The sequence below is a fragment of the Cognataquiflexum rubidum genome (assembly GCF_022538115.1).
Lineage (GTDB): Bacteria > Bacteroidota > Bacteroidia > Cytophagales > Cyclobacteriaceae > Cognataquiflexum > Cognataquiflexum rubidum.
In genome coordinates, this window is record NZ_JAKZAL010000029.1 from 1 (window position 1) to 54,546 (window position 54,546).

At 38.6% G+C, this 54,546-nt stretch carries 37 protein-coding genes and 1 pseudogene; 25 read left to right on the forward strand and 13 right to left on the reverse strand.

The genetic code is table 11. The features are described 5' to 3' along the window. The 4 genes from MMU05_RS21070 to MMU05_RS21080 form a co-directional block, all read left to right on the forward strand. A partial coding sequence (locus tag MMU05_RS21070; protein ID WP_241143634.1) for a hypothetical protein occupies positions 1–210 on the forward strand: 210 nt, incomplete at its 5' end. Between the two features lie 373 nt (positions 211–583). Next, positions 584–745 carry a hypothetical protein gene (locus MMU05_RS21075; protein WP_241143635.1) on the forward strand — a complete coding sequence of 54 codons (162 nt, stop codon included), beginning with the start codon at positions 584–586 and terminating at the stop codon, positions 743–745. Positions 746–960: 215 nt separating this feature from the next. Beyond that, entirely contained in the window at positions 961–1,110 is a 150-nt protein-coding gene (locus tag MMU05_RS23190; protein WP_418884486.1) for a type II toxin-antitoxin system VapC family toxin, read from the forward strand. Between the two features lie 151 nt (positions 1,111–1,261). Beyond that, complete coding sequence (locus MMU05_RS21080; RefSeq protein WP_241143636.1) at positions 1,262–2,455, forward strand: DUF4221 family protein; 1,194 nt, start codon at positions 1,262–1,264, stop codon at positions 2,453–2,455. A gap of 93 nt (positions 2,456–2,548) precedes the next feature. On the opposite strand, the gene MMU05_RS21085 is transcribed toward MMU05_RS21080, so the two are convergent. The 3 genes from MMU05_RS21085 to MMU05_RS21095 all read right to left on the reverse strand — a co-directional run bounded on the left by MMU05_RS21085 (position 2,549) and on the right by MMU05_RS21095 (position 6,122). Then, positions 2,549–3,241: a hypothetical protein gene (locus MMU05_RS21085; RefSeq protein WP_241143637.1), complete on the reverse strand. Its 693-nt coding sequence runs from the start codon at positions 3,239–3,241 to the stop codon at positions 2,549–2,551. A 56-nt stretch (positions 3,242–3,297) separates the two neighbouring features. Next, positions 3,298–3,909, reverse strand: coding sequence for a Uma2 family endonuclease (locus tag MMU05_RS21090; protein ID WP_241143666.1), 612 nt, complete (start codon positions 3,907–3,909; stop codon positions 3,298–3,300). Between the two features lie 206 nt (positions 3,910–4,115). Then, positions 4,116–6,122, reverse strand: a complete 2,007-nt coding sequence (locus MMU05_RS21095) for an alpha-ketoacid dehydrogenase subunit alpha/beta (RefSeq protein WP_241143638.1) — start codon at positions 6,120–6,122, stop codon at positions 4,116–4,118. Positions 6,123–6,420: 298 nt separating this feature from the next. On the opposite strand from MMU05_RS21095, the gene MMU05_RS21100 reads away from it, so the two are divergent. Then, entirely contained in the window at positions 6,421–7,020 is a 600-nt protein-coding gene (locus MMU05_RS21100; protein WP_241143639.1) for a helix-turn-helix domain-containing protein, read from the forward strand. 522 nt (positions 7,021–7,542) lie between these two features. Next, positions 7,543–8,634 carry a hypothetical protein gene (locus tag MMU05_RS21105; protein ID WP_241143640.1) on the forward strand — a complete coding sequence of 364 codons (1,092 nt, stop codon included), beginning with the start codon at positions 7,543–7,545 and terminating at the stop codon, positions 8,632–8,634. Positions 8,635–8,815: 181 nt separating this feature from the next. Here the strand turns inward: MMU05_RS21105 and MMU05_RS21110 are convergent, their stop codons facing one another. After that, entirely contained in the window at positions 8,816–9,100 is a 285-nt protein-coding gene (locus MMU05_RS21110; protein ID WP_241143641.1) for a hypothetical protein, read from the reverse strand. Positions 9,101–9,403: 303 nt separating this feature from the next. Between MMU05_RS21110 and rimO the strand changes: the two genes are divergently transcribed. Next, positions 9,404–10,714 (forward strand): 30S ribosomal protein S12 methylthiotransferase RimO, encoded by a 1,311-nt coding sequence (gene rimO, locus MMU05_RS21115; RefSeq protein ID WP_241143642.1) that lies wholly within the window; start codon positions 9,404–9,406, stop codon positions 10,712–10,714. 323 nt (positions 10,715–11,037) lie between these two features. Next, positions 11,038–11,583, forward strand: coding sequence for an REP-associated tyrosine transposase (locus MMU05_RS21120; protein WP_241143643.1), 546 nt, complete (start codon positions 11,038–11,040; stop codon positions 11,581–11,583). Positions 11,584–11,619: 36 nt separating this feature from the next. Here the strand turns inward: MMU05_RS21120 and MMU05_RS21125 are convergent, their stop codons facing one another. Then, entirely contained in the window at positions 11,620–11,805 is a 186-nt protein-coding gene (locus MMU05_RS21125) for a hypothetical protein (protein WP_241143644.1), read from the reverse strand. A gap of 92 nt (positions 11,806–11,897) precedes the next feature. Between MMU05_RS21125 and MMU05_RS21130 the strand changes: the two genes are divergently transcribed. The 6 genes from MMU05_RS21130 to MMU05_RS21155 all read left to right on the forward strand — a co-directional run bounded on the left by MMU05_RS21130 (position 11,898) and on the right by MMU05_RS21155 (position 18,874). Beyond that, positions 11,898–12,770, forward strand: a complete 873-nt coding sequence (locus tag MMU05_RS21130) for a glycerophosphodiester phosphodiesterase (RefSeq protein WP_241143645.1) — start codon at positions 11,898–11,900, stop codon at positions 12,768–12,770. Positions 12,771–12,955: 185 nt separating this feature from the next. After that, positions 12,956–13,711, forward strand: a complete 756-nt coding sequence (locus MMU05_RS21135) for a DUF547 domain-containing protein (RefSeq protein ID WP_241143646.1) — start codon at positions 12,956–12,958, stop codon at positions 13,709–13,711. Next, positions 13,704–15,089, forward strand: a complete 1,386-nt coding sequence (locus MMU05_RS21140; RefSeq protein ID WP_241143647.1) for an NAD(P)/FAD-dependent oxidoreductase — start codon at positions 13,704–13,706, stop codon at positions 15,087–15,089. Before MMU05_RS21135 ends, MMU05_RS21140 begins: the two co-directional genes overlap by 8 nt. Next, a complete protein-coding gene (locus MMU05_RS21145; RefSeq protein WP_241143648.1) occupies positions 15,086–16,630 on the forward strand; it encodes a 4Fe-4S binding protein in 1,545 nt (514 codons plus the stop codon). The genes MMU05_RS21140 and MMU05_RS21145 overlap by 4 nt, the downstream gene beginning before the upstream one ends. Then, positions 16,630–18,096: a cellulose synthase family protein gene (locus tag MMU05_RS21150; RefSeq protein ID WP_241143649.1), complete on the forward strand. Its 1,467-nt coding sequence runs from the start codon at positions 16,630–16,632 to the stop codon at positions 18,094–18,096. Before MMU05_RS21145 ends, MMU05_RS21150 begins: the two co-directional genes overlap by 1 nt. A 55-nt stretch (positions 18,097–18,151) precedes the next feature. Further along, on the forward strand, positions 18,152–18,874 hold the full coding sequence (locus tag MMU05_RS21155; RefSeq protein ID WP_241143650.1) for a glycosyltransferase family 2 protein: 723 nt from the start codon (positions 18,152–18,154) through the stop codon (positions 18,872–18,874). A gap of 240 nt (positions 18,875–19,114) precedes the next feature. On the opposite strand, the gene MMU05_RS21160 is transcribed toward MMU05_RS21155, so the two are convergent. Next, entirely contained in the window at positions 19,115–20,344 is a 1,230-nt protein-coding gene (locus tag MMU05_RS21160) for a glycoside hydrolase family 2 TIM barrel-domain containing protein (RefSeq protein WP_241143651.1), read from the reverse strand. A 220-nt stretch (positions 20,345–20,564) separates the two neighbouring features. On the opposite strand from MMU05_RS21160, the gene MMU05_RS21165 reads away from it, so the two are divergent. The 11 genes from MMU05_RS21165 to MMU05_RS21205 all read left to right on the forward strand — a co-directional run bounded on the left by MMU05_RS21165 (position 20,565) and on the right by MMU05_RS21205 (position 35,217). Then, positions 20,565–24,464 (forward strand): glycosyltransferase, encoded by a 3,900-nt coding sequence (locus MMU05_RS21165; protein ID WP_241143652.1) that lies wholly within the window; start codon positions 20,565–20,567, stop codon positions 24,462–24,464. Between the two features lie 424 nt (positions 24,465–24,888). Next, positions 24,889–25,296: a hypothetical protein gene (locus MMU05_RS21170; protein ID WP_241143653.1), complete on the forward strand. Its 408-nt coding sequence runs from the start codon at positions 24,889–24,891 to the stop codon at positions 25,294–25,296. Positions 25,297–25,400: 104 nt separating this feature from the next. Continuing rightward, a complete protein-coding gene (locus tag MMU05_RS21175) occupies positions 25,401–25,841 on the forward strand; it encodes a glycosyltransferase family protein (protein WP_336246992.1) in 441 nt (146 codons plus the stop codon). Positions 25,842–26,191: 350 nt separating this feature from the next. After that, positions 26,192–26,878, forward strand: a complete 687-nt coding sequence (locus MMU05_RS21180; protein ID WP_241143654.1) for a class I SAM-dependent methyltransferase — start codon at positions 26,192–26,194, stop codon at positions 26,876–26,878. A gap of 4 nt (positions 26,879–26,882) precedes the next feature. Continuing rightward, positions 26,883–27,029, forward strand: a complete 147-nt coding sequence (locus tag MMU05_RS23195) for a methyltransferase domain-containing protein (RefSeq protein ID WP_418884487.1) — start codon at positions 26,883–26,885, stop codon at positions 27,027–27,029. 380 nt (positions 27,030–27,409) lie between these two features. Next, complete coding sequence (locus MMU05_RS23200; protein ID WP_418884488.1) at positions 27,410–27,535, forward strand: polysaccharide deacetylase family protein; 126 nt, start codon at positions 27,410–27,412, stop codon at positions 27,533–27,535. Between the two features lie 375 nt (positions 27,536–27,910). After that, on the forward strand, positions 27,911–28,648 hold the full coding sequence (locus tag MMU05_RS21185; RefSeq protein WP_241143655.1) for a polysaccharide biosynthesis/export family protein: 738 nt from the start codon (positions 27,911–27,913) through the stop codon (positions 28,646–28,648). Between the two features lie 33 nt (positions 28,649–28,681). Continuing rightward, positions 28,682–31,066: a GumC family protein gene (locus tag MMU05_RS21190; RefSeq protein ID WP_241143656.1), complete on the forward strand. Its 2,385-nt coding sequence runs from the start codon at positions 28,682–28,684 to the stop codon at positions 31,064–31,066. 213 nt (positions 31,067–31,279) lie between these two features. After that, positions 31,280–32,077 carry a hypothetical protein gene (locus MMU05_RS21195; protein ID WP_241143657.1) on the forward strand — a complete coding sequence of 266 codons (798 nt, stop codon included), beginning with the start codon at positions 31,280–31,282 and terminating at the stop codon, positions 32,075–32,077. A 25-nt stretch (positions 32,078–32,102) separates the two neighbouring features. After that, entirely contained in the window at positions 32,103–33,359 is a 1,257-nt protein-coding gene (locus tag MMU05_RS21200) for a hypothetical protein (protein ID WP_241143658.1), read from the forward strand. Between the two features lie 46 nt (positions 33,360–33,405). Further along, a complete protein-coding gene (locus tag MMU05_RS21205) occupies positions 33,406–35,217 on the forward strand; it encodes an ABC transporter ATP-binding protein (protein WP_241143659.1) in 1,812 nt (603 codons plus the stop codon). Here the strand turns inward: MMU05_RS21205 and MMU05_RS21210 are convergent, their stop codons facing one another. The 7 genes and pseudogenes from MMU05_RS21210 to MMU05_RS21240 all read right to left on the reverse strand — a co-directional run bounded on the left by MMU05_RS21210 (position 35,218) and on the right by MMU05_RS21240 (position 54,356). After that, positions 35,218–35,889 carry an ATP-grasp domain-containing protein gene (locus tag MMU05_RS21210; RefSeq protein ID WP_241143660.1) on the reverse strand — a complete coding sequence of 224 codons (672 nt, stop codon included), beginning with the start codon at positions 35,887–35,889 and terminating at the stop codon, positions 35,218–35,220. A 532-nt stretch (positions 35,890–36,421) separates the two neighbouring features. Next, the gene (locus tag MMU05_RS21215) at positions 36,422–37,558 is read right to left on the reverse strand and encodes a glycosyltransferase (RefSeq protein ID WP_241143661.1); all 1,137 of its coding nucleotides are present in this window, start codon (positions 37,556–37,558) and stop codon (positions 36,422–36,424) included. After that, positions 37,539–39,251: an asparagine synthetase B family protein gene (locus MMU05_RS21220; protein WP_241143662.1), complete on the reverse strand. Its 1,713-nt coding sequence runs from the start codon at positions 39,249–39,251 to the stop codon at positions 37,539–37,541. Before MMU05_RS21220 ends, MMU05_RS21215 begins: the two co-directional genes overlap by 20 nt. Positions 39,252–39,529: 278 nt before the next feature. Next, positions 39,530–40,450, reverse strand: a pseudogene (locus tag MMU05_RS21225) (IS1595 family transposase). A 327-nt stretch (positions 40,451–40,777) separates the two neighbouring features. Then, complete coding sequence (locus MMU05_RS21230) at positions 40,778–45,661, reverse strand: LamG-like jellyroll fold domain-containing protein (protein WP_241143663.1); 4,884 nt, start codon at positions 45,659–45,661, stop codon at positions 40,778–40,780. 605 nt (positions 45,662–46,266) lie between these two features. Beyond that, positions 46,267–53,007 carry a fibronectin type III domain-containing protein gene (locus tag MMU05_RS21235; protein ID WP_241143664.1) on the reverse strand — a complete coding sequence of 2,247 codons (6,741 nt, stop codon included), beginning with the start codon at positions 53,005–53,007 and terminating at the stop codon, positions 46,267–46,269. A gap of 266 nt (positions 53,008–53,273) precedes the next feature. Beyond that, positions 53,274–54,356 (reverse strand): hypothetical protein, encoded by a 1,083-nt coding sequence (locus MMU05_RS21240; protein WP_241143665.1) that lies wholly within the window; start codon positions 54,354–54,356, stop codon positions 53,274–53,276. Positions 54,357–54,546: the final 190 nt, after the last annotated feature.

The window sequence follows — 54,546 nt, forward strand, 5'->3', positions numbered from 1 at the left end:
ACCAACTCAGGAACAACAGGAACTAATATCAGCTATCATGAAAAATTAGCTTGGGTGTCCCATCGCACAAAACAGGAAAGCCCTGAAAGGGCGGAATTTTTTCATGAATATTCAGGAATTTTTTCATTTCAAAGCTTGTGTTATTCTGGATTTTTAGGATACGATGGGCTGCACCCATCGTTGAGATATTTTGCCCTTTCAGGGCTGTGAATAACTGTAGGATTAATGGCCAAAATTCTCCTAAAAAGCCTCAGCCCCGACGGGGCGAGATATCATAGGGATGGGTGTAGCCCATCCATCAAATGAATTGGGAATTCCGATAAAGCCCTGAAAGGGCGGAATTTTTTCAGAAATCCTAGAGAATTTTGCCATTTCATAGTTAAGCAAGGTTTGAATAATTCTTTCTACTAACCCAGATAACCCGGAGGGCCTAGAGTTTCCTAGATCTTGGATTGGAGTATTTTGAAAACAAGGGTTTAATGGTTAAATTGGGTATTCTTATATTAATCTAGGAGAAATGGAGTTGACAATGGATATTAAATTTGAGCAATTGGTTGAAATTGTTAACCAACCTCCTGAAGATATGAAAACGAAACTGTTCCAATCGGTAAGTCAGAATAAGAAAAAGTCACTATCTAAAGATGATTTTCAAAAGCTATTGCTTCAGGCTCCAACCTGGTCAGAGGAGCAAATAGAGGCTTATGAAAGTGCTAGAAAGCATATTAACCTCTCTAGGATAGCATGATACTTTTGGATTCCTCGGTATTGATTGACCTATTTAGGAAAAAAGACAAATCTAAATCCTACTTTTTCGAATTGTTGTCCGAAGAAAATGACCTTGCGATTTCTACGATTACCCAATATGAGATTGGTATTGGAAACAAATCTTCTAGCTCAGAATTTTGGAATGACTTATATGGTAAACTAATTATTTTGCCCTTTGATCAAAATTGATCGGATGTGGCAATTGAGGTCTATGCTTCTTTAAAAAAGCAAAATAAATTGATAGACTTGGCTGATTTGTTAATAGGAGCTACCGCAAAAAATCACCGGATTCCGCTAGCTACCCTGAATAAAAAACATTTCCAAAGAATTGAGGGACTAATGTAGTTGTGATTTTTTTACAGAAATGAGCAAGGGTTTTTACCGTAAAATGCGCTCCTTTTCGAAAAATTTATAAGAAGTGTCATATAAACCCTCCCTCCAATCACTAACAAATATTAAGTCCAAATTTCTCAACATACCAAATCCTGGCCATATTATGAATCTCAAATCCAATTCTATTTTATTCCTTTTTTCACTTCTCGTCTTTTCTTATTGCAATCCAAACGATGAAACTGTGGCAGATGATCCTCTCAAGCAACTGGAATTGGAAGTGGTGGATTCTCTGATGGTAGATGAACTTGTTCCGCTCCGTCTTCAGGATTATTCACCGGAGGCAGGATTGTATATCCTGTTTGATTCCAAATCCCAAAATCCGTTTTTGGTCAACGAAAAAGGCGAAATTCTCAATAAGTTCGACCTGAAAGGGGAAGGACCAAACGGCACAGGAGGAAATGGTGCTTTTGGTTATAAATTCTTGGACAAAGACAGGTTTGTGGCGCAGGGTGCATTTACGGGTTATTTTATTTACGACCTACAAGGGAATCAGATCCGAAAAATCGCCAACAATGCCAAGGAACTTTGGCGGATTAGCATCTACCGCAACCGGACGACTTTCCATCCCTATGTCGAAAACGGTCAGGACATGATGCTTGGGGAGGAACAGAATTTTTTCTCCAATGAGGAGTCGGATTACAAAACCTTAGGGACGGATTATTATTCTAAAATTAGCAGCATTTATCGTTACAACCTTGGGACTGAGGAAAATGAAATCCTGGAATCTTTTCCTGAATCTTGGGAACCTAGGCTGAACAAACGTTTTGTAGGACCTGATCTGCCTTTTGTCGCACTTCATGATTCCAAGAAGAAATTCGCCTTGCTACCTTTGGTTGGCAATCAGGTGTTCATTTATGAATTTCGGGAAGACAAACCGGTAATGACTCAGGATATCAAACTTTCCCACCCTCTCCGACCTGAATCAGCACCCCTCTTTGACATTGATGCAGAAAATCCCGACTCAGAGTATCCCAAATTTACCAATGTCCTTTTTGCGGGAGATTACCTGATTGCTTCCTTTAGTACCAAAGTTCCACTATCTGTTATGACCGAACTCCGTGCCAAGTCGGAAGAATATTACCAATTGCCGGAGTTTAAAGAAGCGATGAAAAAGTATATGAAATACTACCATATTGTGGTCAAAGACGGAAAGCAGATCGGGATTATTGATGAGTTACCTGTTCATGGGGGATTGGAATTTTTGGATCGAAAAGGAATCCTTTATGTCAATGACAATGCCAATCCGGAGGAAGAGCGGGATTACAATGTTTTTTACAAAGTGAAAATCAAGGAATAAAAAAAACCGGCAGTTTCCCGTCGGTTTTTTAGGATATATATACAGTTGGTTTAGATTCTATTTTAACGAAACAAATCCTGTGCCATTGCATTTTCAGTTGCCAATCGTAAAAATAAATCCGATTCCGGGTTGTATCATGGTAATGGCTGACCTCTGCGGTGTATAGACAAACTCCCCCTCGCCCTGATCGGGACGATATTCTGTATCCTGTTTTCTGAGAAAATCCACCGGCCCACTGTCGTGGTACAGGACTTTGAATTCGAAATGCCCCATTTCCCTGTTTTTGAAGGGGACTTTGAACCCACCTCCAAAGCGGTAACCCAACACCCAATCACTGAAATCCATCCCTTCTTCTATCGGTTCTTCAAACTGAAACTCTCGGATTTTATATCGGGTATAGAAATAATTGGCGCCAACCTGCGCTTCCAAAAATGGGATGATCCGCTTTTCACTTTCAAAATTATACCTGAAGATCCCCATAAAAGTCATCAGATTATTGTTTCGTCTCAGTCTCAGTTCGTCGGTAAATCCCGGATATAGGTCGGTTCTTTTTTCGAGTTCTGTGCCATGCTTTCCGTATCCAAGTCCAAATCCCACCTCAATGGGCTTCATGGGAAACCGGTAATAAAAAGATATGGTATATTCAGGAAAAACAGATCCATCCATTATTTCCCTCAAATCACCCACAGGTACACCAAGATTGGCCTGAAAACCTGTTGAGAAATATTGGGCATGGGAAACAGATGCAGACAAAAGGAAGATAGCTAGAAAGATTATCCGAGTCATTAGAGTATTTTTGGAATTAATACGGAAAGAACCTAATGCAGTTTTAGAAATTTGTTTCAATCCAAGTCTTGGAAAACCTCTTCCAAATCCAAACTGAATCCTTCAATACAAGCTGAACTTACAATATCTCCGGGTGAAAAAAGTCTGGAGGGGACGTATTTTCCTGTAGTCAGGGTATAAATCAAAAGCGTCTGTTCAGTGGGTTGGATCACCCAATATTCCTTCACGCCGCTTTCTTCATAGACTTCATATTTGTACTTGAGTTCTTTGCGGTTGGAACCGGGGGAAAGGATCTCGATAATCAAGTCCGGCGCACCGATACAGCCTGCATCATCCAATTTGCTGCGGTCGCAGACCACGCAGATATCTGGCTGAACTACAGTAAAAATATCTTCGTTTTTCTTTGACTTAATTGGAAGCCTTACATCAAATGGTGCAGTATATACTTCACAGGATTTATTCTCGAGAAAATTGAAGATTTTATTAGAAATTATCAGTGAAACTTTTTGATGAATTCTCCTAGGGGCCGCCGCCGCAGACTTAAAAACTTTTCCTTTGATGATTTCCACCATTTCATCCATTTGCCAAGTCAGGTAATCCGCATAGGAATACTTGCCATATTCTGTATAGGGTTCGCTGACTTTGTTTTCGGTTTCTTCGGTTTTCATCATTCTAATTTAATGAAAAACTTGGTGAAATTGATTTTGATGAAAGCTGTATGAATGGTCGTTTTGATCGTCAATCTGAGTTTCAGACATTTTAAAAAAAAAACTTTCAGAAAAGGAATGACTTTGAAACTTTATAACATTAAAACCTTAAAACCTTCTAATCTTTTAATTTTACAATTTTACAATTTTCCAATTTTCCAATCACCCTAGTACTCCATCAACTTCCTCAATTTTTCCTTAAACCTCTCCACAGGAAGGAAATTCTTTTCCAGACTTGGTGCAAAAGGAACCGGTGTATCCAAACTTCCTTCCCGCATCACAGGGGAATCAAGTGATTCAAAGCAGTTTTCCGAAATCCAAGCCACTATCTCCGAACCTATTCCTCCTGTGAGGCAATCTTCCTGAAGGAAAATCACTTTCCCGGTTTTCTTGACCGTTTTTTCAACCGCCTCTTTGTCCCAAGGGAGTAAAGTCCGCAAATCCAAAATGTCTGCCGAAACACCCAATTCTTTCACCGCTGTTTTTGCCCAATGAACACCCATGCCGTAGGTGATAATACTGAGCGTCTCCCCATCCTGTACCAAGTTGGCTTTGCCAACTTGGACTGTATAATAATCATCAGGAATGGCTTCCGAAATGGAGCGGTAAAGCGCCTTATGCTCAAAGTACATGTAGGGATTTGGGTCTTCAAAAGCCGCATTCAGCAATCCCTTGGCATCATAAGGGTTGGAGGGATAGACGATTTTCAGTCCGGGAGTGTGGAAAAACCAAGCCTCGTTGGATTGGGAATGGAAAGGTCCTGCGGCGACTCCGGCACCAGTAGGCATGCGGACGACAACATCGGCATTTTGTCCCCATCTGTAATGGATTTTAGCCAAGTTGTTTACTATTTGGTTGAATCCCACGGACACAAAATCCGCAAACTGCATTTCCACCATTGACTTATAACCTTTGATGGATAAACCCAAGGCAGCGCCGATGATGGCGCTTTCGCAGAGTGGGGTATTGCGAACTCGGTCAGCGCCGAATCTGTCTTTGAAACCATCCGTAATCTTAAATGCCCCACCATAAGTTCCGATGTCCTGACCCATGAGGATGAGGTTTGGATACTTTTCCATGGATTGGCGGAGGCCGTCGGCGATTGCATCCAAGAAGCGCTTTTCTGTTTTCTGATCTGATTTTGGAGTGATTACTTCTTGCTGAAATGGCGCGTAGATATCCGCCATTTCCTCTTCAGTATCTGCGCTAACTGCTTCTTCGGCAAAGGCAATATCCAATCCTTTATTGATCGCAGCTTTGATTTTTTTATTGATTTTTTCTTTGGCTTCCGAACTCAATACTCCTGATTCCTCCAAATACCTCTCGTAATTGTCCACAGGGTCTTTGAGCGCCCATGTTTCCATGAGGTCCTTGGGAACGTACTTGGTTCCTGAAGCTTCTTCATGTCCACGCATCCGGAAGGTAATTGCTTCCAAGAGAATCGGTCTTGGGTTTTGCCTGATATCTTCCGCTAATTTTTTGACAGTATCATAGACTGCCAAAACATTGTTTCCGTCCACCCGAACAGCCTCCATACCGTACCCTGGTCCTTTTTCAGTAAAATATTTGAAAGCAAACTGCTCTTCACTTGGGGTGGAAAGTCCGTACCCGTTGTGCTCTACGACAAAGATTACCGGGAGTTTCCATACTGCGGCCACATTGAGACCTTCGTGAAAATCACCTTCTGAACTTGCCCCATCACCGGTAAAAACCAAGGTGACTTTGTTTTCTTTTGAAAGTTTATGGGCCAAACCGATGCCGTCCGCAATGGCCATCTGTGGACCGAGGTGGGAAATCATCCCGACGATATGGTGTTCGTTGGTGCCAAAGTGAAAGGAACGGTCTCTGCCTTTGGTATAGCCCGATTTTTTACCCTGAAACTGTGCAAAAAGTTTTTCCAAAGGAAGATTTCTACCGGTAAAGATTCCAAGATTTCGGTGCATCGGAAGGATGTATTCATCTTCCTGCAGGGCATTGACTGCGCCGATGGAGATGGCTTCTTGTCCCCAACCGCTAAACCACTTGGAGATTTTTCCCTGACGGAGGAGGATGAGCATTTTTTCTTCAATCCTTCTAGGCATCAACAGGGACTCATATAGATCCAATAAAGTCTTGTCAGAATACTCTTTTCTATCAAAAATCATTGCTTGCGCTTCGGTGCTTGGAATTGGCATGGGGTTTATGATTTAATATGTATTGACGCAATGATGCCAGTGAAAGCGTTAATCCAAAATAATTTAATGTTGGACACTGAAATGTCCGGAACATCGGTCTTCCGACTTCGGTCTTCCGTCCCGACTGAAGTAGATTATTAGGTAACTGGCAAAGAAGCGTATATCTATTTAATTTGATGCCAAATTAGTTGAATTTAGCTTTCTCCCCAAGGTTTGGACAGAACTTATCTTGTACCAAATTGGGTTATGTTTACTTAAATCCAAATCTTTCATTCAATAAGCAAAGGAGGAAATATTTATGGTAGATATCCTGATCAAAAATATGGTTTGTCCACGCTGTATCATGGCTGTTGAAAATGTCCTGAACAAACAAAAAATTGGATTTGAAAGGGTGGAACTTGGGAAAGTGAGGTTAAATACCCAAATGGATGAAGTTGCCTACGGGATCTTTGAAACCGAAATTGAAAAACTCGGCTTTGAAATCTTGAAAGACAGGGATGTGCAGCGCATAGAAAAGATCAAGAACCTGTTTACCCTGTTGTTTCAAAAGGAGGAAATACCTTCGGGTTTAATTATTTCCACATATATCAATTCCCATATCCCGGAAGATTACAGCATGCTGAGTCACCTTTTTAGCAGCATGGAAGGAATTACGATTGAAAAATATTTTATCAGCCTCAAAATCGAAAAAGTAAAGGAGTGGCTTTTTTATGAAGAGCTCACCTTGAGTGAAATGGCGTATAAACTGGATTATAGTTCCGTGCAGCACCTTTCTTCCCAATTCAAAAAAATCACGGGCATGACACCGAGTGAGTATAGGAAGTTGAGGAGGGATGGAGGTAAGGAAGTTGGGAAGTCGGGAAGGTGGGAAGGTGGGAAGTCGGGAAGTAGGAAGTAGGAAGTTGGGAAGTTGGAAGGTAGGAAGTAGGGAAGTTGGAAGGTAGGAAGTAGGGAAGTCGGGATGTAAGTTTGAAGTAATAAGTTGGTGCTCGGATCAAAATTTTATCGTGGGTTTAGGCTGACTCCTCCACTTGGACTCAACTTTAAAACTTTTCAACCTTGAAACCTTACAACCCCTAATCTTTCAATTTTCCAATTTTGAAATTTTTCAATTCCCCCTAAAAACAGCAAAGGCGTCGATTCACATCGACGCCTAAAAGTAATGCAAGGTTAATGAAAAAATTTTCGTTTGCTGTACGACTTCAAAAGTAGAAATAAACCTTTCCCCAAAAGGAAATCAACCGTTAAGGATACTTTAATTTAAACCCAAATTAATCCTCAAAAATTAATATTTAAATAACATAAGGGATCCCGTCAATGGCCTTCCAAATCAAAATTGCCGATTATGATTTTTTTGGCCACATAATCTTTTAACTTAAGGACTTGCTAAAGAACACCTTTGTATAAATAATCGGAACCAATGGCACTTTCTAAAATTTTAATAATTCTCCTTAGTTTGATTTTCAGCAATGATTTTGATCAGCAAGAAAGAAAAACCACAGTCGAGATCAAGGGAGATCAATTTTATATCAATGGCAAGCCAACTTATCAGAATAGAGTTTGGAACGGCCAAAAGATTGAAGGATTATTGATGAATTCCAGGATGGTACAGGGGATTTTTGATGATTTAAATCCAGAGACTGTATCCAATTGGGAATACCCCGATTCGGGAAAATGGGATGCAGAAAGGAATACCGATGAATTTATAGCCAATATGGAAGAATGGCGAAATCATGGACTTCTTTCTTTCACCATCAATTTACAGGGTGGAAGCCCGTTTGGATATTCCCAAAGCCAACCGTGGTATAATTCGGCATTTACCGAAAAGGGCGAATTGAGGAACGACTATATGGAACGGTTAAAAAGAATCCTAGACAAAGCGGACGAACTGGGGATGGTTCCGATAGTCGGATATTTTTATTTTGGTCAGGATGAAAGATTACAGGACGAACAGGCTGTTATTGCGGCAGTGCAAAACGCGACAGATTGGTTACAGGATGGTGGATACAGGAATGTGTTGATAGAAATAAACAATGAATGTGATGTCCATGCTTATGACCACGATATTTTAAAGCCTGAAAGAGTTCATGAATTGATAGCATTGGCTAAGAATATAGAAAAAAATGGGTTCAGGTTTTATGTGAGTACAAGTTATGGAGGAGGAGTGATTCCCAAAACCAATGTGGTCAAAGTCTCTGATTTTATATTGCTCCATGGCAATGGGGTAAGCAGCCCGGATAGGATTGTTGAAATGGTTAAACAGACCAAAGAAGTGGAAGGATATCAAAAAATGCCAATAATTTTTAACGAAGACGATCATTTTGATTTTGACAAAGATCGGAATAACTTCAAAGCTGCCGTCTCAGCCTACGCATCTTGGGGGCTGTTTGATTATCGCATGAAAGATGAGGGCTTTGAACAGGGATATCAGAGTGTACCGGTTGATTGGGGAACCAATTCAGAGCGGAAAAAGGGATTTTTTAAGTTATTGAAAGAAATTACGGGGTATTGAAATAAGACTTGGGAAATTCAGAATTAAGAATGATGAATTAATAATGACAAAGAAATAAAGTGGAAATAGGGCTTAAATAGAGTGGAAATACAGTTGAAATAAAAAGGGAGAACCTTCCAACCTTCCAGCAATCTAATTTATCAATTTTCCAATTTTCCAATCTTTTCAACACTTTTTTGGATCAAGAACCTGCCCACGGAGATCCGAAAATGCCAACAGCTAATTCTGCCCAAACTAGGAAGAAAACCAAAAGAATTCCTCCACAAACAAGAATCCTGCCTTGAAGATTTTTGAATGTTCGCAGAACTATTTCCATAGACAATCCGGTGATGAGAAGCAGAATCCCCATTACAATAAAATCAAAAAGGTCCCAATCAACCTCATCGGTAAATTGCATGGCTACAAGCGGAAAGAGTAATAATCCCACGATTGTTGATAGGATCAATTTTAATCTCATGTCTTTCATAAGTTGTAAGGGGCTATAGTGATATAGTGAGTTTCATGTAAAAGTACTTTGAAATACAAAGTAATCTGAAATCATTTTATTCACCAAATTTTTTAACAATAATTTAAAATCTTTCAATTCCCCAACCTTCTCCCAACCTTTCAACCTTATTACCTTTCAATTTTTCAATTTTCGAATTTTCCAATCCTTCCCCCAACCTTTTAACATTAAAACCTTAAAACCTTTTAATTTTTCAATCTTCCAATTTTCCAATCTTTCAATCCTCCCTTTTTCCCCTACCTTTGCAGCCAAAGTAGGAAAAGCGTGAAAGCGAGAACATTAAAAAAAGACAAAGTCAATATCATCACCATGGGATGCTCCAAGAATCTGGTTGATTCAGAGGTGCTATTGACACAATTGAGAGGAAACGGGATCATTGCATTCCACGAATCCGAAAATCAGGACAACAACATCGTCATCATCAATACCTGTGGCTTTATAGACAATGCCAAGCAGGAATCCATTGATACGATTCTACAATATGTGGATGCCAAAGAAAAGGGATTGGTGGACAAGGTTTATGTAACCGGTTGCCTCTCTCAGCGGTACAAGGACGACCTCGAAAAGGAAATTCCACAGGTGGATGCCTATTTCGGGACGAGAGACCTTCCTGCATTGCTCAAAAAATTCAAAGCCGATTATAAGCATGAACTTGTAGGGGAGAGGTTGCTGACGCACAATGCCCATTATGCTTACATGAAAATTTCCGAGGGCTGCGACAGACCTTGTTCATTTTGTGCCATTCCGCTGATGCGTGGAGGCCATATTTCAAGACCTATCGAGGAATTGGTGAAAGAAGCCCAACACAAAGCCGCCAACGGAACCAAAGAATTGTTGCTGATTGCACAGGATTCGACCTATTACGGTTTGGATTTATATAAAAAGAGAAACCTTGCAGACCTGCTCAGAAACCTTTCTGATGTGGAAGGAATCGAATGGATCAGGCTGCATTATGCCTATCCTACGGGATTCCCTATGGATGTGATCGAAGTGATGAAGGAGCGATCCAATATCTGTAATTACCTTGACATCCCGCTTCAGCATGGTTCTACATTAGTATTGAAGACCATGAGACGGGGCACAACCCGGGAAAAGCAGGAGGAATTGATCCATTCAATCCGAGACATCATCCCGGAAATTGCGATCAGGACAACCTTGATTGCCGGGCATCCTGGAGAGGGCGAAGCCGAGTTTCAGGAAATGGTGGATTTTGTCGAAAGGATGAAATTTGAGCGTTTGGGCGTATTTACCTATTCCCATGAAGAAAATACCCACGCCCACACGATGGAGGATATCATTCCACAGGAAGTGAAGCAGGCAAGGGCAAACCACCTGATGGAGATACAGGAGCAGATTTCATTTGACCTCAATCAGGCCAAAATCGGGAAAGAGTATAAAGTGTTGGTAGACAAAAAAGAAAACGGATACTTTGTCGGGAGGACAGAATTTGACTCCATCGAGGTGGACAATGAAGTCCTGATCGATGCCTCCAAGCATTATTGCAGGGTGGGTGATTTTGTCAATGTCCGTGTCAACGACGCCACTGAATTTGATTTGTATGGGGATGTGATTTAATTCGACCTGTTATTCTGCTTCTCCAGAAGCAGAATTCTATAGTTTGTCATGCTGCTTTTCCGAAAGCAGCATTTATTTTTTACATTGGATTTAGGTCATGCTTCTGAAGAAGCAGGACAGCTGGTTTACGTTAATCTGCTTCTCCAGAAGCAGCATTCCAATTTATTGTTGATTTAGGTCCTGCTTCTGAAGAAGCAGGACAGCTAGTTCCTGTTAAACTCGTTCTGCTGCTTTTCCGAAAGCACCATTTATTTTTTACCTTGGGATTGAGTCCAGCTTCTGGAGAAGCAGGACAGCTATATTACGTTAAAGTAGTCATTTTTATGAAGCCCTTTCAAGTTTCTGATCAACATTCAGTCTATTTTTTAACCCTCACTATTGAAGGATGGCTAGATATTTTTACCCGAAAGGATTATAAACTAGAAGTGGTAGATAGCCTTAATTTTTGTGTAGAGAGAAAAGGATTAGAGATTTTTGCTTGGTGTTTGATGTCAAACCATCTCCATTTGCTTTGTAGATCAAAAGAGGCGTTCAAGTTATCAGAAACCATTCATGACTTTAAAAAATTTACAGCGAAAAAGATCTTAGAAAGTCTTGAAAAAGAATCCATTGAATCTAGATCTCAATGGATATTGGAAATTTTGAGTAAAAGGGGAGAATCTCAAAACCGCATAACTAATTATAAATTCTGGAAGGACGGACTTCATGCGATTTCTGTGGAGTCAAGTTGGTTTTTTGAACAGAAGTTACATTACATTCACAACAATCCCGTGGAGGATTTAATTGTTGAAGAGTCCACGGAATACCTTTTCAGTTCAGCCCGTGATTATTCAGGAAAAAAGGGTTTGGTGAAGGTTGAATTGTATTGATTTTCAAGTCCAGCAGAAGTAGGACAGCTTGTTTTGTTATTCTGCTTCTCCAGAAGCAGAACTTCTTTCTGACTTTTTTGCTACTTTTCCAAATAAGTTAAAAACCTTGCGAAAATTGTGATTTGTTTTTCCAGAAGTAAGCCAACTAGGTCCAGCTTCTGGAGAAGCAGGACAACAAGGCGGCACAAAAGATCGATTTCTTTGGTGCCTTTTTTGTTTCATTGGATTTTTATCCCCTTTTTTTAACGAAACAATAATCCCAAAACCCTAATCAAAATTAAATTCTGTAGTAAATTGGTCAAAAATAGGACTCAATGAAAACCATCTTTACCACACTCTTTTTTTTCCTTTTGATAATGTCTGCCTCCGCCCAATTTACCTATGACCTCCAAGGCCACCGTGGCGCAAGGGGATTGATGCCTGAGAATACGATTCCTGCCATGATCAAAGCCTTGGATCTTGGCGCCACCACATTGGAATTGGACTTGGCTGTCACGAAAGACGGGATTGTCATTGTTTCCCACGAACCTTATATGAATCCTGTGATTTGCCTGACGCCCGAGGGAAAAGAGATTGCGGCAGGAGATAAGTCTCACAATATCTATCAGATGGACTTTGCAGAGGTCGTGAAATACGACTGTGGTTCCAAATTCCATTCTGGATTCCCAAAGCAGGTTAAGTTCCTTGTGAGCAAACCCAAACTCTCGGATCTGATCGATGTCGTCGAAAAATACGTGGCCGATATGGGTTTACCCAAGCCAAATTATAATATCGAGATCAAAAGCGGCCCCGAGGGTGATGGGAGTTACCATCCTGCGCCAAAGGAATTCTCTGATATGGTACATAAAGTACTCGACGGAAAACTTGATTGGAGCAGGGTTACCATTCAATCCTTTGACTTTAGGGTTTTGCAATACATGCATCAGGCTTATCCCAAGGTGACTTTGGCCATGTTGGTGGAGACGGCAGCCAAACCCACCGAACAGCTGGCTAAGTTGGGATTTCAACCACAGATTTATTCGCCTTATTTTATTGCTTTGACCAAAGAGACGGTAGACCAACTCCATCAAAAAGGAATGAAAATCATCCCTTGGACTGTCAACACCACCGAACAGATGGAGCGGTTATTGGAAATGGGAGTGGATGGAATCATTACCGATTATCCAAATCTTGCCCCAAAAAAGTAAAAAAGAAAATTATCCTGAATTCAATTTTTTCCGTTGTCTTTCTCCCGACAAATGTTGTTTGTAACCAGGTGTAAATTTGACTTTGTTCCCATTTAATTTTCTTTAAATGAGGAATAGCTAAGCTAAAATCATTTCTGTTCCGTATATCTCCGGGATTGGATAATTTGTAACCTGATTCAGATAAAATGAAATTACTCTTTATAATCGGTCTTTTTCTCTTCAACCTTTCCTGTGGTTCCTCCGAACTCGGTCAGGCCAACTCCAAAGCGCCTTCCCATCAGGCATTTGATGAGTTGCTCAAAAAGCATGTCAGCAAAGATGGGATTGTCAATTACAAGGGATTTATCCAAGACAAATCCAAGCTTGATAAGTACCTCGATCTCTTGAGCGACAATGCGCCGGACAGGGGGAAATGGTCCAAAGAAGAGCAATTGGCCTATTGGATCAATGCTTACAATGCTTTTACGGTCAAATTGATTGTGGATAATTATCCTGTCAAAAGCATTCAGGACCTTCATCCCAAAGTCAAAATCCCCTTGATCAATACCGTTTGGCACATCAAATTTTTCAAAATAGGAGGGAAGGAAGCTTCTCTCGATGAGATCGAGCACAAAATCCTGAGGAAGGAATTCGAAGAGCCAAGAATCCATTTTGCGATCAACTGTGCATCTTTCTCCTGTCCGCCTTTGTTGAATGAAGCTTTTTTTCCTGAGAAAATTGACCAACAGCTAGATAAGGTGGCAAGAACATTTGTCAATGATACCAAGAGGAATAAAATCACCCCCGATAAGGTTGAGATTTCATCAATTTTTTCATGGTTCAAAGGTGACTTTACAAAAAATGGAAGCTTAATTGATTACCTTAACCAATATTCCACCATCAAAATCAAACCAAACGCCAAGGTCTCATACCTTGACTACGATTGGTCCCTCAATGAGTAAAGCAAACAGAAATATTGTCATCATCGGAAACGGAATCTCCGGTGTCACCTGTGCCCGGCATATCCGAAAAAAAGATGAATCCGCCCAAATCACGATCATTTCAGGGGAAACGGATCATTTTTTTTCCCGAACGGCGCTCATGTACATCTACATGGGTCACATGAAATATGAGCATACCAAACCTTACGAAGATTGGTTTTGGAATAAGAACAGGATCAACCTAAAAAGAGCTTGGGTAGAAAAAATCGATTTTGAGGTGAAGGCTCTGATTTTTTCAAATAAAGAATCCATGACTTACGATGTGTTGGTTTTGGCTACGGGCTCTAAGCCAAATAAATTCGGTTGGCCGGGTCAAGACCTGAAAGGCGTGCAGGGGATGTATTCGTATCAGGACTTGGAACTTATGGAATCCAATACCAAAGATATCAGCAAGGCGGTCATTGTGGGTGGAGGATTAATCGGGATTGAGATGGCCGAAATGCTCAACAGCAGAAAGATTCCGGTGACATTTCTGGTAAGGGAAAAGAATTTTTGGGATAATATCCTCCCCTTGGAAGAATCCAAAATGATCAACCGCCATATTTTGGAACACCATATTGACCTGCGACTGGAAACAGAATTGGGAGAAATTATTGGAGATGCATCCGGAAAAGTGAAGGCAATCACTACCAAAACAGGAGAAAAAATTGATTGTCAGTTTGTAGGATTGACTGTTGGAGTCAGTCCCAATATTGAATTCCTTCGAACCAAACCCTTGGAGAGTTCTGAAAATAATAAAACAATACAAACCAACAGAGGCATCATCGTGGACAGGTTTTTCAAAACCAATATTCCCGACGTCTATGCCATCGGTGACTGTGCAGAGTTCCAAGAAACACCCGCCGCAGACCGGAAAAATATCGAACAGGTTTGGTATACGGGAAGGATGCACGGAGAAACACTTGCATTCAACCTGACTTCAGACAAGCCTGTTCCCTACCAACCGGGTGTTTGGTTCAATTCCGCCAAATTTCTTGACATTGAATACCAAACCTATGGTTTTGTACCTCCTGTTTGGACTGAGGAATATGAAAGTTTGTATTGGGAAGATGACGGAGGGAAAATTGCGATCCGGTTTTTGTATGGGAAATCAGATATGAAAATCAAAGGAGTGAACGCTTTTGGCTGGAGATTGCGGCATGATTATTTTGACAAGGCCATCTCAGAAGGTTGGATGTTTGAAAAAGTGCTGACCCACCTGAATAAAGCAAGCTTCAATCCGGAGTTTTTCAAATCCCATCACAAGGCTGTCTTGGATCAATACAACAAGCAAAAGGGGAAATCCCTGAAGGTCCACAAAATGTCTTTTATTCAAAAATTAATCGGGTCAAGAGCATGAAAACCATTCAAAAAATAGGACTTGTAATTTTTGTCTTTGGACTAGTGTTGTTCACTTTCCTCCCTTTTTTCGGTACTTATCAGTTGGAAAAGGAAACCGTCGAAACCAATGTCAAAGAAATTCATACCGATAAGATGGTGGAAGTTCTTTCACCGATGTTTGGAAAAACCTACTCTTCAAATTTTGCTTTTATAAGTGATTTCAAAAGTTATTTCAATACCTATAATGACGGTTTAAAAGCAAATCAGGAATGGGACAAGGTGATTTGGGACAATTATGCTTTTGCATTGACCAAAGCTTCGGCTACAGGACCTGTTTCGGAAAACCCTTTTTTGTTTTTGGGAATTACCGTTCTGATAGGTGTTTTTGGAGCCTTGCTTTACATTCTTCCCCTTTACCGAGGTCAGACAGAAGGGATCAAAAATGATGGGATTTTCTTTTCCTCGATGAAGTCAAAGGGACTTTTGGGAATGATAACCGGCGCCTGGCTGATCCTTTTTTATATCGTCCTTTATTGGTTTCCCGAATACATCACCAACCTCGTCCTGATGGTCGATCCGATCAGCATGGCGCTTTCCGGTAATCCGGCAAGTCAGTGGTTTTTATATGGCTTCATCTATACTTTGGCCATCATAGTGATGGGCATCAGGATGTTTAGAAAATACCGGGGCAATGCCTATCAGACTATCAGAACAACATCAGTCATGTTTTTCCAATTGGCATTCGCCTTTTTGCTTCCGGAAATTTTGGTGTTGATGAACATGCCTTGGCATGACTTCAAAAATATTTGGCCTTTAGATTATTCCTTTTTCTATGAATACAGGATAGATGGTATGATCAGTTCCGGTGCTTTGGGAATGTTCATGTTGATTTGGGGGATCATTCTGATCGTGGTTGGGGTTCCCTTATTCACTTATTTTTATGGCAAAAGGTGGTATTGCTCATGGGTTTGCGGCTGCGGTGGATTAGCCGAGACTTTGGGTGACCCTTACCGTCAGCTTTCTGACAAATCAGTCAAGGCCTGGAAAATCGAGCGCTATCTCATTCACGGTGTTTTGGTTTTCGCGGTATTGATGACGGGATTAACGATTGCCAATTACTTTTCGGGATTCGAACTTTTAGGTCAAGCAACAGATCAGCTGCACAGTATTTATGGCTTTGCTATTGGTTCGGCTTTTGCAGGAGTCATCGGGACAGGATTTTATCCCTTGATGGGTAACAGGGTTTGGTGTAGATTTGGGTGCCCATTGGCGGCTTACCTTGGATTGGTGCAGCGCTTCAAATCCCGGTTCCGAATCACTACCAATGGCGGTCAGTGCATCTCCTGCGGAAATTGCTCCACTTATTGCGAAATGGGCATTGATGTGAGGTGGTATGCACAAAGGGGCCAAAACATTGTCCGTTCTTCCTGCGTCGGCTGTGGTGTATGTTCGGCAGTCTGTCCAAGGGGAGTGTTAAAACTTGAAAATGGCGATGAGGAGGGCAGAATCAACGAAATGCCCATCATCATCGGAAACAATTCCATCACTGTAAAAGCTTAATGATCTTCATTTATTTCTTTTTGGGAATATACATTCTGGCAATGCTGTTCATTCTTTTTTACAGTTTTGCCCAGGCACATCTGTTGTATCATTTTTTTAGATTCAAAAAGAATCCTAATATATCATTGGAACCCGCAGCCAAAGATTTACCCAAAGTGACGGTGCAGCTACCTGTCTACAATGAAATGTATGTGGTGGAAAGGTTGATTGATTCAGTTTCCAAATTCCGCTATCCAAAAGATAAACTTGAGATTCAGATATTAGATGACAGTACCGACGAAACTTCAGAAATAATCCAAAGGAAATTGAAAGAATATGCTGAGGTAAATTTCAAATATATCCATCGGATAGACCGAAAAGGATTCAAAGCAGGTGCTTTGAGAGAGGGAATGGAAGTGGCTGAAGGTGAATTTATAGCGATTTTTGATGCCGATTTTGTTCCTGATCCAGATTTTCTGATGAAGACCATCGGGCATTTTCAGGATGACAAAGTGGGCATGGTACAGACGAGATGGACGCATTTGAATGAGGAATATTCTGTTTTGACCCGCTTGCAGGCTTTTGCTTTGGATGCACACTTTATGGTGGAGCAGATGGGGAGAAACGGGCAGCATGCATTTATCAATTTCAATGGGACGGGAGGGATATGGAGGAAAAGCTGTATCCTCGATGCCGGCAATTGGCACGATGATACCCTGACGGAGGACCTTGACCTGAGTTACCGGGCTCAGCAAAAAGGATGGAAGTTTATCTACCGACCTGATATCAAATCCCCTGCAGAACTTCCTCCCGTGATGTCTGCGATCAAATCCCAACAATTCAGATGGACCAAAGGCGGTGCCGAATGTGCCGTGAAGCATCTTGGAGATGTACTTTCCAAAAAGCTTCCGCTAAAAACCAAACTGCATGCCACTGCCCATTTGCTCAATGCGGTGATTTTCATCGCAGTATTATTGGTAAGCCTTAGCAGTATTCCGATTTGGTGGGCTTTCCAGCAGGGATATATTCCTGAAAGTTATTTTCAGGCAGCAGCTGTGTTTTTTGTGGGATTTGTGATCATAGCTTTAGTTTACTTCTTTGCCAATTTGAGTTTGGTGGATTATTCATGGAAAGGAATCGGAAGATTTCTTTGGGAGTTGCCACTTTTTCTGGCTGTATCGATGGGACTTGCTCTGCACAATGCACAGGCAGTTTGGGAAGGATTGACAGGAAAACGGTCTCCTTTCATCCGTACTCCGAAATACAACCTGGAGAAAAGCCAAAAATCCTGGACCAATAATATTTACAATCAGATCAAAATTCCTTTCACAACCTACATCGAAGGGCTTTTAGCTGTAATTTTCTTGGTAATGGTAATATTGTCGATTCACTTCCAAACTTACGAGATGTTGGTTTTTCACATGATGCTGACTTTTGGCTATTCTGTGGTTTTCATTGAGTCACTTAAAAGTTATAGGCTAAAATAATCCCGAATTTCAAAAGGCCGGTAAGAAGTTCCCTTCCAATTTCATCCAAAAATCAATGTCTTTAAATTCAACCCTAAAAGCGCAACATAAACCGTTCCCGATTATCGACGTATTGATTCCGGCCTATAATGAAGAAGGTTCGATCGGAAAAGTCATCCAAGACATTCCCAAGTCAGTAAGGCATGTCATAGTCGTAAACAACAATTCTAAAGACAATACCCGCCAAGTGGCCGAGAAAGCAGGAGCGATTGTTTTGGATGAGCCCGTAATGGGTTATGGAAAAGCATGTTTGACAGGGATGTCCTATTTGCCGAATTTGGATGTGGAGCCTGATATCCTGGTTTTTTTGGATGGCGATTACAGTGATTATCCCGAACAGCTGCTTGATGTCATTGAGCCTGTTTTAAAGCAAGATTATGATATGGTGATAGGTTCAAGGGCTAGGGGAAATAGAGAAAGTGGCTCGATGACTTTGCCGCAGGTATTCGGTAATTGGTTGGCCACTAGTTTGATGAAAGTCATTTACAAAACAGACTATTCCGATTTGGGTCCATTCAGGGCCATCAAATGGGACAAGTTGAAGGGCTTGGGGATGGTAGATCAGAACTACGGTTGGACCATCGAGATGCAGATCAAAGCTGCCAAAGCAGGATTGAAAACGACTGAAGTTCCGGTGGATTACCGAAAAAGAATCGGAGTGTCAAAAGTGAGTGGAACCATCAAAGGCGTAATCGGAGCCGGGTATAAGATTTTGTGGACGATATGGAGGTATAGGTGAGGGGGGAGGAGATGCGAGATATGAGATACGAGACACATGACGCAAGACACAAGAATCAAGACGCAAGATTCAAGACGCAAGACATAAGACACAAGATAGGCGCCTCCTGTGGTAGGGTGATCGTTATAGAAAAGAGACGGGGGAATTGGGGGAATCCTAGCTGGTAGCGAGGAAGTCGGGCTTTATTTATAATGAAGCGCCAATCAAAGTGGCAAAATGAACCAATAAAGGACCCTCAAATCACCTCTTTATGACATAAAACGGGATATTGTAAGAGGAGAAATTCCCCCGCCCATCAAGTGCGTAGACGAAAACCCTAAAAGGCCCCTCATCCTTTGGCGTCTTGAATTGGACTTTTGGTCCATTTGAAACCACAATCAGGGAGTCGATTGGGTTGGAATAATTTTTATCAAGAAAGTAATTTTCTTCGTCCCTGATTTCCCAGATGAATTCCAGTGAGTCCGCTTCGGGATCTTCTGCCAGTGCGCTAGCTGTATATATTTTGTCGCTTTCCAGGTAGAAATTGTCCCTGACAAAACTTTTCGGGTTTTCAATCGAAATTTCGCTGACATTAGGCGCAGAATTCTCCACCGTTTTTCCAGACCATGCTTCTTTCAAAAACTGAAGGGACGGCGTTTGAAGACCTTCCTCAGAGAAGAAACTAAACCAGGTTTGGGTACCCTCATGTTTGTATCCCCAATAAAACGCATAAGCACCCAAAAGAAGGGAGGAATCCTGCAGCATGGTATTCCAATTCTGCTCCATGGCATGTCTTTTTTCAGCGTCCTTCAATTCCTTGGGCGCACCCCATTCGGTTTCTGGTGCCTGCCAATGACCCCAAGTTCCCCACTCGGAAAAAATATAGGCTTTTTTCCATCCGTCTTCCCCATATACCTTTCCTGACATGCGGTTTAAGTCTCGAAAAGCATTGAAACCCAGAATATCGATATTTGATAAAATTGTGGGGGTAAGGAAGTCAATTTTAGATGAATGATTAAGAGCAGTCATGGTTGGGTGATTTGGATCAACCTCCTTGACCATCTTCGCGACTTGATTGGTTATGTAGTAAACTTCTAACCTCGTTCCACCTCCATATCCTTTCACCTCATTGCCGACCCCCCACATCAACAGGGCAGGGTGATCTTTGTACTTCTCTACAAATGGCCTTATTTCTTCTACTTTCTTTGCCACTTCCCAGGTTTTCCAGTAGGCGAAGTCATTTCCCCAAAGTGGGCGACCGATTTCGATTCCCAAGGTCACTGTCAAACCAAGTTCATGGGCTTTGTCCAAAATACTGTCGGCATCCTCCAGGTCCCAGGTCCTGATCGAATTCCCGCCGAATGCCGCTACCTTATCCATATGCTCAGTTCCGGCGGCACCTTTGATGTAATAGGGTGACCCATGCCTATATAGCACCGCACGCCCATTTTCGTAGCGCACTTCTACCGTAGGCTGATGATTTTCAGGCATTTCCGGGCGACAGGATAAAACCGCGCTTATCACTATTATAAATAAAAATGATGGAATTTTCACATCCATTCGTTTCATATACCGTAATTTTTTAGTTTATTTACGCAAAAATAATCTAAATATTTTGCGAACAAATATTTATTTTAATTTTAAATCCATTTATTTGTTTTTCAAAAACAATTTAATGTAATTTGAATCACAAATCACCCATTTTTACCCTATGAGTCGAAAGCTTTTGCAAGGCAAATTGATCTTGCTCTTCGCCATTATTTCGCTTATCTTTTTCCTCTACGGCTTCTTTGAAGAGGTCGGTATTGGTTATCGTTTTACGTATTATCTACTTTTTGTTTCATTGTTTTTCAAACTCCTGAAGGTGGGCTTTGAGTGGTACCATTTTGCGGGCCTACCAGAAACCCGTGCATCTTCAGATAATCCCAAGCCGCCTGCGAAAAAATACACCGTCGACATGCTAACGACTTTCGTTCCCGGAGAGCCGTATGACATGCTGGAGCGAACGCTGAAAGCGATGGTAGCAGTGAAATATCCCCATATTAGCTACCTCTGCGATGAAGGCGACGATCCTATTGCCAAGCGCCTTTGTCGGGAACTTAGCGTTGTGCATGTGACCCGACAAACACATGAGAACGCAAAGGCCGGAAATGTCAACAATGCACTCAAACAGGCCACGGGTGAATTATGCGTGATTCTTGATCCGGATCATGCTCCGTTTCCTGAGTTTTTGGATCATGTCTTGCACCATTTTGATGATCCTGAAATCGGCTATGTGCAAGTCGTACAGGCGTATGGCAATCAAAAGGAATCTCTCATTGCACAAGGCGCTGCAGAGCAGACCTATTTATTTTATGGACCCTATATGCAGGCGATGGGGGAATATGGTACCGCCCAAGCCATTGGTGCCAACTGCACTTTCCGGAGGGCAGCTTTGGACTCGATAGGAGGGCATGCCCCGGGTTTGACCGAGGACATGCATACCTCCATGTTGCTCCATGCCAAGGGATGGATGTCGGCCTATGAGCCTGTGATTTTGTCACGTGGACAAGTCCCCAGCAGTATTTCGGCTTACTACAAACAGCAGTTGAAATGGAGCCGCGGCACCTTTGATCTTTGGTTCAATCTTTTTCCAAAGCTGTTTTTCAAATTCACCTGGCGCCAAAAAATACACTATGGCTTGTTGCCATTCTACTACCTTTTCGGATTTGTCACCCTGATTGATGTTTTTGTACCCGCCTTGGCCTTGATTACGGGCGAGTATCCTTGGCTGATGGATCCAAGGGTGTTTTTCGTCTACTTTACGCCATTTTTTCTTTTCAACCTACTTTACCGGTTTTATGCCCAAGCCTGGCTTAATCATTCGGAAGAAAGGGGTATTCACTTGGTGGGCGGGATACTTCGGGTAGGTACTTGGTGGATATTTATCATTGGTTTTGTCTATACCCTGCTAAATATCAAAGTTCCCTATATCCCCACTCCAAAAGAACACTCAACGAAGGGAGAGTTTTTGCTGGGACTTCCAAATTTGGTGCTTGCATTGATTTCCGCAATTGCCCTGATATACGGTTTATATGTCGATTGGCAACCCTACAGTATGTTGATGGCGGTTTTTGCAGCGATCAATTCCATCATATTCTTCGGGGCTTTCGCGATCGGCCAAACAACCTGGGTGAACAATGCCAAGGCCAAATTCAAGTGGTTGAGGAATGCGGTCAACCTCGAACAACGGCATATCTCCTACCTGAAGTTCAGTAGGATCGCTTTTTACACGGCCTTGGTGGTTTTGGTTCTTGCAACAGGGTTCTTTGTATTGAGTTCGTTGCGTCTCGGTAAGGATCGTTATTTGAACCCTACACCCAAAACCCTCATCGAAAAGGAACTGAGTGGCTTTTATACCGGGATTTATGACCCACATTTTGATTTTGAAAACAATATAGCGCTTATTGAAAAGCGCGAAGACCAAGCTGGGTTCCAATTCCCCATCATTTCTACCTACCTGGCCTGGGGAGATGGGCCTCTGCCACAGGAAAAATGGAAGCAAATCATCCAACACGGCGCCATTCCCATGGTGACTTGGGAGCCCTGGACTAGCGATTTTTCCGCCTATTCGGAGATCGAGGATGTCCGAAATAACCGAAAGGTATTTCGGTATATTTTAAATGGCTATTTTGACTGGTATATCGACCAAATGGCAGTATCGCTGAGGGATTTGAACTCACCGGTTTTTTTGAGATTTGCCCACGAAATGGAAAACCCCATGTATCCCTGGTCTAGGTCAGGAGGTAATACGCCGGAGGAGTTTGTGGCTGCTTGGAAATACGTCCACCTGCGCTTCGAGAAGCTTGGTGCCCACAACGTGTCATGGGTTTGGAGTCCTTGGTCCACGGAGGGGTTTGATGCCTATTTTCCCGAAGGTGAATACATCCAATATGTGGACTGGATAGGTTTGACTGCCCTCAATTATGGATCTGCTAGCAAAGATATGTCTTCCAAAACCATTGAAGAGATATACAGACCATTCAGATCCAAGATCGAGGAGAAGGAATTTAAAATCCCTGTCATGTTGGCGGAATTCGGTTCCACATCTTACCAGGGTGAGAATGGAAAAGCATGGGTCGATGAATCATTATCGGTAATTAAGTATAAGTTTCCTGAAATCAAGTCCTTGGTCTTTTTCTTCAGCGACTGGGATCGAAATTGGATCACCGATTGGCGTCCTTCATCCGGAGATTCATTTATTGACTGGACCTTTGACCTAAAGGGAATTGAAGATTCATTAACCGATTTGGATTTGTATGTGGGAAGAAATTATCCAAGGACCCACGACTCCACAAAATCGGAGTACGAAAGGCCAAGTTCCTTAGTCTATGATTCTTCGGGGTATAAGCTGCTGGTGGATGGGGAACCTTTTTACATCAAAGGTGTCTGTTACAATGCGGGCCATGACTGGGAGGAAGGTTTCATGCCGCTTTCAAGGAGACAATTGGAAACTGATTTTTCAAAGATAAAGGAAATGGGGGCCAATACCATCAGGAGGTATGAGCCCGGTATTTATGATCGAAATATTCTTAACTCGGCCGAAAAACACGGGCTCAAGGTGATGTTTGGATTTTGGTTTGATCCAAAAACGGATTTTTTCGCGGATGAGAAAAAGCGAAAGGCCTACGAAAGGCGGGTCCTGTCAACAGTGAAGCAACGTAAGAATGACAAAACCATCATCGCTTGGAATATCGGCAATGAAACATGGGGCTTGTTGAAAAAGCATTATGCCCAGCCCTACTTGACCGTAGTTAGGAGGAGTTATTTGGAGTTTCTGGATGATTTAGCGGTCAAAATCAAGGAAATTGACACTTCAAGGCCGGTGTTTTCCTCGGAAGAGCATGATAACGAGCGCTTGATTGCCGCGATCGTACAATACAAAGCGTTTGCCCCCCACCTTGATGGACTCGGTATCAATTCATATTACGAGCAGAATATCAGTCAGCTCCAAGATATCATGGATACTTTCTATCCCGAAAAGCCCTATGTGGTCACTGAGTTTGGCCCCAAAGGGTATTGGAATACGGAATTAGGGGATTACCAAACCAACGGTCTTGCTATTGAACAATCCTCTCTGGCCAAGGCCGAATGGTACCAAAAGCAATGGGAAGATTATATTTTTAAAAATCACGGAAAAAACCTTGGGGGAATGGCTTTCAGTTGGGTTGATCGCACTGAGGGTTCTGCGACTTGGTTTGGTATTACGGATTATTTGGGCAGAAAAAAGCCCTCCTATTATTACCTCCAAGAAGCCTGGCGGGATGATATTTCCAAAACCGAGAAATTTCCAGACATCACCATTGTGGGTCATTGGGATCCTGTGTCTCCCGAAGCGGGGCTTTGGCTTTCCGCCGCAGTGACAAATGAGTACGAGGGTACCTTGAACTATTCTTGGGTCGTGTATGACGAGGATTGGAAAAAAAGGACCTCGATTCTTCGGACAATCAACAACGGGCAGTTTGTCGAGATCAAAATTCCCCACAAATCAGCAAGGGCCTATGTATACGCGGTTGACTCAGTTGGGAATGTGATTACTGCTTCAAGGCCTCTTTTGGTAGGAGCAAAATAAATTTACCAGTAAATGCCTTAAATCTTCCCAAGATGTAATTTTAAAATCCTTTTCTTGGACTTCTTGCCACTTTTGAATAGATTTTGATTTAATCTTGAGACTAAACAATGGTTAATTTTGCATATCGAGATTTTCTTGATATTATGATGAATAAGCTAGATTTCGAAGGTCCTAGCCCGATCCCCCCCAATCACAATTTTAAAATTATGAGATTATCAATGTAGGAGATTATTGTTTTATATGTAAATCCGCCTTCTTACCAGTATAGGATTACTTACAGAATGGTCTCGGCAGGCTCGACCACCGGAATTTATTGATATTGAATGGGGGGTGGTAGAAATGCGGCGAAGCCGCATTTCTACCACCCCCCTCTGACCTCACGATATCCGTTCACCGAGCTTGCCGAGGTGGAGAAAAATGATATTTGGCTACTGGTATAAAAGCGGATAATCATATTATTAAATATCCAAAATACTTTATCCAAAACAAAAAAGAAGCTGCACAACGAAAACTAGAACGGAACTTCAATATAATAGTTGAGAACGAGGATCAACTTTCCGAATTAAAGAAAATCATAAAAAGACTCAGCTATAACAATGAGATAATGATGAACTCATACCTTTTAACCCCAATTGACCAAAAGATATTTTTATTTATAGTTGAAATCCCCAATTTCTATGTTGACGACATGGCATTTTGTGGGTGGAAGAAGTTTGTATCAATTATTGAGGTAATTAATCTCCCCGGACATCATAACAATATTTTTAAAAATAAAGAAACCCTAGAGACTTTTGCTAAAAAGCTTCAAACTGTTTTAGATAGTGACCTTTGATAGTTTTTGAAATATATGATAAACTGACTATTAGGGATTATGCAAGTAAGGACAAGTACGGAAAAGCTTGTCTGTCAAGGATGTACTGTTTAGAGAATTTGGAAATGGAACCTGACATCCTTGTATTGTTGGACGGGGATTATACCGAACAGTTACTTACTGTCATTGGTCCTATTTTAAAGCAAGATTATGATATGGTCATAGGTTCAAGGGCTAGGGGAAAAAGAGAAAGTGGGTCGATGACTATGCAGCAGGTATTCGGTAATTGGTTGGCCACTAGTTTTATGAAAGTGATTTACAAAACAGATTATTCCGATTTGGGTTCATCCCGGGTAATCAAATGGGACAAGTTGAAATCATTGGGGATGATAGACCAGAATTACGGTTGGACCATCGAGATAAAGATCAAAGCCGCCAAAGCAGGATTGAAAACGATTGAAGTTCCGGTAGATTATCGCAAGAGAATCGGATTATCAAAAGTGAGTGGAACTATCAAAGGCGTAATAGTAGCGGGCTATAAGATTTTGTTGACGATATGGCGGTAACGGCGATAAGTAAAATTTTGAGAAACTAATTATTCTTACCTTAACAACGATCAGTTAAACAAATTTCAACAATCGTAAATAAAACTTTTGGAAGTAATAATAATCAAATATTGTTTTCGCGAATTTTTATTAAATTCAAACTTTTGTTGTCCCCATTCCAAATCATAAAAATTTAATTTATAATAAAGTATAAAAAACATGTATCTAAAAAGAATAGTATCCCTAAGAAAGGTTTTTATCAATCTTGGGATTATCCCTTTTTTTGTAAGAATTCCCCGGAGTAAGATATTTCTAAATTTTATGAACGATTCATTAAAGAGTTAAAAAAACATATTAATTATATTTGAATTATGGAAAAAACGCATCACATGACAGTTATGCCAAAAGGTTTTCAGGCATCCCTTCAGCGAAAATTGAGAAAGAAAAGATTTCAACATTTTTTATCTCTATTGAGAAATATCAAACCCAAAAGTGGAAATATTATTCAAATATTGGACATTGGTGGAGAAGAAAGATTTTGGAAAATGGTGTCTTTTCCACAGGACCTAAATGTTAAGATAACTTTATTAAATCTAGAGGAAATACCTATTGAAAATAAAAATCTTTTTGTTTCAGTTTGTGGGGATGCTAGGAATATATCAAATTTTGAAAATGGGAGTTTTGATATCTGTTTTTCTAATTCTGTTATAGAACATGTGGGAAATTTTGAAGATCAAAGAAAAATGGCAAATGAATGTTCTAGAGTGGGTTTAAATTATTACATTCAAACGCCAAATTATTGGTTTTTTCTTGAACCACATTTTAGATTTCCTTTTTTTCATTTCTTACCGAAAAAAGCAAGAGTCTGGCTAACAATGAATTTTACTTTAGGGAATGGAAGTTATAAAAAAACCAATGAAGAAAAAAAAGCTTGGAAAAGGGTAAATGGTGTTGAATTGCTTTCAATTAGGCAAATGAGAGAATTGTTTCCGGAAGGAAAAATCTACAGAGAAAAATTTCTTGGAATGAATAAATCAATAATTGTTTACAAATTTTAAGAGTATGCAAACAGCAAAAAGGTTTGGTTACGCAAATTATATTCCTGATAATAGTTTTGACACATTTATTCTGACCAAAATGCTTCACATTATTTATGAATATCAAGAAGTTTTAAAAACTTATTCGCGAATTTTAAAACCGAGAGGCTGATTATTATTAGCAATCCTGTGCATTATCAATGTTGACTATTAATCAATTTGGCGAATTATGCTATTGGTATTTAAATAAGGCTATATTGAAAAGTTTGGAGAAGGAAATTCCAAAGGAAAATTTGGAAATAAATAGCTAAGGGTTGTGTGGACGAGGCATTTTTTTACAGAATGTGTCTTCCTCAGATCAATAGAAAATGTTGGAATATTGTGACCCTTGAATCAGCGAATATATCATGGAGAAATAAATCCTTTGAATTTGTCTATCAAGCTTGAGATTTCGAGGTTCATTTATGGATTTTGAAGAAAACTGAATTAATAAAACCATTATTTATTCTAACGGAAGACTATAATTCTGGAATAGAATTGAAACAAAAGATAGTGATTACATTTGATGATGATAATATGGATAATTATTTAAATGTCACCCCCTTATTTGATAAGTATATCTTGCCTGCTACTTTTTTTATTTCAAATAAACATATTCGAGTTGAAATCCCTTTTTGATATGATTAATAAGGTTTTAACAATCATTTCATTAGCTTGTTTGGAAAATCGGGAAAATAAAAGTGTTACCTTTGCAAATCAAATATAAATTATGATAGGAAGATTCTCTTTGTCGAATTCTCTTTTACATTTTAACATAATTTACGTAAAATTTATAGAAAGAATTTATTTGTTCAAAATACAAAAAAAAATATTTGAAATACATTTTTTAATATTACAAAAAATAATTTAATTTTACCCAAAATTATATTTGTTTTGCTTTAATCTATCCGCAATTAAATTTATATCAACATGAAGCTCAAAATAAGCCATTTCGTAATTTTTTTATTTTTCCTCGTATCTGTAAGTTGTATTTCAAACAAAAGGGTTGTGTACATGCAAAATCTACCCAAAGAGGAGTCTTTGGTCAAATTAGGGGAAATGGTACCCGCTAAATTTGAAGAATATCTTTTACAATTTAATGACGTTGTTGAAATCAATATCAAAACTTCCGACCCGTTACTTAACTCTATGATGGATATCAATGTCCTTGCAGCCGGTAGCAATAGAATGATGATGGGAGGTGGTATCATGTCAGGAGGTGATATTTTCTACTTGAGTGGATACACCTTGGATGACAATGGATTTGTTGACTTGCCGGTGCTGGGAAGGTTGAAATTGGTAGGTTTGAATTTGGAATCAGCAAGAGTTACTGTTGAAACTGAACTCCAAAAATTTGTCCGCGACGATGATTACTTTGTTAGGGTAAGGTTAGGAGGGATTAGGTTCAGTGCATTAGGAGAATTTGCGCGTCCGGGAAAATACACAGTTTTACAAAACAGAGTTACCATTTTTGAGGCCATCGCAACAGCCGGTGATCTTAATGTGGTAGCCAAAAGAGATAACATCATGCTCATCCGACAATATCCAGAAGGCTCAAGAGCGCATAGGATCAATTTAAACAACAAAGAGATCATGAGTTCGGAGTTTTATTTTGTAAGACCCAATGACATGATTTATGCAGAACCCATGAAAGTTAGAGAATTGGGTACAGGAACGACCTTACTCCAGACAATACAAGTATTGGCAAGTCTTGCCACCTTGGCACTATTGGTCTATAATACTACCAACTAAATACTCTTATTTTTAATCTAATTTTACAGCATCATGAACGTTAATGAACCCATGGAACAAGCCTTTGACCCGATAAAGTTTCTTCTGAAATACGTCAAATATTGGCCCTACATTGCCATTTCCATCGTTTTAGCCCTTACCATAGCTTTTTTTGTCAACAAAAGTACACCACCGGTCTATCAAGCTAATGGCCAGTTTTTCATCAAAGAAGAAGCAAATAACAACATCCTCAACCTGACAGGTCTCAAAAGTGCTTTTAATGCCAACTCGGACCAATGGATGGTCAATCAATCCATTTTCCTCAAATCCAGCGAAGTTGCCGAAAGGGTCTTGGCACGCTTGGATTTTAATGTTGATTATTACACCTCGAGCTTATTTTCAGATACCGAATTATATAAATCTTCACCCATACATGTTGAAGTGGATTGGGAACACCCACAGATTTTAGGGGACAAAATCAAGATTTCATGGAAAGCCAATGACAAATTTATGATTTCCTTCCCAGGATCTGATTACACACGGTTCGTACCTGGTTCCTCTGGTGAGGAGATTGACCTATCAGCCGAACCGGAACATACCATTAAATTCCAAGAATTCACTGAATTACCATTTCTTAAAATTAAAGTGACCCTGATAAAAAAAGTCCCGGAAGGAGAGGTTCTCATTAAACTTAGAACCAAGGGTTCATTACTCTCTGAATACACAGGGGATAACTTTCAAGTATTTCCTGCAGAACAAGCATCCTCAGTTTTGGGCTTAATGTTCAATTCTTCCCACCCCCAAAAAGCTGAGGATTACCTCAATACCTTGATGGAAGTTTTTTTGGATATGGAATTGGAAGAAAAAAACCGTTTGGCCCGCAATACCGTCGAATTTATCGATTCCCAAATAGCTGATGTTTCGGACACCCTCTCTTATTTCGAAAATAATCTGCAATCTTTTCGGGCTAGCAACAAAACATATAACATCGCTGCTGAAAGCAACACTGTATTTCAACAAATCACTGTATTGGAAACGGAACTTTCCCGAGAACGATTCAATAGGGATTATTATGAGGAATTAATCAGTTATTTGCAAAAAGGTAATTTCGAACAAATCATTGCGCCTTCCGGTCTCGGAATAAATGACCCTACCCTAAATTCCCTAATTGGAAGCCTTATTACCATACAATCCGAACGCTCCAACCTCCTTTTTTCACAAACAGAAGCTTCTCCCAGGGTCAAAGAACTTAACCGTAAAATTCAAGATACCTCTTCTTCAATTTTAGAATTGGTCAGAAATTATTCCAATTCGGCCCAACTCAAAATCAATGACCTCGAAACACGTATTAATAGCATTGGAAAACAATTCAGCCGGCTACCCTCAACCGAACAGAATCTTGTCCGTATCGAAAGGGGTCGCAACCTGAATGAATCCATTTACAATTTCCTTATGCAGCGTAGAGCAGAGGCAGCTATCGCAATGGCTTCTAGTTATGCATCCAATAAAATTATAGAATATGCTTCCGCCGGGAAAAATCCAATAAAGACCAAGGAAACAACTATTTATATACTTTTCTTTGCTGTAGGATTTGTCTTTCCTATCATTATTATTGTATTCTTGGTAATTTTTGATACTCGTATAAAAGATGCCAAAGAATTAGAAGCAGAACTGTCGGTTCCATTATTGGGGAAGGTGCCCCTGAACAAATCTAGCAATACCTTGGTTGTTTTGCAGGAACCACGTTCGGCAATTGCCGAGTCCTTTAGGGCTTTAAAAACCAACATATCTTTCGTAGTTCCCTTGAATAGACAGTTGACCATGGCAGTTTCATCGACTTTGGCAGGAGAAGGCAAAACCTTCTCCGCCATCAATTTGGCATCGATATACGCCCTTAACAATAAAAAAACTATTTTGGTCAGTTGCGATATGTTCAAACCCAGCGCAATGCGAGGTTTTGAACTAAAAAGCAAAATAGGGCTATCCAACTACCTCAGCCACCAGGTTGAAACAGTTTTCGATATCATTCAAAATACAGACCACTCACATTTGGATGTAATTTATGCAGGTGCCATTCCGCCAAACCCGTCTGATTTATTGGGTTCCGAAAGATTTGCTTTTTTGGTTCAGGAACTGAAAAAAATCTACGATGTGGTTGTTTTGGATACACCTCCAATAGGACTTATTTCTCAATCTTTGGAAGTCACCAAACACGTGGATATGATACTCTTCGTACTTAGACACAGTTTTAGCGAAAAGTCTTTTATAGATGATATCAATGACCTTAAAAACAAACGGGGCATCCAACACCTTTTCGCTGTACTCAATGGAGTTCCTGCAAAAGACATGGCCTATAAAGGATATAATTATGGATATTATGAGGAGGTGAAAAAGAAAAAGAAGACAAGTTTATTGGGAAAAGAAAAAGCATCTCTCTAAATAAACTTTAATCAAACATGATTATCTCCGGTAATACTAAATTTGCGGGATAGTCTTTTCTCTAAAAACTATTCTTTTGAAACCAATAAAAATGAAATTTCCAGAAAAAACTAGAGTGCATCTTTTTCTTGTGATTTGCAAAGAATATCAATTGTCGATTAAATTATCACATTAAAACTTTGGGTTAAGTTCAAAACATACTTTCATCAATACATGGAAAATTCTGACAAAAAAAATCATCTTTATGATCCGTATAATAACGATATCAATTTACTTTGGACGGGGGGATGGGATTCTACTTTTAGGTTGCTGGAACTTTCTACTAAGCAAGTAACCATTCAGCCATTTTACTTAAAAGATAATAGAAGATCAGAGACTAATGAGTTTAAAGCAATGAGTTGGATTTCTAATCAAATTAAAAAAGAAAGTACAACCAAAGCAAAAATCAATGAATTAATAGTTTTAAATAGATTTGACATTGAAATTGATGAAACTACCAAAAAAGCTTACAGTAGCATTAAACTAAAAGTCCCTAAATTAGGAAGTCAGTATGAGTGGTTGTCCGCATTTTCACAAACTGTAAAAGGTTTGGAGTTATCTTTAGAGAAAGGTTCCAAAATGGATTATTTAACGCAATCCTATGGGAAAAGAATTACAATTGAAAATAAAATTTTTGGTGATTTTGTAGTTTTGGATAATGAAAATTCACCAAAAGATTTAGTAGATTTAATTGGCGAATTTCATTTTCCGATTTTGGATAAGACCAAAGTTGACATGAAAACCCAAATGGAAAATTTAGGTTTAATGCATATCATGAATAAGACTTGGTTTTGTCACCGTCCGATCAACGACAAACCATGTGGAATCTGCGTTCCTTGCATTCAGGCTATGGAAAAAGGAATGAAATATAGGTTCGATTCAGCCTCAATATTTAGGCACAAGATTCATAAGTTTTTTGAACCTATAATGAATACTAAATTCTATAAAAAAATAAAAAGATTAGGAGTATAAACCGACATTCATAGACAAAATTATCATGAAATTATTTTTTACAATTATTGATGTTTTGCTTCCTCTTGCCCTAGTCTTTCTAATATTCAAGAAAGGTTCTATATCAATTGTGTATGTACCATTTTTTTATTTTGTATTGGGCATAATGGAAAAAAGTAAAATCGTGGTTTTTTATCAGTTCCTGTTTATTGGCTTACTTTTATATTACTGTTTTTTCAACCTTCTGTATTTAAAACGAAATCTTTTTTATGCTATTTTAATGGGATACTTTCTATTTCTCATTTTCTTAATTAATAATATTTTCAAACTTGCAGTTTTTAGGGAATATATTTGGAATATTAGTGGACTTCTTTGGCTATTTACTGCCGGCGTCTTAGCTCCTGAAATATTTAAAAACTACGATCGAAAAAGAATCTTTAATGAATTGAGTTTTTCTTCTCTTTTGCTATTGAGTTTTTTCATTATTAATTCTTTATTAGCTACTATTTTTAGATACTTTCCTGATAACCAGTATGGGTTTACCTCAGGGATTTCTTTTGGTCATGTTGGCATTTCTTTATACGGTGTAATTCCCTTGGCTATATATTTGGTTTTTCGGAAGGGTGTATTAGAAAAAAATACGATTTATTTTTTTGTTAGTTTGGTCTCTCTTTTTTTGGTAATGCTGACGCTTAGGAGGAATGCCATGGCCTTTTCAATTTTAGCATGCCTAACAGTTATGGTTGAACTTTTAAATTTCAATCAAATCAAGCAGTTTGTCTTGTACGCCTTCGTATTTGCATTATCAGTGACTATTGTGTTTAAAGCTTCAGGTTTTTCAGATCAGCTTTTTGAACGGATTGAAAAAAGAAATTTAAGTGGCAGAGACATAGAAGAAGAGGGTAGATATATAGAATTTAGCATGGTTTTTAAAGATCTTTTTACATACTATGACTATGATCCTTGGTTTGGTTATGGGATATTCAGTAGTTCTGGAAATTACGGGAAAAGAATGTTGGGGAATCGTCCGTTACATTCGGATATTAATTATTTTATCCACGGTTCAGGTTTTATTGGATTGTTTCTTTATTTATGCACGGTAAGTCTCATTTTCATTCATTCTTGGCAAAAATGTAAATCAAGAGAAGATAAGTTGATGTTTGCATTTATTTCGGTTTATTTTTTGGCTAATTTTTTATTGGGATGGTCAAAAAGACCACTTACTCCTGTTTTACTATTTATGATTTTAAGTTTACCTTACGCAAAATCTGAGATAAAAAATGATAGAATTATAAATTTGTAGTATTCCATACCACACACTTGAATTAAATAAAAATTAGAATTTAGAAATGGATTTCAAAAATAAAATATTAATAAAATTCTCAGACTTTTTTTTCTTTTATTCATATATAGGGAATAAAGTCTTTGTGGCATTGTTCCTAAGTTTCACTGTGGGTTTGATGGATGGATTAGGTTTGGCTATGTTCGTACCTTTGCTGCAGATGGTAGATGGGAGCTCTGAATTCCAAGCCAATCAAAGTAACGTAGGGAATATGGTTTTTTTTATAGATGCACTAAACTCAATTGGATTATCAATGAATTTGGTTACTGTACTTTCTTTGATATTGATTTTCTTTTCCCTAAAAGGTATATTCAGATTTTCCGAATCTTATTTTAATGTTGTTTTAACTACTGATTTCGCTAAAAAAGTTCGGAAAGAAGGGGTAGATGCGATATCAAACCTGAATTTTAAATATTTTGTACAGTTGGATTCTGGAAAAATCCAAAACACGTTAAGCAGTGAGATTGTAAGGTTGAGGATGGCATTTACCAGTTATTCAGCATCTATCCAGGCTTTCATGTCTGTAATAGTGTATATATCACTTGCATTTGTTACCAATCCCCAATTTGCCATTTTGGTAGTTATTGGAGGTTTATTTTCAAATTTTTTGTACACTAAATTATACAAGAAAACTAAGGAAACATCAAAAAAAATTACATTAAGTAATAGCGTTTTTCATGGATTAATGATCCAACAAATTCAAAACTTCAAATACCTGCGTGCCACAGGCAAAATAGAACTTTATAAAAGAAAGATAAAAAAATCTATAGATCAAGTTGATCAGGCATTCAAAAAGATCGGATTCTTTAACTCGATCTTGTCAGCTACTAAAGAGCCTTTGTCTATTGCAGTGGTTGTTGTGGTTATCCTAATTCAAACACAGTTTTATAGTACCGAATTGGGCCCTATTATATTAGCACTCTTGTTTTTTTATCGTTCTCTAAACCAAGTGATTGTTTTCCAGAATCATTGGAACAATTTTATGAATAATTCAGGGGCAGTAGAAAATCACAGAACCTTCATTTTAAATTTGAATGAAAATAGAATTGATTATAATAAAGGAGTTTTAGTAAAAAAAATAGAAAAAATAGACTTCGAGGATGTTTCATTTTCATATGTTGATAGGCCAATTTTAAAAAATATCAATTTATCAATTAATCAAAAACAAACTGTAGCATTTGTTGGTCCTAGCGGAAGTGGAAAAACAACGATTTCGAATCTAATTGCAGGGTTGTTACCAATTGATAGTGGATGGTTTAAAATTAATGGTATAGAATTCAATGAGTTAAACTTAAATCAGTACCAATCTTTAATTGGCTATATAACTCAAGAACCTGTAATTTTTAACGATTCGATATATAATAATATAACGATGTGGGCAGATAAAAATGAAGGGAATATTAAGAAATTTAATGATTGCATTGAACGCGCACATTTGACTGAGTTTTTTGCGAGCATTGAATTTAATGAAGACCATATCTTAGGTAATAATGGCGTTTTGATATCTGGCGGACAAAAACAAAGGATTGCGATTGCTCGCGAATTATTTAAAGATGTGGAGTTATTTATTTTAGATGAAGCGACTTCGGCATTGGACTCTGAAACAGAAAAAGAAATTCAATCCTATTTTGATAATTTGAGAGGGAATTATACAATTATTGTAATTGCACATAGGCTTTCCACAATCAGGAATGCAGACCTTATTTACTTAATGAAGGATGGCAAAATAATTGGTTCAGGGGATTTTAATACATTACAGGAGATTTCACCTGAATTCAAAAAGATGGTCTCCTTGCAGGATTTCAGCTTCGTAGAATAATCAGGAGTTTAATAAAGTTTCTACCATCCACCCGTACGGATTGAAGGGTCCAGGATACCAGTTCAATTCATTATCCCAAAATCCCTCGCAATTTTTATAATTTCCGGATGAGGCAAATGCATAACTTACCTCAACAATGAGTGGTTTTCCGGAAGCATCTATTACGAAATCAAAAGCTGCTGATTGTAATCTATATTTTGAAGCAATTTCAAATCCAATCTTGATACAATCAATAGGAAAAGAAGTTCTTTTAAAATCAAATTCTCCACTGCCTGATGCGCGAAAATCATTTTCCCGAACCTTTCTCCTAAAGCCATATCCCTTATTATTGATTATAACAATTCTAATGTCATAAAGATTATTTGGTATGAATTCCTGAAAATAGACATAACCTATTTCCCTGTGAGATTCGTTCCTATTTCTTTTCGGAAAAACAAACTTTTTTATTGCGCCTTTTACAGAATCAAATTTCACTTTCCCTTTTTTGTATTTTCTCCAAATTTCCTTGAAATTATCCAAGGGACTCGGTTCGTGACTAAATCCAATACCAAAGGCGATGTTGATAATTTTTTGAGCTTCATTTTTATCTTTTATAAGTTTAACATTCCAAGAACTTGCTCCATTTCGGAGTTTGAAAACTTTGGGGAAGGAAGTTTGATTAATCCATTCCATTGCAGATTCCTTACTGAAATAGACGTAAGTAGGCACCAATTCTGCTCCGATTGACTCAAATAAATATTTCTGTCCCAATTTATCATCAAAATGCCAAGAGGTATGAAAATTTGGAAAAACCTTTTTTCCACTTTGCTCCAGTGCATACAATAGCTGTTTTGCAATAAGGTGGTCCGGTTTTTGGGTATTGTGATGGTGGTGCCACATCAATGCATCGCATTCTTGAATCTGATGAATGATGTCGTTGTCAAAGCAATTGACTACTTTGTAAGGAATATTTTGAGTTTTACAATAGTCAATCCAATGCCTATTGAACCCACTTCCATCATGTATTGCAATTTTCATTTGTTGATTTTTAAAATATAAACTAATTAATTATAGGGACTATTTTGAACCGCTGTTAGTAATTAGAGTTTATTCATTATTTAAAAATTATAATAGTATAATAATAACATTTCATAATTAGTGATACTTTATCAATTCGTAAAGGTAAAAGGAGAAAATTAGTATTAAATTAGAAATATTAATGGTATCAAGGAATACTATTAATAACGGAAATGAGTTTTTTTCCTAAGATTAAATGGTCATGATTATTAATAACGTAATTTAGGCAATTGGTGGAATATTTTTGGTACTTTGATTCCTCCAATCTTAGAAACATATCTCTTAGGTTTGAAGGTGATTTATAAATTATTCCCAATTGAAAATTTGAAATAATACCATCCGGGTTCACTTTTGATGTTGTAATGATTGGAGTTCCTGTAATCATGGCTTCTAAAAATGTATTGCTAAATCCTTCAAAATCAGAAGTATTTAGTAGGAATTTTGATTTCTCGTAAAATTGACGAATTGACTCTCTTGATATGTTCCCACAAAATTCTACATTAGGCAGTTTATTTAAATTGGATACTGCTTTTTCCGTCTCTAGATCCAAGGTTACTAAAGTATCTCCAGCTATTTTAAACTTTTCATTTGGAAGAATTCTGGCAATTTCAAATAGACGTCCTAAGTTTTTAACCCTTCTGAAATTTGCTACCCAGGCTATGTAGCCTTCCATTTTCTTTTTTGGATTTGGGTATGAGTAATCTATTACTATAGGATTAGAAATTTTGATAATATTCGAAGTATTAATTCTATTTTTTAATTTATTATACTGATATTCATTTTGGGTAATTATTAAATTTGAAATTTTATATGATAAGAAAATGAAAAATTTGTCAATCTTTGTTTGATTTGGACCTAACCGATCGTCAGCATTTATGTCACTGGCAATCCTTATAATGTGTTTAATTTTTAATACCCTACAAATTAAACCAATATAAAATGATTGCCATGTTGGAATCGAAGTGTAAACATAATCACATTTGAGTATTTGTAAAGTTTGAAATATTTTTGGTAACCTATATGTAAACCATACTAAAAATCTTTTTCTCTTATTATGGTAAAGTGGGACAAGTTCAATCCATGAAAAATTTTGTTTTACTATTCTATTATCATCTAAATAATTTGAAAGATAAACCGAATATCCCAATTCAAAAAATGCTTTGATCCAAACCAATGTTTGAACCGATGCACCTCCGGTTGGTTTTCCATCATTTAAAATTAATTCTTTGGTAAATGAGTCAATAAAAAAAATTTTTTTTTTTCCACTAGTTATTACTTGTTTCATTTTTTAAAAGATTATTAACAGTTAAAATAATAAATATTCTTAAAGCCAAAAGATTATAATCCATTGTTTTGTTTACTTTAATTGTGTTTTTCACTTGACTATAGATTCTGTTTGGTGTTAATCGTTTAATTATTTTTTTTAGACTTATTTTCCGAGAGTGGCTTAACTCAGCTGAAGAAATTTTTATTCTATCTAAGACTTCGAGTAAAATCCTCCTATCAAAAATTTCATTTTCCATATTTCTTTCAAATTCAATTTTTACAAAATTTAAAAATTCTTTTGAAGAATAGAAACCATCCATGTTTGCAATTGACTGTTCTGACGCATATTCCATTTTAGGCTCAAAACTATTTACAATATTCTTCCAGAGCTTCTTTCCGCTTCGTGCTTTGTCTGGTTGGGTTAAAATGGAATGTATAACTTTAGATGAAAGAAGTGGAACTATTTGTTCAACATATGAATATTTCAAATCACCTAAAGCTGAAATTATGGTTTGTAATCTGTATACGTGATACAATCTGTCCCTCCACTGAGGAATTGATTCGTTAATGTTTTTTTCAAAATATGCCGGTAGAACTTGTTTAAATTCACAAGTTTTAAATAAACTATTTAAATTTTTATATTCATCTAAAAAGTTAATTCCTAAAGAAGTGAAAACATCTTTTTTAGAATTCACTGTATGCCATCCAAAATTTTCGTCTCCACGGATTACCCCATCAATTCCTTTTTCGTGGATTTCTTTCCATATCGAAAAACCATCCAAATACCCTGATAAATGATCGATTCGACCTTCACCATTTTTGATAAACCGCATTAATATGGCACCTATATCTTCCTTTGAGAAATTGGTTTGAAAAAATTTGTTTTCAACATTTAGTTTTTTAGCCAGTTTATCTGCAATAAAACTATCGGATTTTGTGTCTAATTTGGATTTTTCTATGCCCCAAGTAATTGTTCGAATTGGTGTTATTCCATTTCCAGATAGGAAATGAAGTAGTCCTCTGCTATCGAATCCCCCTGATAATGGAAGTATCCATTTTGAAAAATCTAATTTAATTGATCGAAATGTTTCATTTAGTTGTTTTTTTAATTCTTTTTCATGTTGATCAATGTTTTTATTGGCTAATTTGAAAACAATTGGATTAATTTTTAAGGTTAATTGCCAAATTTCTTTGTTTAAAAGGATAGAGGAATTTGGAGGTAATTTTTTTACTCTACTGTCCCAAGAAATTTCAGGTCCCATTGTCCCAGTGGAAAGCATCCATGGGATTACTGAACGATTTAAGTTAAAAATACCGAGGTATTTGACAATTGCAAATTGGGACGTAGATGCTATAAATAATGTCTCATTAAAAAAATACCAGATGGTTCTTGAACCGGCGACATCGGATATTATTTCTACATTATTTGGATCCTCTCTGAAAATAGCGAAAGAACCATCAGGAATTTCGGAATATGGAATATGCCAATTCTCATTTTCGCCATAGATAGCTCCAAGTAAAACTGAATTTCCTGTGTATTTAATATTAGTTTTTGGATTGAGTACACCATAAGCTACTTTAAGTTTAACGTGTATCCTATGTCTATTGGGAACGATATTGTCGGGAGTCAAGAAATCACAAATTTCATGTAATTTATCCCCAACAGTTTCATTTAAGGGTTCTTTGGAACAAATCCATATAATTTTTGCCATGGCAATAATGCAATTTCAATTAATAATATTCTAAAATGAAGGATCAGAGATAATCAAACAAAAATTGGATTATATCCTGCATTTACCCTAAAGGAAGGACTGTAATATTAAACAATATATATAAGCTACCATAATGAAATAACATTTTTAGAGTTAAAAACATATTTTTTGGTAATAGATTTCAATAAGTTTGGTTTTAAAGATGATTTTGGAATAACTTAAAAGTCATCACTTAATATTTTTTTTTTGAATAACATTTTGCTCATTTTTTATTATGATTATCCGCTTGTTTGCATGTATGGGTATAAGCTCGCAATAACTAACCTTTCAAAAATCTTTTTTCCAAAATATCTTCGATATAGCTTATAACAGAACTCATTCAGGTAGTTCTGGAGCATCCTTTCTGAGGCCATATCATACTTATGAAGATCTCTTTTCAGATTACTTATCGCAATGTGTACCCATTTCAGGTTGAACTCCCCTTCTTTAGTGGAAGAAATGTAGCTGACGTGCGTATCAATACAGTCAGCAATATTGACGAAAGTTGTACTTTCATCTGTTTGGTGGACTGCATTTTTATCAACCAGTTCTTTGACCAATTTTTCAGCGGTTTTGGCTTTTAGGTTTGTTATCTTGACCATTTTGAAGTAGCGACAGCTTTTGTCTTTTTCACCGGTATAGTAATCTTCCAGGACAATGGATTCGGCCATTACTGCAACAGGAACCTGTTTCTTGCTACCTCTTCCTTTTTTATGGTCTTCTTGGTCGGAGGTACTTGTTGCTTTACTGATGAAGGCTTCATCGTATTCTACCAAATCTTCGAGCTGATACAAGCTATCTCTTTTTCCCATTACCTCCCTTACTTTGTGGTAAAGCCTGAAAACAGTCTCATTAAGGCTGTGTCCCATCTGCCTCTGGAGTTCAGGGGCACTGAATCCTTTCTTGGTTGCACTGATAAGAGTCAAGCCCAACAGCCGGGTCTTCAGGGGGAGTTTACTGTTTTCCATCATTGTTCCGTTTTTAAGATCTGTTCTGAAACAACAATTCTTGCATTGGAACATGTCTAGTGAATTGAGTCAGTAATGCTCCTTACAATAGCATTTTTTGCATACCACGCCGATTTTTTCTCTTCCGGCCCTGATAAAATTGATACAACTCGTTTTGTCCGGAAACCTTTCATTAAATTGTAGAATGTTCATGGCTATTTCATTTATGCAAAGCCAAGAAAACCAATTTCGTGCTCCTAATGAACTGAATGACGCTTATTGTTACATTATTATATTATTTTGCCACTTGTATTTAGGCGTATATTCATAATTTTTATTATGGATTATTGAAAAAAGGTTCAACTTTAAAATCAATTTACAGAATTGTTCATAAAGTTCCTATATCAATCGATTCCACTTCAATCAATAAAATGTTTTTATAACGAAAAAATCTCTAGGAAATCCTACTTTTTAGAATTTCCTAGAGATTCATTAATTCTCAAATATAAAGGAATAGTTGGATTCTAGAACTAGAATAATTTATTGTTTAATAAACTTGAGTATTTTACGGTTGATATTATCTTGAATTATTATTATATAGGCACCCATAGTCATAGAATTGGAAGGAAGATCAATTATGATCTTATAATCCTCGACATAAACTGTTTTTTCAATGACCATCCTGCCTTGGGGATCCAAAATATTAATTTGAACATCTCCTTTCTCCACCCATAAATTAGATACGTTTATTTGGTCTGTTGCGGGATTGGGGTATAAAACAAGCTCAAGGATTCCTGCCTCATTCTCAGGGGTCTGAATCAATTTGTCTTCGGTAAAATTGTTTTCAATGCCTGGCTTTAAATGTTTTTCACTGTCTAGATTACCCAACCGCATGGCATTGCTGGCCAACATCAGATTCTGTATTTCAGCTAGGGTGAGGGCAGAATTATAAATCCGTAAATCATCCATGCTTCCTGTAAATCTTTGAATGGATCCCATAGCACCAATAATTAAATCGCCTGAGGTAGTTCCGATTTGAAAAGGATTTAGGTACGTGGTGCTGATGTTTTCAGACCCATTGACATACACTTTACTGGTTTGACCATCAAATGTTGCTGTCAAGTGCACCCATTTTCCAATATCCCCGGTGTACTTGTAAGGTGTCCGGATCCTGTAAGCAGTTCCGCTGCTGCCACGATTAAGGCGAAATTCAATTGAACCTTCATTGTCAAGCCACAATTCAAATCCATTTCCAGCTGCTTTGCTGACAATCGTGCCCCTGTGCAAGGATGATGGTCTTATCCAAACCGATATGGTCATGGCATCCTTTATTTCCAAACTTGGTTGATGTGGGGCTATTGCATACCTTCCCGACCAACCGTTAAGGTTGACACCAAGATTTATTTTGCCATCAGACCAAGTGACTGCCGATGAATTTAGAATAGTAGCATGGTTGTTATTGCCCGAACCATCTAAAAACTGTGAACCCAAACCCTCATCCATTTTCCAATACCCACGCAGCTCAGTTGATTGGAGGGAAGGGTTAGAAAGAGGCGTCTCGTCCATCAGCAACAGAATCTCATTGCCGCTGAGTGACCTGTCATAAATCCGGAGTTCATCCAGTTCTCCTTTCCACCTTTGATTTGTCCCCATGGCACCAATCACCAAATTCCCGGAAGTTGTATTGATAGTAAATGGTGCGTAGTTGGAGGAGGAGTCTTCTTTCCCGTTGATATACAAACGGATTGTACTTCCATTAAATGTGGCAGCTACATGTATCCATTTTCCTATCAAACCGGAATACTGGGTTTTAGAACGGATTCTATATGTTGTCCCATTGTTAGTCCTGTTGAGGCGGAATTCAATATATCCGTCAATGTCGAGCCACAATTCATAGCCCTTTCCGGCACTTTTATAAAAAATATGCCCTCTTTGCAATTCTTTAGGCTTAACCCAAGCAGCCAAAGTGAGTGAACTGGACATGCCCAAGCTGGAATGATGGGGTGCATTGCCAAATCCACCGGACCAGCCGTTCAAGCTGATAGCCCTGCCTGACTTCCCACTTACCCAAGAAGCATTGGAAGTATTCTGTATAGTGGCGTGGTTGGTATTTCCTGAACCATCCAACATCTTATTTCCTCCGTTTTCTTCCATTGCCCAATGCCCTACGAGACCTGAAGTAATCAAAGTCTCTGTGGAACCGATGCTGAAATTCCATATTTCAGACCATGCTGAAAGAACCGTTCCATCTATCGCCCTTACTCTCCAATAATAAGCATTCCCACTGGTCAAAGTCGATAGGTTGAAAGTCGTATTTGCTATAGTTTGATTTTGAAAAGTAACAGTAGCAAAATCAGGGCTGGTCGAAACCTGAAGATGATAGGCATCAGCATTTGTAACAGAGCCCCAAGAAAATCCTATTCCAGTGTTTTGAAAGTTGGATGCCTTTTGCGGTAGCAAAAGCGGGGGGGGGCTGAGGTTGATATTTCCATTAACAGTTGAAAAGGACCTTATATCGCTATAAGGGCCACTGCCTGACGGATTTGAAGTGCGTACTCTCCAAAAATAGGTTTTATTGGCTTCCAAGCCATCTACAATTAGGGAAGTACCTGTTATGGAGCTTTTAGAGAAGGCCAAATTGCTGAAATTGGATTGTTCAGAAATATCCAATCTGTAAAACCCTGTATTGGGTTGGTTTTCCCATTCAAAAAGAATAGAGGAAGATCCCACCACAGCAAGGTTCGTAGGACTGATTAATGAAGCTGGTCCCGGAATGCCGGAATAGCTTGCTGTCCGCACTTTCCGTGTTTCAGAAGCAGGACTATTTCCTGCCTCGTTGCTTGCAATTACCCTCCAATAGAACAGGGTATTGCTTGGAAGATTGGAAACGGTAGTAGAGTTATTACTCAGGTTACTAACATTGGTAATCAAACTCGAGAAAGAAGACGAATTGGAAACCTGAAGTCTGTAACTTTGCGCTATGGCATCATTTTGCCAGGTAAAGGTAATTTTAGTATCAAACACATTGGCACCATCCTCCGGTGATATTGCTTGTGGTTTTTGAGGAGCATTTGGAAATGGGTTCGTTGAAAATTGGTTGATACCTGAATATTTCCCTACCCCTGACCTATTTTTTCCGCGTACCCTCCAATAGTAGGTAGTATTGGATTCGAGGCTAGAAATACCAAAAGATTCACCGACGACACTATATTTAGATAATATCACATTGGTAAAATTGTAATCCTTAGCTATCTGAATATCATAACTGTCCGATTTAAATTCCTCAAGCCAAATAAATTTAATATTGGTGGGTGAAATATTTACTTTGTTTAGAGGACTAACTGCGACTACAGCTTGTGGAGGCGTAGATTTGCTGAGGGTATTGAAAGTGCCGATATTAGAATAACTTCCAGTACCTGAACTGTTGCTTGCCCTTACCCTCCAATAATAGGTTGTATTTTCTGATAATTTGGGTGATTGGTACTCGGTAGCATTGATGCCCCCTTGATTTAATAAAACCGTTGAAAAGCTAGAGGAGGTGGAGATTTGAATTTGGTATGTGTTGGCATTGGGGACATTTGCCCATTTCATCAAAGGACTAAGGCTGATATCCTGCTCCTGAGTATTTGGGGAAAGTAATAGGGTTTTTCCCGGGGCAATACTTTTGCTGTTCGTTTTAAAACTTTGTGTAGGAGAGTAGTTGCCGTTTCCAGAACTATTGCTTCCCCTGACCCTCCAAAAATAAGAACTGTTGGCATCCAATTCCGGGTAAACCAAACTTGTGGTTGTTGTATTGGAGATAGTTATAACTCCTGAACTAAAGGAACTGCTTTTTGAGATTTGAAGGCTATATTTCGAGGCATTGAGTAAAGGTTCCCAGACAAAAGATATTTGAACAGGACTGACAGTTTCGTTTGTTGCAGGCAATAAAGGTTTAACGGCAGAAGGAACCCCGGGATTCTGAAGAAATAGAAGTTCTTGAACAAGACTATTGATATAAATTTCAATGTTGGTGTAATAGGGACTGAGGTCAAATCCTTTATCATCTGCTGTCGAGGGATTCAGACCCTGTGCACTTTCCCAAGCATCAGGCATCCCATCCCCATCAGTATCGGTAGGTGCCGGCAAAGTTTTAAGACTAGGCCATCCCCCCACATTGCTTTGGCTATCTATAATTCCCAATAGACCTGTTCTAGATCCTTTGTGAGTGAAGTTTCCATTGCGCGTCTCTTGTACAATCCTAGTATCTACTGCATCTCTTGATAAACTTGCTCCAACAAAATCCAGGACAAAATCAAATGCGGCATCAGCGCTTCTCGTTTTTGAATAAAGGCCTTCGGGAATGGGAAAAGGAACCAAATCACCATTTTGGTTTTTATTTTTCAACCTTTCCAAATATTTGGTCGTCAGATCACTAGTTTCTAGACGTACCCCTGACCACTGGTTGGTATTAATCAATGAACGACCTACCACTACATTTCCTTCTAAATAAAATTTCCCATAAGTGTTGGGATCACCATTACTTGAAGTTGCCCAAAAAAAATTCTGATCAGCCAATTCATTAGATGGCCTGGCTTTGGTTGCAGGCCCCGGCTTAAAATAGTTGTTATAAAAATTTGCTTTTGCTGAAACTGCATTGTTGCTTGGTCTTTTTTCCCAGTTATAAATTACATTGTTTCTCAAGTCAAATGTTTCAGATCCTGTTGTAATGCTAGGAACCCGCAACACAAAATGAGCCATTAAGTTGTTAAACATAGAGAAATTTTTGCCTCCTAAGAGAGAGCCAAAAGCATGGTCTCCTGTCAAATGAACAGTTGATTTATTTAATCCTTCCGAAATAATGGAGTTTTGTAGTGTTGCGTTTTCGCCTGAATAAATACTACAAGTTTCATCAATTCCCCAAGAAAAAGAACAATGATCAATGATCAGGTTTTTAACACGATTCACTTCAATTGCGTCTCCATCAACACCGGAAGTATCACCTAATCTAGATCGGATAAAACGGACAATAATATTATCTGCATCTTTAATTACAAAAGGATAATTCCTTAGGGTTATGCCATCTCCAGGAGCGGTTTGACCGGCAATTGTTAGGTCTCCACTTCTTACAATCAAATCACTTCGCAGTGAAATGGTACCAGAAACTTCAAAAACAATAATTCTTGGGCCACGCATATCAATAGCTTCTCTCAAGCTTCCGGGGCCTGAATCATTGAGGTTGGTGACCTTAAGTATTTGTCCCCCCCTTCCTCCTGAAGCGAATTTCCCAAACCCTTCTGCGCCGGGGAAAGCTACCGTCTTATTGATTTGAGGATCAAAATCTGATGGAGGGTAGGATTGGGAAAAAGCGGAGGTTGAGAAGAGGTAAGATTGAAATAGAAAAAAAAATAGAATAATTGTTAATCTTTGGCTTAAGATTGTCATGGCTTACAATATAATAGGGCTTACAATAAGTTTACAGTTTTCGCTAAGGCACCTTAGTAAAACATAATTTTTTCTGTTGCAAAAACATTGCCAAAAATTATATTCAGATAAAATTTGAAGATTAATCTTGTGTGTATCCTTGATATTGCATACAAAACACTATTTTTTGAAAATTCATTCCTAAGATGAATTTGTCTTTTTATTAACAGTCGAAGAAAATAGTCCAAATAGGCTATGACCACAGATAAGTTATTGATTGTGATTTTATGGCTAAAATGCGGGGACCTTCTTAACTTTATTTTGACAAGGGCTACAATTTTGTCAATTGAATTAGAAGCCATAAAAAAAACGATTTTTATGTTTTGCTTTAATAATTAACTAAATTAGCAATTTTTGAGCCTAGATTTATCCCGATACTCAGAATTATTTTGGGTCTATACTTCTTCAAAAAAAATCATACTTAATGTAAAAACGATATAAAAGAGTTTCTTCAATTGATGATACGGAGAAAAGAACCTGCCTTTTCTCCGTATTTATTAATATGAGTTGAGATTTAAAGAAAAATATCCTAACGGCTTCTTTTTTTCCGTTTTCCTTGTCCCACCTTAGTGTTTAACCACCCTCTTACTTTCCAACACCCCAAAACCTTGGACCTTGATGACATAAATTCCGTCTGGGAGTCCTTGTGGGAATTCAAGGGTGATGCTTTCTTTTGGATCGGTAACTTCACTTTCGAAAACAGGTATTCCTTTGCTGTCGAAGATGGTAATGGTCACTTCTCCGGCTATTGGCCTTGAAAAATCCAGGTTAATTTTGTCTGTAAATGGATTCGGATAGGTTTTGATCGTGATAGGGGAGAATTTTGCCACAAGCAATTTCTTGTCTTTTCCTATTTCAAACTTCCATATTGCCGACTCACTGGATGGCCGTTTTCCATTGGCAGTTACTTTCCAATAGTATATTTTTTCCCTTTCAAGGCTATCCAAAGTGAATTTGGTATCCAAGATTTGAGAGAAACTCTTCACATTGGTTTTGAATGTACTGTCTGACGACACTTCCAATTGGTAATTTTCAGCTTCTGTCACGGCTTCCCATACAAATGCTATCGAAGTGGTATCTATCACAGCACCGTTAGCTGGACTTTTCAATATTGGGGAATCCAAACTTGGAAGCGGTGCAGTTATAAAGTTCCAAACTGCCGAATAGGGGCTGGTACCCACTATATTTATCGCCATAACCCTCCAAAAATATACCTGATTCGGCTCCATACTTTCAAGTGCAACAGTGTTGTTGGTGATTGAATTGCTGTTAAACACAATTGATTGGCTGAAATTGGAAAATTTAGAAACTTGAACCTGATATCTTTCTGCGTCTAAAACAGGTTTCCATTCAAGGGTTATGTTATCAATAGTCAAAATGGTGCCTGAAGTCGGGCTGACCAATATTGGTGCAGTCGGAGCTTTGATAGGTTTTTCAGTTGTAAATTCCCAAATTGGCGAATACGCACTGTTTCCTGCAAGATTGGTAGCCCTCACCCTCCAATAGTAGGTAATTCCTTCCTCTAGGTTTTGGATAGTCAAGGAGGTCTCCAACAGATTACTGTTATCAACGATGTTTTGAGAGAAATCCTTTGATTTTGAAACCTGCAACCTATATGAATCAGCACCTGCCGCAGTTTTCCACATCAATTTCGGATTGACTTCCAAATCGTTTTCCCCATTACTAGGACTTTCGAGCACCGGGATATCAGGAATTCCTAATGTTTCAAATTTCCAAATTTCAGAAAACTCACTGCGCCCGCCCACATTGGCAGCAAATACCCTCCAATAATAAGTTACTCCTTTATCTAAACTATTGGTTTCAAATGATTGTGCCTGAATATTGGACACATCAAACTGCATCAGGGTAAAGCTTGCATCTTTGGAAATTTGTATGCCATAGACTTCTGCACCTTCCGATTTGGTCCAAGTAAATACTGTATTACCCGTCAAACCAACACTTTCATTTTCTGGCCCCAGTAAAATTGGAGCGAAGGGAGGATTGATTTTCTCTTTTGTGGTAAAGGACCAAATTGGAGACCATCCGCTCACCCCTGCAGTATTGGAAGCCCTTACCCTCCAAAAATACTTTGTTTCCTCTTGCAATCCTGACACAGTAAACTCATTTTCAGTAAGGGCAAAGTTGCTGGAAATGATGGAACTGAAATCCTGATTGGTGGAGACCTCTATACCATACTTATCCGCCTCGGAGATGAGTGCCCAGGTTAATTTTAAGGTTGTGGCTAATCCGGTGTCTTGGTCGGAAGGACTTTCAAGTGTAGGAGCAATTGGGGGATCAAGCAAAATTCTGGTTTTGAAACTCCAAATAGAAGAAAACCCACTACTCCCTGCCTCATTGCCTGCACTAACACGCCAATAATAGGTCATCCCTTCCTCTAGGTCGTTGATTCTTAAAGAATTGACAGTCACCGAAGCATTGTCAAGGAGAATAGTACCAAAATTACTGTCTTTGGATAATTGAACCCTGTAAGTCTTTGCGCCATTTACCAATGTCCATTCTAAATTGGGAACAATGGAAATCTCTTGAGCCGCATCAGAAGGACTAAGGAGAATGGGGATGTTAGGAATTGTTATCGGTTTGACTGTTCTAAAAGTCCGGACTGATGAATAGGGACTGTTTCCTGCCGAATTTGACGCCCTCACCCTCCAATAATAGGAGGTGTCTTCCTCTAGTCCGGAAACCGTAAATTCATTGGTTGTCAATGTTTTATTGTCAATAACCAAAGTGCTAAAATCAGGATTTTTTGAAACCTCCAGTGTGTATCCAGTTGCTGTGGTGACTGCATTCCAGGTTAACTTCAGGGTGGTTGCCAATCCAGTCGCATTATTGGATGGACTGGTCAAAACAGGAGCTGTTGGAGGAATCAAAGCTAGCCTTGTTTGAAAGCTCCACACAGTAGAATAGCTGCTGCTGCCTGATTCATTGGTAGCACTTACTCTCCAATAATAAGTTACGCCATCCTGAAGGCCGTTGACTTGAAGTGAATTTGAGGTTACCGCGGCATTGTCCAGGGAAAGAACGGCAAAATTACTTTCCTTTGAAATTTGCACTCGGTAGGTTTTTGCCCCAGAAACAGATGTCCATTGTAATCTTGGTGAAACCGAAAGGTCTTTTGCGCCATTGGAAGGACTTAGAAGACTCGGTACAGCCGGTATTGGAATAGGTCTGATAGTTCTAAATGTCCATACAGTGGAGTAGGGGCTTGTTCCTGCAGAGTTGGTTGCCCTAACCCTCCAATAATATGGGGTATCTTGCTGCAAACCTGAAACTGTAAACTCGTTAGAGGTGAGGGAGTTGTTGTTCACCACCAAAGAACTGAAGTCTGGGTTTTTTGAAACCTCAAGACCATAAGAATCTGCATTGGATACGGCTGTCCATGTTAGTTTGGTAGTAGTGGCAATGCCAGTACTTTTGTCAGCGGGACTGCTGAGTTGTGGGATTGTAGGCACGACAACTTTCTGACCAATCGTAAATCTGATCTTGAGAGAGGTTCCTCTTGTTCCTCCAAGATTGGGTTCTGAAAACGGAATTGCTTCTAGGATATAGTCTCCCATTCCAAGCTTGCTGCCCTGGTAATCGCCATCTTTATCTCCATATAAGGTATAGGGGGCAAAATTTTCAGTAATGGAGGAATTGCTTGGACCTGATAATTGGATAGAAACGCTGCCGACAGAACTTGGGTTTGTTTTGGCTGTGAAGTTTAAATTCACCCCCTGAAGTACATTGATATCCAAAAGAGCGCCGTCCGTCAGTGGGCCAATTTCCAAATCCGAATCAGCATTGACCAAAGTAAATCCTGTAATGATGCCCGCCGGATTCATGACCGGAACAGTTATTTGGGAATTTGCAGTAAAATTTCCGTCCAAGGTTTTGGCACTGATCCTCGCAGAACCGCTTTTTACAGCCGTTACCAATCCTGTAGCACTCACGGTAGCAATAGTTGGATCTGAAGATGACCATGTCACTGCTTTATTGGTAGCATTGGTAGGTAAAACAAGAGGAGAAAGCTGCAACGATCTGGAAATCTCCAAAGTCGCTGTGGACGGACTAAGAGAAATTCCTGTAACAGGAATGGTTGTTGAGTTGGCCTTCGTCAAAAAGGTCCAAGAGGCTGAAAAATTACTGTTACCGCCTTCATTGGAAGCCCTGACCCGCCAAAAGTACGTCACGCCTGCCTGCAGGTTATTGACCTGTAAAGAAGTTGAAGTGACTGCTGCATTGTCCAAGAATAAGCTTGCGAAATTGCTTTCTTTAGAAATTTGGACACCATAAGTTTTTGCGCCCACTACAGCGCTCCATTGTAATGTTATGGAAGTGGACAAGTCTTTTGCGCCATTGGTAGGACTGACAAGAGTCGGAATAGCAGGAAGAGGGACAGTCTTTTTTGTCCTAAAATTCCAAACCGTGGAATAGGGGCTACTTCCGGCTGGATTCGTGGCTCTTACCCTCCAATAATACAATACATCCTCTTGTAAGCCTGAAATACTTACTTCATTGGTTGTTAATAACTTACTGTTTGAAACCAATATACTGAAGTCAGGATTTCTTGAAACCTCTACTGCGTAAGTCTCAGCATTGGAAACGGCAGACCAGGATAACTTTGGGTTTGTGGGAAGTCCTGTGCTGTTATTGGTGGGACTTGTCAAGGTTGGAGCAGTAGGGGCGATAACCTTTTGCCCAATCGTAAAACCAATTGAAAGAAGATTTCCTTTTGTTCCGCCCAAATCAGTGTCTGAATAGGGTATTGCTTCTAAGGTATAATTTCCTTCGGGTAAGATTTTTCCATTATAATTTCCCCTATTGTCCCCAAAAAGGGAATAAGGGACTACATTTTCTGTAATTGATTCACTGACAGGACCGGTCAATTTGATGGATACACTGCCAACGGTCGCAGGATTGGTATTAACCCGGATATTTAAATTGATCCCTTTGATTTGGTTAATATCTATAATTGTGCCGGTGGAAATGGTGTTGATATCCGAATCAGTATCTGCATTCACCAAGGTAAACCCTGAAATACCCAAAGGTACACTTGTGGAAACTGTGATTTGAGAAGTGGCGGTGAAGTTTCCATCCTGTGATTTTGCAGTAATATTAGCAGAACCACTTTTGATCCCTGTAACTAATCCGGTGGAACTAACTCCTGCAATGCTTGGATCTGAGGAAGTCCATGTGACTGTTTTATTGCTTGCATTCGAAGGGGAGAGGGTAGTGCCAAGTTGCAAAGTTTTAGAAATTTCTAAGCTTGCTTTTGTCGGGCTGATGGAAATTCCTGTTACTGGTATAGTTTCAGTGGTGTTGATTTTGGTGGTAAAAGTCCATGGATTGGAGAAGCTACTGCTTCCCGCATCGTTTGTGGCCAATACTTTCCAATAGAAAGGGGTTCCGGATGTCAGGTTTTTAATTTCTATACTAGGACTTGTCAAGTTATATATGTCATAAAGGATAGAGGAAAAGCTTTCATCCTTGGCCACTTGCACCCGGTAAGTCTTTGCTTCATTGACAGTTCCCCATTGGAGAAGCAGGGTATTTGACACATCCTTGCTTCCGTTTAGGGGACTGATTGGCTTGGGGATTTCAGGGATGGGCAGGGAGGTTACTGTTTTGAAATTCCAGATACTTGACCATGAACTTGTACCGTTGCTGTTTTTAGTCCGTACCCTCCAAAAATATTGGGTGTTGAGTTCAAGATTTTGAACAGAATGCTGGAGGGAAGTCAGATTCTCCATGTTGGTAACCAAAGCGGCAAAATCTTGGGTTTTGGAAACCTGAATCTGATAAGATTGGGCATTCGCAGCACTTTTCCATTTAAGGATAGAGTTTGTAGCCATGCCGGTTGCGGCATTGACAGGGCTTTCTAATTGTGGAACAGATGGGGGGGTGGTGGCATCAAATTCAGAAATATGCTTGACAAGACTGTTGATATAGACCTCAATATTGGTGTAGCTACTGCTGAGTTTATAGCCATTATTATCCGCCAAGTTGGGGTTCAAACCATTTTCAAGTTCCCAAGTATCCGGCATACCGTCACGGTCTGTATCCTTTGGAGCAGGCAAAGATTTCAATACCGGCCATCCTCCTACGTCGTTTTGAGAGTCGATGATGCCTAGCAGACCTGATTTTGAACCTTTAAAAGTGACTGTACCTGTCTTAACTTCCCGAATTAATCTTTCGTCAACGGCATCTCTAAACAAACTTGCGCCGGCGTGGGCCAACACATCTTCATAGGCAGCATCAGCAGTCAATGTTTGGGAATAGAGATCTGAAGGAACCGAGAAAGGTACTAGATTACCATTTTCGTCTTTGTTCTTTAAATCTTCTAAAAATTCCTCGGTCAGGGCGCTGGTTTCCAATCTTACGCCTAACCATTGATCATTATCAATTATAGGTCTTCCATCTAATTTATTTCCATATAAATAGAATTTCCCATAATCAGAGCCTGTAGGCCAAAAAAACGCTTGGTTTATATAAGTTTTTGGTGAATGGGCATTGGTGGCTGGTCCAGGTTTATAAAAGTTTGCAATAAGGTTTGCTTTTGCATTTGCTCCATTGTTAGTAGCTCTTAAATGCCAATTGTAAATTACATTATTCCTTAGATCTGCAATGTTTGAATTAGTTGCAATGCTAGGGACCCGAATCACAAAATGAGCCATCAAGTTTTTGTAAAAAGAAACATTATTTCCTCCCCAAATACTTCCATATGCATGTGGAAAATCTTTTCCAAAATAAGATGCATCATTAATTCCTTCTGCAATTATGCTATTTTGTATAGTAGTGAAACTACCTGTATAAACTGAACAAGTCTCATCTGTTCCCCAAGAAAAGGAACAATGATCAATTATTAAATTAGAACTACCTTGCCTAGCTTCAAAACTATCAGCCTCTATTTTTGAAACGTCACCTAGTCGAAATCTCATGAATCGGATTATTATATTATTGCTATCAATAATTCTAATTGGATGATTTTTTATGGTAATCCCATCTCCCGGTGCAGTTTGTCCCGCAATAGTTAAATTTCCACGCCTCACATTAATAGTGCTTTTTAATTCAATATTTCCCGATACTTCAAATACTATGATTCTTGGTACAGTTGCCTCTAAAGCTTCTCGAAGACTTCCAACGCCACTATCGTTGAGGTTTTTCACAATAAATACCTTACCTCCCCGACCTCCCGTGGTGTATTTTCCAAAACCTTCAGCACCGGGAAATGCAGGTAATTTTTCTTGTTGGGACCATGCAGAGGCTGCCATCAAAAGGCAACACAGAGTTAATACAATTGCTTTCATAACGAATAGGGCTCTTCCTTTCATGGGTAAGAAAGGAGGGGTGACTCCTGTGGAATATTCCTCAAGAGATAAGCTGATTAAGAACCTTGAAAGCTTGATGGGGTGATTAAGCTTGTCAAGAAATTAAGTTAAAATAAAGCTTGAATTTTAGGAATTAGACTTAAACTTCCAAAATAATATTTTACAAATCAGAAAAAGGGGGATGACATTCAAAAACATGTTTGTTTTAAACCTTTTAAAAATGTAGGTGAAATAAAATAAAAATGCTAACTCAATATGGATTCCTGAAACGATTTTACTTTTTTGTCCAAATGCAGATAAGCTTGATTAAGTTCCTGAAAGGCTTGTTTTCTTAATTGATTGAGCAACCTTTCATTTGATAATAATCCATCCACTTTTTGAATCAAATCAGCCCCATCCCATGAAATAGGCATATAGGTTTCCATTGGTTTGTAAACATCGGGCCAAGTAGTTATATGGGACATATCCGGTTTAATTAAGACAGCGCCACTAAGGATGGCTTCAAAGTCACGGAAACAAACTTCTCCGAAACCAAAGGGGCTTAAAACGGCGTCCACTTGTTTTATTTCATTTTGATATTGCTTACTGTCTAATTTACCTGCTAGAAATAATTTGTTACCTTCTATAATTTCCAGAAAAACCTTCCTTTGAATATCAACATGTTTTCTTTGAGGGTTAAATCCGAACCTTGCTTGACATTTATTGATCCGGTTTGGTTGGGGATTAAAGTTACGGGGGAACTTACCAAGAAACTTTCCTGAGTATTTAGGACCAAAAATCGGAAATAATATCCGTAGCAGTTTTGGATAACTTGAAAAATACGTTCCTACCCCAATATTCCAAGAAATCTCTAATTTATCAAGATTTTTATGATCTCCTTGATATTGTCCATTATATTTTGAATTAGAATTAACTTCGACTGGAAAAATGGAACTGTAATAATCAACAAAATACTTATTTCCATTGAATTTTTTGGTGTAAAATGATAAATCTGAATACAACTGTTTTTTAAAATACATATCGAAATGATCAAAGAATTTGAAGAATTGAATTTCCGAACCATCGAGGTCATCAAAAAAACAAACTTTTTTATACTTATTCTTTAAGGAAAAAATTAATTTTTCCTGTTGTTCGAAGTTTAAATTACCAAAGTACTTTGCAAAAATTACTATATGTTCATTTTTATCCTTGTTTAAATCAAATTTTCCACCATTTGAATAAGTAAAATTAGTTGCATTTTTTGATGTAAGGATCGGATAGAGAGAGTAGTTAAAGGTTATACTTTTACTATAATCAAAAAGAAGAGTTATTTTGTCTGATTTTTTCATAATTAAAACGTTTACAATTTTTGGTTATATTTAAGTTATCAGACAGTTTTTAAAATTCCAATAAAATAAAAATTTTTAATTTATTGAACTATAATAGGGATTATTATACTTTATATGATTATCCGCAATCATTCCAGTAAGGATAAATTGAAGCAATGATGAGTCTGTCAAAAAGCTTTTGACCGAAATA

Bases quoted from the DNA above. Each gene is read 5' to 3' on its own strand.
- MMU05_RS21100 (WP_241143639.1), top strand. From the start codon at position 6,421: ATGGTAGATATCCTGATCAAAAATATGGTTTGTCCACGCTGTATCATG.
- MMU05_RS21130 (WP_241143645.1), top strand. From the start codon at position 11,898: ATGAAAACCATCTTTACCACACTCTTTTTTTTCCTTTTGATAATGTCT.
- MMU05_RS21200 (WP_241143658.1), top strand. From the start codon at position 32,103: ATGAAATTATTTTTTACAATTATTGATGTTTTGCTTCCTCTTGCCCTA.
- MMU05_RS21110 (WP_241143641.1), bottom strand. From the start codon at position 9,100: ATGAAAGACATGAGATTAAAATTGATCCTATCAACAATCGTGGGATTA.
- MMU05_RS21140 (WP_241143647.1), top strand. From the start codon at position 13,704: ATGAGTAAAGCAAACAGAAATATTGTCATCATCGGAAACGGAATCTCC.
- MMU05_RS21220 (WP_241143662.1), bottom strand. From the start codon at position 39,251: ATGGCAAAAATTATATGGATTTGTTCCAAAGAACCCTTAAATGAAACT.
- MMU05_RS21235 (WP_241143664.1), bottom strand. From the start codon at position 53,007: ATGAAAGCAATTGTATTAACTCTGTGTTGCCTTTTGATGGCAGCCTCT.
- MMU05_RS21075 (WP_241143635.1), top strand. From the start codon at position 584: ATGAAAACGAAACTGTTCCAATCGGTAAGTCAGAATAAGAAAAAGTCA.
- MMU05_RS21160 (WP_241143651.1), bottom strand. From the start codon at position 20,344: ATGCCTGAAAATCATCAGCCTACGGTAGAAGTGCGCTACGAAAATGGG.
- MMU05_RS21090 (WP_241143666.1), bottom strand. From the start codon at position 3,909: ATGAAAACCGAAGAAACCGAAAACAAAGTCAGCGAACCCTATACAGAA.
- MMU05_RS21105 (WP_241143640.1), top strand. From the start codon at position 7,543: ATGGCACTTTCTAAAATTTTAATAATTCTCCTTAGTTTGATTTTCAGC.
- MMU05_RS21080 (WP_241143636.1), top strand. From the start codon at position 1,262: ATGAATCTCAAATCCAATTCTATTTTATTCCTTTTTTCACTTCTCGTC.
- MMU05_RS21215 (WP_241143661.1), bottom strand. From the start codon at position 37,558: ATGAAACAAGTAATAACTAGTGGAAAAAAAAAAATTTTTTTTATTGAC.
- MMU05_RS21085 (WP_241143637.1), bottom strand. From the start codon at position 3,241: ATGACTCGGATAATCTTTCTAGCTATCTTCCTTTTGTCTGCATCTGTT.
- MMU05_RS21230 (WP_241143663.1), bottom strand. From the start codon at position 45,661: ATGACAATCTTAAGCCAAAGATTAACAATTATTCTATTTTTTTTTCTA.
- MMU05_RS21120 (WP_241143643.1), top strand. From the start codon at position 11,038: ATGAAGCCCTTTCAAGTTTCTGATCAACATTCAGTCTATTTTTTAACC.
- MMU05_RS21210 (WP_241143660.1), bottom strand. From the start codon at position 35,889: ATGGAATGGATTAATCAAACTTCCTTCCCCAAAGTTTTCAAACTCCGA.
- MMU05_RS21135 (WP_241143646.1), top strand. From the start codon at position 12,956: ATGAAATTACTCTTTATAATCGGTCTTTTTCTCTTCAACCTTTCCTGT.
- MMU05_RS21155 (WP_241143650.1), top strand. From the start codon at position 18,152: ATGTCTTTAAATTCAACCCTAAAAGCGCAACATAAACCGTTCCCGATT.
- MMU05_RS21240 (WP_241143665.1), bottom strand. From the start codon at position 54,356: ATGAAAAAATCAGACAAAATAACTCTTCTTTTTGATTATAGTAAAAGT.
- MMU05_RS21150 (WP_241143649.1), top strand. From the start codon at position 16,630: ATGATCTTCATTTATTTCTTTTTGGGAATATACATTCTGGCAATGCTG.
- MMU05_RS21145 (WP_241143648.1), top strand. From the start codon at position 15,086: ATGAAAACCATTCAAAAAATAGGACTTGTAATTTTTGTCTTTGGACTA.
- MMU05_RS21095 (WP_241143638.1), bottom strand. From the start codon at position 6,122: ATGCCAATTCCAAGCACCGAAGCGCAAGCAATGATTTTTGATAGAAAA.
- MMU05_RS23195 (WP_418884487.1), top strand. From the start codon at position 26,883: ATGCAAACAGCAAAAAGGTTTGGTTACGCAAATTATATTCCTGATAAT.
- MMU05_RS21185 (WP_241143655.1), top strand. From the start codon at position 27,911: ATGCAAAATCTACCCAAAGAGGAGTCTTTGGTCAAATTAGGGGAAATG.
- MMU05_RS21125 (WP_241143644.1), bottom strand. From the start codon at position 11,805: ATGAAACAAAAAAGGCACCAAAGAAATCGATCTTTTGTGCCGCCTTGT.
- MMU05_RS21190 (WP_241143656.1), top strand. From the start codon at position 28,682: ATGAACGTTAATGAACCCATGGAACAAGCCTTTGACCCGATAAAGTTT.
- MMU05_RS21205 (WP_241143659.1), top strand. From the start codon at position 33,406: ATGGATTTCAAAAATAAAATATTAATAAAATTCTCAGACTTTTTTTTC.
- MMU05_RS21195 (WP_241143657.1), top strand. From the start codon at position 31,280: ATGGAAAATTCTGACAAAAAAAATCATCTTTATGATCCGTATAATAAC.
- MMU05_RS21175 (WP_336246992.1), top strand. From the start codon at position 25,401: ATGGAACCTGACATCCTTGTATTGTTGGACGGGGATTATACCGAACAG.
- MMU05_RS21180 (WP_241143654.1), top strand. From the start codon at position 26,192: ATGGAAAAAACGCATCACATGACAGTTATGCCAAAAGGTTTTCAGGCA.
- MMU05_RS21165 (WP_241143652.1), top strand. From the start codon at position 20,565: ATGAGTCGAAAGCTTTTGCAAGGCAAATTGATCTTGCTCTTCGCCATT.